Source organism: Mycobacterium sp. 852014-52450_SCH5900713 (assembly GCF_001667075.1).
In the GTDB taxonomy this organism is placed as follows: domain Bacteria; phylum Actinomycetota; class Actinomycetes; order Mycobacteriales; family Mycobacteriaceae; genus Mycobacterium.
Window position 1 is genome coordinate 57672 of record NZ_LZIL01000032.1, and the last position, 57519, is coordinate 115190.

The 57519-nt window shown below is 66.3% G+C and carries 54 protein-coding genes (2 of these 54 running past the window's edge); 32 read left to right on the top strand and 22 right to left on the bottom strand.

The window, feature by feature from the left end; genetic code table 11:
• Positions 1-7413: the 3' portion of a type I polyketide synthase gene (locus A5773_RS07355; RefSeq protein ID WP_067790378.1), read on the top strand. Its footprint begins 5091 nt before the window's first position; only the last 7413 of its 12504 coding nucleotides appear in the window; the start codon falls outside the window, past its left edge; its stop codon occupies positions 7411-7413.
• Between the two features lie 25 nt (positions 7414-7438).
• Entirely contained in the window at positions 7439-10030 is a 2592-nt protein-coding gene (locus tag A5773_RS07360; RefSeq protein ID WP_067790381.1) for a sugar epimerase family protein, read from the top strand.
• A gap of 38 nt (positions 10031-10068) precedes the next feature.
• Here the strand turns inward: A5773_RS07360 and A5773_RS07365 are convergent, their stop codons facing one another.
• From A5773_RS07365 to A5773_RS07375, 3 genes are all read right to left on the bottom strand, one after another.
• Positions 10069-11301, bottom strand: coding sequence for a cytochrome P450 (locus A5773_RS07365; protein ID WP_082948138.1), 1233 nt, complete (start codon positions 11299-11301; stop codon positions 10069-10071).
• Positions 11302-11375: 74 nt separating this feature from the next.
• Complete coding sequence (locus A5773_RS07370) at positions 11376-11696, bottom strand: hypothetical protein (RefSeq protein WP_082948139.1); 321 nt, start codon at positions 11694-11696, stop codon at positions 11376-11378.
• 25 nt (positions 11697-11721) lie between these two features.
• The gene (locus A5773_RS07375; protein ID WP_156659269.1) at positions 11722-12567 is read right to left on the bottom strand and encodes an SDR family oxidoreductase; all 846 of its coding nucleotides are present in this window, start codon (positions 12565-12567) and stop codon (positions 11722-11724) included.
• 177 nt (positions 12568-12744) lie between these two features.
• Between A5773_RS07375 and A5773_RS07380 the strand changes: the two genes are divergently transcribed.
• A complete protein-coding gene (locus A5773_RS07380) occupies positions 12745-13302 on the top strand; it encodes a TetR/AcrR family transcriptional regulator (protein ID WP_232001815.1) in 558 nt (185 codons plus the stop codon).
• 26 nt (positions 13303-13328) lie between these two features.
• On the opposite strand, the gene A5773_RS07385 is transcribed toward A5773_RS07380, so the two are convergent.
• The 9 genes from A5773_RS07385 to A5773_RS07420 all read right to left on the bottom strand — a co-directional run bounded on the left by A5773_RS07385 (position 13329) and on the right by A5773_RS07420 (position 20596).
• Positions 13329-14558, bottom strand: coding sequence for a cytochrome P450 (locus tag A5773_RS07385; RefSeq protein WP_066948946.1), 1230 nt, complete (start codon positions 14556-14558; stop codon positions 13329-13331).
• A 13-nt stretch (positions 14559-14571) separates the two neighbouring features.
• The gene (locus A5773_RS07390; RefSeq protein ID WP_066948938.1) at positions 14572-14994 is read right to left on the bottom strand and encodes a hypothetical protein; all 423 of its coding nucleotides are present in this window, start codon (positions 14992-14994) and stop codon (positions 14572-14574) included.
• A gap of 15 nt (positions 14995-15009) precedes the next feature.
• The gene (locus A5773_RS07395; protein WP_066948936.1) at positions 15010-16062 is read right to left on the bottom strand and encodes a dihydrodipicolinate reductase; all 1053 of its coding nucleotides are present in this window, start codon (positions 16060-16062) and stop codon (positions 15010-15012) included.
• A complete protein-coding gene (locus tag A5773_RS07400; RefSeq protein WP_066948933.1) occupies positions 16059-16490 on the bottom strand; it encodes a hypothetical protein in 432 nt (143 codons plus the stop codon). The genes A5773_RS07395 and A5773_RS07400 overlap by 4 nt, the downstream gene beginning before the upstream one ends.
• Positions 16491-16508: 18 nt before the next feature.
• Positions 16509-17207, bottom strand: a complete 699-nt coding sequence (locus A5773_RS07405) for a hypothetical protein (protein ID WP_067790390.1) — start codon at positions 17205-17207, stop codon at positions 16509-16511.
• Positions 17204-17332, bottom strand: a complete 129-nt coding sequence (locus A5773_RS26645; RefSeq protein WP_255360743.1) for a hypothetical protein — start codon at positions 17330-17332, stop codon at positions 17204-17206. The genes A5773_RS07405 and A5773_RS26645 overlap by 4 nt, the downstream gene beginning before the upstream one ends.
• Positions 17333-17346: 14 nt before the next feature.
• Positions 17347-18156, bottom strand: a complete 810-nt coding sequence (locus A5773_RS07410; RefSeq protein WP_067260681.1) for a CbbQ/NirQ/NorQ/GpvN family protein — start codon at positions 18154-18156, stop codon at positions 17347-17349.
• Positions 18153-19688, bottom strand: a complete 1536-nt coding sequence (locus A5773_RS07415; RefSeq protein WP_067790477.1) for a nitric oxide reductase activation protein NorD — start codon at positions 19686-19688, stop codon at positions 18153-18155. Before A5773_RS07415 ends, A5773_RS07410 begins: the two co-directional genes overlap by 4 nt.
• A 260-nt stretch (positions 19689-19948) precedes the next feature.
• A complete protein-coding gene (locus tag A5773_RS07420) occupies positions 19949-20596 on the bottom strand; it encodes a hypothetical protein (RefSeq protein ID WP_197505325.1) in 648 nt (215 codons plus the stop codon).
• A gap of 385 nt (positions 20597-20981) precedes the next feature.
• Between A5773_RS07420 and A5773_RS07425 the strand changes: the two genes are divergently transcribed.
• Complete coding sequence (locus A5773_RS07425) at positions 20982-22085, top strand: dihydrodipicolinate reductase (RefSeq protein WP_066948920.1); 1104 nt, start codon at positions 20982-20984, stop codon at positions 22083-22085.
• Between the two features lie 12 nt (positions 22086-22097).
• Here the strand turns inward: A5773_RS07425 and A5773_RS07430 are convergent, their stop codons facing one another.
• Complete coding sequence (locus A5773_RS07430) at positions 22098-22697, bottom strand: TetR/AcrR family transcriptional regulator (RefSeq protein ID WP_066948917.1); 600 nt, start codon at positions 22695-22697, stop codon at positions 22098-22100.
• A 213-nt stretch (positions 22698-22910) separates the two neighbouring features.
• Here A5773_RS07430 and A5773_RS07435 point away from each other — a divergent pair, with 213 nt between their 5' ends.
• From A5773_RS07435 to A5773_RS07445, 3 genes are all read left to right on the top strand, one after another.
• Entirely contained in the window at positions 22911-23699 is a 789-nt protein-coding gene (locus A5773_RS07435; RefSeq protein WP_066948915.1) for an SDR family NAD(P)-dependent oxidoreductase, read from the top strand.
• A 65-nt stretch (positions 23700-23764) separates the two neighbouring features.
• Positions 23765-24847: a dihydrodipicolinate reductase gene (locus tag A5773_RS07440; RefSeq protein ID WP_066948913.1), complete on the top strand. Its 1083-nt coding sequence runs from the start codon at positions 23765-23767 to the stop codon at positions 24845-24847.
• A gap of 4 nt (positions 24848-24851) precedes the next feature.
• Entirely contained in the window at positions 24852-25667 is an 816-nt protein-coding gene (locus tag A5773_RS07445) for a mycofactocin-coupled SDR family oxidoreductase (RefSeq protein WP_066948906.1), read from the top strand.
• A 5-nt stretch (positions 25668-25672) separates the two neighbouring features.
• Here the strand turns inward: A5773_RS07445 and A5773_RS07450 are convergent, their stop codons facing one another.
• Positions 25673-26302, bottom strand: coding sequence for a TetR/AcrR family transcriptional regulator (locus tag A5773_RS07450; protein WP_066948903.1), 630 nt, complete (start codon positions 26300-26302; stop codon positions 25673-25675).
• Positions 26303-26394: 92 nt separating this feature from the next.
• Between A5773_RS07450 and A5773_RS07455 the strand changes: the two genes are divergently transcribed.
• Positions 26395-27627, top strand: a complete 1233-nt coding sequence (locus tag A5773_RS07455; protein ID WP_066948900.1) for a cytochrome P450 — start codon at positions 26395-26397, stop codon at positions 27625-27627.
• A gap of 8 nt (positions 27628-27635) precedes the next feature.
• Positions 27636-28583 carry an SDR family NAD(P)-dependent oxidoreductase gene (locus tag A5773_RS07460; protein WP_067790392.1) on the top strand — a complete coding sequence of 316 codons (948 nt, stop codon included), beginning with the start codon at positions 27636-27638 and terminating at the stop codon, positions 28581-28583.
• Here A5773_RS07460 and A5773_RS07465 read toward each other — a convergent pair.
• The gene (locus A5773_RS07465) at positions 28570-29241 is read right to left on the bottom strand and encodes a hypothetical protein (RefSeq protein ID WP_067790395.1); all 672 of its coding nucleotides are present in this window, start codon (positions 29239-29241) and stop codon (positions 28570-28572) included. The genes A5773_RS07460 and A5773_RS07465 overlap by 14 nt on opposite strands.
• 80 nt (positions 29242-29321) lie before the next feature.
• Between A5773_RS07465 and A5773_RS07470 the strand changes: the two genes are divergently transcribed.
• From A5773_RS07470 to A5773_RS07480, 3 genes are read left to right on the top strand one after another with little or no spacing between them, the layout of a single operon-like run.
• Complete coding sequence (locus A5773_RS07470) at positions 29322-30827, top strand: carboxylesterase/lipase family protein (protein ID WP_067790398.1); 1506 nt, start codon at positions 29322-29324, stop codon at positions 30825-30827.
• A gap of 18 nt (positions 30828-30845) precedes the next feature.
• Positions 30846-32852 (top strand): phosphotransferase, encoded by a 2007-nt coding sequence (locus A5773_RS07475; RefSeq protein WP_067790401.1) that lies wholly within the window; start codon positions 30846-30848, stop codon positions 32850-32852.
• Positions 32849-33343, top strand: coding sequence for a gluconokinase (locus tag A5773_RS07480; RefSeq protein ID WP_066948886.1), 495 nt, complete (start codon positions 32849-32851; stop codon positions 33341-33343). Before A5773_RS07475 ends, A5773_RS07480 begins: the two co-directional genes overlap by 4 nt.
• A gap of 4 nt (positions 33344-33347) precedes the next feature.
• Here the strand turns inward: A5773_RS07480 and A5773_RS07485 are convergent, their stop codons facing one another.
• A complete protein-coding gene (locus A5773_RS07485) occupies positions 33348-34379 on the bottom strand; it encodes a DoxX family protein (protein ID WP_066948882.1) in 1032 nt (343 codons plus the stop codon).
• Between the two features lie 95 nt (positions 34380-34474).
• Between A5773_RS07485 and pncA the strand changes: the two genes are divergently transcribed.
• Both pncA and A5773_RS07495 read left to right on the top strand, forming a co-directional pair.
• On the top strand, positions 34475-35035 hold the full coding sequence (gene pncA / locus A5773_RS07490; RefSeq protein WP_082948140.1) for a pyrazinamidase PncA: 561 nt from the start codon (positions 34475-34477) through the stop codon (positions 35033-35035).
• Positions 35035-35835 (top strand): ketosteroid isomerase family protein, encoded by an 801-nt coding sequence (locus A5773_RS07495; RefSeq protein WP_067790405.1) that lies wholly within the window; start codon positions 35035-35037, stop codon positions 35833-35835. Before pncA ends, A5773_RS07495 begins: the two co-directional genes overlap by 1 nt.
• A gap of 12 nt (positions 35836-35847) precedes the next feature.
• Here the strand turns inward: A5773_RS07495 and A5773_RS07500 are convergent, their stop codons facing one another.
• The gene (locus A5773_RS07500; protein WP_066949130.1) at positions 35848-36198 is read right to left on the bottom strand and encodes a DoxX family protein; all 351 of its coding nucleotides are present in this window, start codon (positions 36196-36198) and stop codon (positions 35848-35850) included.
• Between the two features lie 169 nt (positions 36199-36367).
• On the opposite strand from A5773_RS07500, the gene A5773_RS07505 reads away from it, so the two are divergent.
• From A5773_RS07505 to A5773_RS07530, 6 genes are read left to right on the top strand one after another with little or no spacing between them, the layout of a single operon-like run.
• On the top strand, positions 36368-37360 hold the full coding sequence (locus A5773_RS07505; RefSeq protein WP_066948870.1) for a sigma-70 family RNA polymerase sigma factor: 993 nt from the start codon (positions 36368-36370) through the stop codon (positions 37358-37360).
• The gene (locus A5773_RS07510; protein ID WP_067790409.1) at positions 37350-38672 is read left to right on the top strand and encodes a sugar ABC transporter substrate-binding protein; all 1323 of its coding nucleotides are present in this window, start codon (positions 37350-37352) and stop codon (positions 38670-38672) included. Before A5773_RS07505 ends, A5773_RS07510 begins: the two co-directional genes overlap by 11 nt.
• Positions 38669-39610: a carbohydrate ABC transporter permease gene (locus A5773_RS07515; protein WP_066948864.1), complete on the top strand. Its 942-nt coding sequence runs from the start codon at positions 38669-38671 to the stop codon at positions 39608-39610. The genes A5773_RS07510 and A5773_RS07515 overlap by 4 nt, the downstream gene beginning before the upstream one ends.
• 34 nt (positions 39611-39644) lie before the next feature.
• Positions 39645-40439, top strand: a complete 795-nt coding sequence (locus A5773_RS07520; RefSeq protein WP_066948861.1) for a carbohydrate ABC transporter permease — start codon at positions 39645-39647, stop codon at positions 40437-40439.
• A gap of 3 nt (positions 40440-40442) precedes the next feature.
• Positions 40443-41513 carry an ABC transporter ATP-binding protein gene (locus A5773_RS07525; RefSeq protein WP_066948858.1) on the top strand — a complete coding sequence of 357 codons (1071 nt, stop codon included), beginning with the start codon at positions 40443-40445 and terminating at the stop codon, positions 41511-41513.
• 13 nt (positions 41514-41526) lie between these two features.
• Positions 41527-42504, top strand: a complete 978-nt coding sequence (locus tag A5773_RS07530) for a patatin-like phospholipase family protein (protein WP_067260718.1) — start codon at positions 41527-41529, stop codon at positions 42502-42504.
• A 22-nt stretch (positions 42505-42526) separates the two neighbouring features.
• On the opposite strand, the gene A5773_RS07535 is transcribed toward A5773_RS07530, so the two are convergent.
• The gene (locus A5773_RS07535) at positions 42527-42814 is read right to left on the bottom strand and encodes a DUF3349 domain-containing protein (protein WP_066948850.1); all 288 of its coding nucleotides are present in this window, start codon (positions 42812-42814) and stop codon (positions 42527-42529) included.
• A gap of 216 nt (positions 42815-43030) precedes the next feature.
• Between A5773_RS07535 and A5773_RS07540 the strand changes: the two genes are divergently transcribed.
• The 11 genes from A5773_RS07540 (at position 43031) to A5773_RS07590 (ending at position 53118) form a co-directional block, all read left to right on the top strand.
• Positions 43031-43864, top strand: coding sequence for a DUF3097 family protein (locus A5773_RS07540; RefSeq protein ID WP_066948846.1), 834 nt, complete (start codon positions 43031-43033; stop codon positions 43862-43864).
• A 60-nt stretch (positions 43865-43924) separates the two neighbouring features.
• Complete coding sequence (gene efeU, locus A5773_RS07545; RefSeq protein ID WP_066948841.1) at positions 43925-45532, top strand: iron uptake transporter permease EfeU; 1608 nt, start codon at positions 43925-43927, stop codon at positions 45530-45532.
• 37 nt (positions 45533-45569) lie between these two features.
• Positions 45570-46745, top strand: coding sequence for an iron uptake system protein EfeO (gene efeO, locus A5773_RS07550; protein WP_197505319.1), 1176 nt, complete (start codon positions 45570-45572; stop codon positions 46743-46745).
• A 4-nt stretch (positions 46746-46749) separates the two neighbouring features.
• Entirely contained in the window at positions 46750-48033 is a 1284-nt protein-coding gene (efeB, locus tag A5773_RS07555) for an iron uptake transporter deferrochelatase/peroxidase subunit (RefSeq protein WP_066948838.1), read from the top strand.
• 162 nt (positions 48034-48195) lie between these two features.
• A complete protein-coding gene (locus tag A5773_RS07560) occupies positions 48196-48720 on the top strand; it encodes an OsmC family protein (RefSeq protein ID WP_067260721.1) in 525 nt (174 codons plus the stop codon).
• Between the two features lie 22 nt (positions 48721-48742).
• On the top strand, positions 48743-49219 hold the full coding sequence (gene cynS, locus A5773_RS07565) for a cyanase (RefSeq protein ID WP_066948831.1): 477 nt from the start codon (positions 48743-48745) through the stop codon (positions 49217-49219).
• Complete coding sequence (locus A5773_RS07570; protein ID WP_066948827.1) at positions 49216-50283, top strand: acyl-CoA dehydrogenase family protein; 1068 nt, start codon at positions 49216-49218, stop codon at positions 50281-50283. Before cynS ends, A5773_RS07570 begins: the two co-directional genes overlap by 4 nt.
• Positions 50284-50293: 10 nt before the next feature.
• The gene (locus tag A5773_RS07575; protein ID WP_066948822.1) at positions 50294-50914 is read left to right on the top strand and encodes an RNA polymerase sigma factor; all 621 of its coding nucleotides are present in this window, start codon (positions 50294-50296) and stop codon (positions 50912-50914) included.
• Positions 50911-51180: a hypothetical protein gene (locus tag A5773_RS07580; protein ID WP_066948818.1), complete on the top strand. Its 270-nt coding sequence runs from the start codon at positions 50911-50913 to the stop codon at positions 51178-51180. Before A5773_RS07575 ends, A5773_RS07580 begins: the two co-directional genes overlap by 4 nt.
• Positions 51177-52091, top strand: a complete 915-nt coding sequence (locus tag A5773_RS07585; protein WP_066948814.1) for a formate/nitrite transporter family protein — start codon at positions 51177-51179, stop codon at positions 52089-52091. The genes A5773_RS07580 and A5773_RS07585 overlap by 4 nt, the downstream gene beginning before the upstream one ends.
• A gap of 136 nt (positions 52092-52227) precedes the next feature.
• Complete coding sequence (locus A5773_RS07590) at positions 52228-53118, top strand: universal stress protein (protein ID WP_067260722.1); 891 nt, start codon at positions 52228-52230, stop codon at positions 53116-53118.
• Here the strand turns inward: A5773_RS07590 and A5773_RS07595 are convergent.
• From A5773_RS07595 to A5773_RS07605, 3 genes are read right to left on the bottom strand one after another with little or no spacing between them, the layout of a single operon-like run.
• Positions 53010-54647 carry a bifunctional 3-(3-hydroxy-phenyl)propionate/3-hydroxycinnamic acid hydroxylase gene (locus tag A5773_RS07595; protein WP_231989083.1) on the bottom strand — a complete coding sequence of 546 codons (1638 nt, stop codon included), beginning with the start codon at positions 54645-54647 and terminating at the stop codon, positions 53010-53012. The two genes, A5773_RS07590 and A5773_RS07595, sit on opposite strands and share 109 nt — an antisense overlap.
• Positions 54644-55588: a fumarylacetoacetate hydrolase family protein gene (locus tag A5773_RS07600; RefSeq protein WP_066948802.1), complete on the bottom strand. Its 945-nt coding sequence runs from the start codon at positions 55586-55588 to the stop codon at positions 54644-54646. Before A5773_RS07600 ends, A5773_RS07595 begins: the two co-directional genes overlap by 4 nt.
• Positions 55585-56715, bottom strand: a complete 1131-nt coding sequence (locus tag A5773_RS07605) for a VOC family protein (RefSeq protein WP_066948799.1) — start codon at positions 56713-56715, stop codon at positions 55585-55587. Before A5773_RS07605 ends, A5773_RS07600 begins: the two co-directional genes overlap by 4 nt.
• Before the next feature lie 95 nt (positions 56716-56810).
• Here A5773_RS07605 and A5773_RS07610 point away from each other — a divergent pair, with 95 nt between their 5' ends.
• On the top strand, positions 56811-57452 hold the full coding sequence (locus A5773_RS07610) for a TetR/AcrR family transcriptional regulator (protein WP_066948796.1): 642 nt from the start codon (positions 56811-56813) through the stop codon (positions 57450-57452).
• On the opposite strand, the gene A5773_RS07615 is transcribed toward A5773_RS07610, so the two are convergent.
• Positions 57449-57519 carry the 3' portion of a pyridoxamine 5'-phosphate oxidase family protein gene (locus A5773_RS07615; RefSeq protein ID WP_067790412.1) on the bottom strand. The gene runs 781 nt beyond the window's last position, so the window shows 71 of its 852 coding nt (coding positions 782-852); the start codon falls outside the window, past its right edge; it ends in the stop codon at positions 57449-57451. The genes A5773_RS07610 and A5773_RS07615 overlap by 4 nt on opposite strands.

Sequence of the window (57519 nt, forward strand, 5' to 3'; positions counted from 1 at the left end):
GGCACCGGAATGGCGGGTTCGACGCTGGCCCGCCACTTGGTCACGCGACACGGTGTGCGGAACGTGGTGTTGCTGAGTCGCAGTGGCCCTGATGCGCCGGGATCCGCCGAGTTGATCGCGGAATTGGAAGAAGCCGGTTGCCGGGTGCGCGCGGTCGCGTGCGACGCGGCCGACCGGGAGGCGCTGGCCGCGGCGATCGCCGATATTCCGGCGAGCGAACCGCTGACCGGGGTGATCCACGCCGCCGGTGTGCTCGACGACGCGGTCGTCACGTCGTTGACTCCGGACCGAGTCGATGCGGTGTTGCGCGCAAAGGTGGATGCAGCATGGAACCTGCACGAGCTCACTCGTGATCTCGACGTTTCGGCGTTCGTCATGTTCTCGTCCATGGCCGGCCTGGTCGGATCGTCGGGGCAGGGTAATTATGCGGCGGCCAACTCTTTCCTGGACGGGTTGGCCGCGCATCGGCGGGCCCTTGGGCTGCCCGCGGTCTCACTGGGATGGGGGCTGTGGGATCAGGCCAGCGCCATGACCGGTGGGCTGGACGCGGCCGACCTCGCCCGCCTCGGTCGCGACGGGATCCTGGCCCTGTCTTCGGACGAGGCGATGGAATTGTTCGACACCGCACTGATTGTCGACGAGCCGTTCATGGCGCCCGCCCGCATCGACCTGAACGCGTTGCGTGCTCACGCTGCCGCGGTGCCGCCGATGTTCGCCGACCTGGTCAACGCGCCGGCGCGGCGTCAGGTCGACGACTCGCTGGCTGCCGCGAAATCGAAATCGGCTCTGGCGCACCGTCTGCACGGGTTGCCAGAACCGGAACAGCACGCGGTACTCCTGGACCTGGTCCGCTCACACATCGCCACGGTGCTGGGTAACACCACGCCCGAAGCGATCGACCCGGACAAGGCGTTCCAGGATCTGGGCTTCGACTCACTGACCGCGGTCGAAATGCGTAACCGGCTGAAAACGGCTACCGGGCTGGCGCTTTCACCCACCCTCATCTTCGACTACCCGACACCGAACGGGCTGGCGGGCTACATCCGCAGCGAACTTGCCGGGGTGCCACAAGAAATCACTTCCGCCCCGGTCGTTCGCGCCGTCGGCGACGACCCGATTGTGATCGTCGGCATGTCGTGCCGCTATCCGGGCGGGGTGAATTCTCCCGACGATTTGTGGCAGATGCTCATCGAGCGCCGCGACGTGCTCTCGGAGTTCCCCTCCGACCGCGGTTGGGATCTGGCCGGCATTTACAGCCCGGATCCCGATGTTCCGGGCACCTGCTATACCCGCACCGGAGGCTTCGTAGACGGAGTCGCGGACTTCGACCCCGCCTTCTTCGGCATCGCGCCGAGTGAGGCGTTGGCCATGGATCCCCAGCAGCGGATGTTCCTCGAGCTGTCATGGGAAGCCTTGGAGCGGGCCGGGATTGAGCCCGGTGCGTTGCGGGGCAGCGCGACGGGCATGTTTGCCGGGGTCTACACGCAGGGCTACGGCATGGGCGCCGCCCCGGCCGCGGAGGGCTTCCGCCTGACCGGGCAGTCGTCGAGTGTCGCGTCGGGCCGAGTGTCGTATGTGCTGGGGCTGGAGGGGCCGGCGGTGTCGGTGGACACGGCTTGTTCGTCGTCGTTGGTGGCGTTGCACATGGCGGCGCAGTCGCTGCGCTCCGGCGAGTGCGACCTGGCGCTGGCCGGCGGCGTCACAGTGAACGCCACACCCGACATCTTCGTGGAGTTCAGCCGCATGCGCGGGTTGTCCGCGGATGGCCGGTGCAAGGCCTACGCGGGGGCAGCCGACGGCACCGGGTTCTCCGAAGGCGGCGGCATGCTCGTCCTCGAGCGCTTGTCGGATGCGCAGCGACTGGGTCACCCCGTGCTGGCGGTGGTGCGGGGTTCGGCGATCAACCAGGACGGCGCCTCCAACGGCTTGACCGCGCCCAACGGTCCGTCCCAGCAGCGAGTGGTGCGCGCCGCGCTGGCCAATGCCGGATTGTCCGCGGCCGAGGTCGACGTGGTCGAAGGCCACGGCACGGGAACCACGTTGGGCGATCCCATCGAGGCACAAGCGCTGCTGGCCACCTACGGGCAGGACCGCGGCGAGCCGCTGCTGTTGGGGTCGATCAAGTCGAACATGGGACACACGCAGGCCGCTGCCGGTGTGGCCGGGGTGATCAAGATGGTGCTGGCGATGCGTCACGACCTGCTGCCGGCGACGCTGCACGTCGACGAACCCAGCCCGCACGTCGACTGGTCGATGGGATCGGTGGCGTTGCTGACCGAGCCGCAGCCCTGGAGCGCGAAACGTCCGCGCCGCGCCGGCGTGTCGTCATTCGGGATCAGCGGCACCAACGCGCACGTGATCATCGAGGCCGCGCCCGTCGAGGCCGCGGCCGTGGTGGAACGCGCCACGGCGCCGGTGTTGCCGTGGGTGGTGTCGACGAAATCGTTGCCGGCGTTGGGCTCTCAGGCCGCGCGGCTCGCCGAGTACCTACGCCAGCGCGGTGACCTCGACGCCGGTGATGTGGCGTGGTCGTTGGCGGGCCGGTCGAACTTCGAGCATCGTGCCGTCGTCGTCGGTGGTGATCGCGAGCGGTTGCTGGCCGGCCTCGACGAGTTGGCCGGCGGTGAACTCGGATCGGTCGTCCAGGGCACGGTCACGCCCGGCGGTAAGACGGTCTTCGTCTTCCCCGGCCAGGGCGCCCAACTGCTCGGCATGGGCATGGGTTTGCACGCCGCCTACCCGGTGTTCGCCGAGGCGTTCAACACCGTCGTGGCCGAATTGGATCGGCATCTGCTGCGGCCGTTGCGCGAAGTCATGTGGGGCCACGACGAAAAGATCTTGAACACCACCGAATTCGCCCAGCCCGCGTTGTTCGCGGTGGAAGTCGCCCTGTTCCGGTTGCTCGAATCCTGGGGCGTCCACCCCGACTTCGTGCTGGGGCACTCGATCGGTGAGCTGTCGGCCGCGCACGTCGCCGGTGTCTTGTCGCTGGAGAACGCGGCGGTACTGGTCGCCGCTCGCGGCCGCTTCATGCAGGCCCTGCCCGAGGGTGGGGCGATGATCGCCGTGCAGGCCACGGAGGAGGAAGTGCGCCCGCTGCTGGTTCCCGGCGTCGGCATCGCCGCCGTCAACGGGCCGACGTCGGTGGTCATTTCAGGCGTCGAGGACACGGTATCCGCGATTGCGGGCCAACTTCGCGCCGACGGGCGCCGTGTCCACCAGTTGGCGGTGTCCCACGCGTTCCACTCACCGTTGATGGATCCGATGGTCGACGAATTCGGTACGGTCGCGGCCGGGCTGGCCATCGGCAGCCCGACGATACCGATCGTGTCGAACTTGACCGGCCAGCTTGCGGCGGACGACTTCGCTTCGGCGGCCTACTGGAAACGGCACATTCGCGAAGCCGTGCGGTTTGCCGACAGCGTGCGCTTCGTGCATTCGGCCGGCGCAAACCGCTTCCTCGAGGTCGGCCCCAGCAGCGGGCTGACGGCATCGATCGAAGAATCGCTCCCCGACGCTGCGGTGACAACCATGTCGGCGCTACGTAAGGACCGCCCGGAACCGGTGGCCCTGACCACCGCGGTCGCGCAGGGATTCGTCGCCGGCATGGACGTGGACTGGCGCGGCGCCATCGGCAAAGCCAATTTCGTGGAACTGCCCACCTACGCGTTCGAGCGCCGGCGGTTCTGGCTCTCCGGCGACGGTGCCACGGTCGACGCCGCGGGGTTGGGGCTCGCGCCCGGCGAGCACGCCCTGCTCGGTGCGGTGGTGGAACTGCCGGCGTCCGGCGGGGTGGTCTTGACGGGCCGGTTGTCGCCCAGTGCGCAGGGCTGGTTGGCCGACCACGCCGTGGGTGGCGTGGTGCTGTTTCCCGGTGCCGGATTCGTGGAGCTTGCGATCCGCGCCGGTGACGAAGTGGGCTGCGGCGTTGTCGATGAGCTGAATCTGGCGGCGCCGCTGGTATTGCCGGGCTCCGGGTCGGTCGCGGTGCAGGTCGTCGTCGGCGGCGTCGACGAATCGGGTGCCCGTGCGGTGTCGGTCTTTTCGCGTGCCGACGCGGGTTCAGGCTGGTCGTTGCACGCCGAGGGCGTCCTGCGTGCGGGCGAGGTGCAGCCGAGCGCGGACCTGTCGGTGTGGCCACCGATGGGTGCCACCGCGGTCGACGTCGGCGACGGCTATGAACGCCTGGCCCAGCGCGGATACGGCTACGGCCCCGCGTTCCGCGGCCTCACCTCGATGTGGCGTCGCGGTGACGAAGTGTTCGCGGAGGTGACCCTGCCCGCGGACACGGGGGTTTCGGCGGTCGGGTTCGGCGTCCACCCGGTGATGCTCGACGCGGCACTGCACGCGGTGATCTTGTCGTCCGATGGCGACGAACTGCCCGAAGGTTCGATGTTGGTGCCGTTCTCCTGGCAGCAGGTCTCGTTGCACGCCGCGGGCGCGACGGCGGTGCGGGCGCGGATCGTGCCGGTGAGTGATTCGGCGGTGTCGATCGAACTTGCGGACGGGTTGGGGCTGCCGGTGCTCTCGGTGGCGTCGATGGTGGCCCGGCCGGTGACCGACCAGCAGCTGCTGGCGGCGGTCTCGAGTTCGGGACCGGACCGGCTCTTCGAGGTCATCTGGTCGGCGCAGCGGTCGACGTCGGTGCAGCCTGTCGCGGTATCGCCTTGGGGCGCAACGGAATCAGGTGACTCCACGACGCAGCCGTCGGCGGTGGTCTTCGAATCGGTGCCGGTGGTTGACGATGTCGTGGCCGACGTCTACGCGGCCACGCGCGCGGTCCTGCCGGTGCTGCAATCCTGGCTGGCTCGCGACGGCGCGGGCACCCTGGTCGTGGCGACCCGCGGCGCGATGGCGTTGCCGGGGGAGGACGTCACCGATCTTGCGGGCGCGGCGGTGTGGGGACTGGTGCGCTCGGCGCAGACCGAGCACCCCGGCCGCATCGTGCTCGTCGACACCGATGGCCGGTTGGACGACGAGTCCGTCGGAGCGGCGTTGTCGGTGGGCGAGCCGCAGGTATTGCTGCGCGGCGGCGCGGTGTACACCGCGCGGGTGCATGGCAGTCGCGCCGTCGGTGGCCTGCTGGTCCCCCCGGCCGATGGGCCGTGGCGACTCGGTATGAGCAGTTACGGCACGTTCGAGAATCTGCGGTTGGAACGCATCCCGGACGCCGACGCCCCGCTGGCGCCCGGGCAGGTTCGGGTCGCCCTCTCGGCCCTGGCCGCCAACTTCCGCGACGTGATGATCGCGCTGGGGCTCTACCCGGACCCGGACGCCGTCATGGGCATCGAGGCATCCGGCGTTGTCATCGAAACAGGTCCGGACAGTGGACGTTTCGCGGTCGGCGACCGCGTGATGGGCCTGTTCCCCGATGGCACGGGCACGATCGGCAGGACCGACCAGCGCCTGCTCGCCAAGGTGCCGGTTGGATGGTCGCACACCGCGGCCGCCACCACGACGGTGGTGTTCGCCACCGCCTTCTACGCGCTGGTGGACCTGGCCACCGCCAAGCGGGGCCAGCGGGTGCTCGTGCATGCCGCCACCGGTGGGGTGGGAATGGCCGCGGTGCAGCTGGCCCGCCACCTGGGCCTGGAAGTGTTCGCCACCGCCAGCCGCGGTAAGTGGGACACATTGCGGGCCATGGGTTTTGACGAGAATCACATCTCGGATTCCCGCAGCCTGGATTTCGAGGACAAGTTCCGGTCGGTCACCGGTGGGCGCGGCATGGACCTGGTGCTGGACTCGCTGTCCGGCGACTTCGTCGACGCTTCCCTTCGACTGGTCGCCCCCGGCGGCGTGTTCCTGGAGATGGGCAAGACCGACATGCGCGAGCCGGAAGCGGTGGCTCAGGGACACCCCGGTGTTCGCTACCGCGCCTTCGATCTGTTCGAGGCCGGGCCGGACCGGATCGCGCAGATACTCGACGAGCTGGCCACATTGTTCGGTGACGACGTGCTGCGGCCGTTGCCGGTGACCAGGTTCGACGTGCGCCGCGCGCCGGCTGCGCTGAGATATCTGAGTCAGGCCCGCCACGTGGGCAAGGTCGTCATGACCATGCCGGACGCCTGGGCGGCCGGCACTGTATTGATCACCGGCGCCACCGGGATGGCGGGTTCGGCATTGGCCCGCCACGTGGTCACGCGCCACGACGCACGGAACCTGGTGTTGGTGAGCCGGCGCGGTCTCGACGCGCCGGGCGCCGCCGAACTGGTGACGGAACTCAACGCCGCCGGCGCGCAGGTGCAGGTGGTGGCGTGTGACGCCGCCGACCGCGAGGCACTGGCCAAGGTGATCGCCGATATTCCGGTGCAACGGCCGCTGTCGGGTGTGATCCACGCAGCCGGCGTAGTCGACGACGCGGTGATCTCATCGCTCACTCCCGAGCGGGTGGAGGCGGTGTTGCGGGCCAAGGTCGATGCCGCATGGAACCTGCACGAGCTGACCCGTGACCTCGATGTGTCTGCGTTCGTGATGTTTTCGTCGATGGCGGGACTGGCGGGAGCGTCGGGTCAGGCCAACTACGCGGCGGCGAACTCGTTCCTCGATGGGTTGGCCGTGCACCGGCGCACGCACGGGCTGCCCGCGATGTCGCTGGCCTGGGGTCTGTGGGATCAGGCCAGCGCGATGACCGGAGCGCTCGGTGCCGCCGATCGTGCCCGGTTCGGCCGCGACGGAATCGTCGCGATGTCCTCCGACGAGGCGCTCGAACTGATAGACACCGCGCTCATCGTGGACGAGCCGTTCCTGTTGCCCGCCCACATCGACCTTGCCGCCTTGCGGGTCAAGTTCGACGGCGGGACGCTACCGCCGATGTTCGTCGATCTGATCAACGCGCCGACCCGGCGGCAGGTCGACGACTCGCTGGCCGCGGCGAAGTCGAAATCGGCTCTGCTGCAGCGCCTCGAAGGGCTGCCCGGGGACGAGCAACAGGCGGTTCTGCTGGACTTGGTGCGTGCCAACATCGCCACCGTCCTCGGCAACTCCAGCCCAGAGTCTATCGATCCGGACCGCGCATTCCAGGAGCTGGGTTTCGACTCGCTGACCGCGGTGGAGATGCGCAACCGGCTGAAATCAGCCACCGGCTTGGCGCTGTCGCCGACGCTGATCTTCGACTATCCCAACTCCGCCGCGCTGGCCGGTTACATGCATCGGGAACTCGTCGGTGCGGCCGAGCAACAGAGTCCCGCCGCCGCGCCCGGGGAAGCCGAAATCCAGCGCGCCGTGGGGTCGATCCCGGTCAAGCGCCTGCGACAGGCCGGGGTGCTGGAGCTGTTGCTCGCGTTGGCGAATGAGGCCGACGGCGGCCGAGCTGACGGACAGTCGCCGGCCGCCCCGGTGACCTCGGAGAAGGACATCGCGGACATGGACCTCGAGGATCTGGTCAACGCGGCGCTGATGGACGACGACGAATAGCCATGAATTTGCACAGGGCCAATCAGTGAGAGTCGCCGTCACCGGCGCCGGCGGCGTGCTCGGCCGGGGCCTGACCTCCCGCTTGCTCAGCCAGGGCCATGACGTCACCGGATTCGCTCGTCATCGGCCCGAAAGCTGGCTCAGTGCAGCCGAATTCGTCGCAGCCGACGTCCGGGACGCTGATACGGTCAACCGCGCGATCGCCGGCGCGGACGTCGTCGCCCACTGCGCGTGGGCGAACAGCCCGGGCGCCGACGCCCGGATCAGCCACCAGGTCAACGTCGAAGGCACCCGCAACGTTCTGCGGGCGATGGCCGAAACCGGGGCCAGCAGGATCGTTTTCGCATCGTCGCCACATGTTTACGGTGGGGGAGACGCGCCGAAGACCGAGCACGATGCGAGAACGCCGGTGAGCGCAGAGGGCCAATGCAAGGCCCGGGTCGAGCAGATGCTCGAGGAGTCGGGACTGGAATGGGTCGCGGTCCGCTCCGCGCTGATTGTCGGCCGAAACGTCGATAACTGGGTGCGTCGGCTGCTGGCCCTGCCGGTGTTCCCCGACGGGTCGGCCGACCGTCTCATGCAGATCGTGCACCTCGACGACGCCCTCAGGCTATTCAACCGGGCGATCGTGGACACCGAAATCGGCACTGGCCCCGTTAATCTCGCGGCCTCGGGCGAGCTGACGTTCCAGCGCCTCGCCGCGGCGCTTGGACGCCCGGTCGTGCGGTTCGGCTTCGAGCTGGCCGAGCTGCAACTGGTGCACGGCGCGGCGTTCATGGATACCGCGCGGTTGCGTGAGCAGTGGGGATTCCGGCCGGCGTGGAACTCCGGTGAATGTGTCGAAGATTTGGCGCTCGCGGTGCGCGGCCGGGTAACGGTGGGCAAGCGGGTGGTGTCGGTGCCCTGGCGGATGGCCCACATCGGCGATCTCCCCTCCGTTGACGCACCGACCGAGGACGGGGTGAAACCCAATTGGGCTGGCCCAGTGGGAGATAACGGCGAGTTCGATACCCCGATCGACCCGCGCTTTCCGACCTTCCTGGCCACCAATTTGTCGGAGGCGCTACCGGGCCCGTTTTCGCCGGCGTCAGCATCGGTGACCGTGCGCGGGCTGCGCGCCGGCGGCGTGGCCATCGCCGAGCGGCTGCGGCCCGGCGGCATCGTCCAGCGCGAAATCGCCACCCGGACCGTCGCCGTTTTCGCCCACCGGCTCTACGGTGCCATCACCTCGGCGCATTACATGGCCGAAACCGTACCGTTTGCCAAGCCCGCGATGATCGTCAGCAACAGCGGATTCTTCGGCCCCAGCATGGCATCGTTGCCGATCTTCGGTGCGGAGCGCCCACGCTCCGAAATCAGCCGCATCCGAAAGCAACTGCGGACCGTTCGTAACATCGGGGTATTCGGCGTCAACCTCATCGGCCTGTCCGGCGGTTCGTCCAAAGACACCCACGAGTTCGTTGCCGATGTTGATCACCTGGAACGCCTGGCCGACGACGTCACCCGGCTGGATGAAGGCCGGCTGCTCAGCCTGATCTCGTTGGCGCGCGACGACGTGGTGCACGGCTGGGTGCTGGCATCCGCGTCGTTCATGTTGTGCGCCGCGTTCAACGTCCTGCTGCGCGGTCTGTGTGGTCGAGACACCGCTGCGCCGGCGGGCCCAGAACTGGTCAGCGCGCGTTCGGTCGAGGCAATGCGGAGGTTGGTGGTTGCCGCACAGCGCGACCCGAAAGTGACAGCGCTGCTGGCCGAACCGGGTGAGCGGCTGGGCAAGCTGGCCGTCGAGGCGCCGGAGTTTCACGCCGCCGTACTGGCCGAGCTTGCGCTGATCGGGCATCGTGGCCCCGCCGAACTCGAGATGCTGTCGATCAGCTACGCCGATGATCCCGAGTTGCTGGTCCGGATGGTGACCAGAGCCATGAGTGTCCCGCCGCCGCCCCAGCCGCAACGAGCCCCGATTCCACTGCACGCCAAGCCGATCGCACAGCTGGCAGCGCGACAGCTCCGCGACCGCGAGGTACGCCGCGACAAGGTGGTGCGGGCCAACTGGGTGTTACGGAACCTAATGCGCGAGTACGGGCGCAGGTTGGTCGAGGCCGGGACATTCGATACCGCCGACGATGTGTTCTATCTGCTCGTCGACGAGCTCGATGCGCTGCCGCCGGATGTGGGCGAGCTGGTGGCCCGGCGCCGGGCCGAACAACGCCGGCTGGCCGCCGTGGTTCCGCCGACCGTGTTCAGTGGGACCTGGCAACCCACCACAACGACGTCGGCGGCTCTCACCAGCGGGGAAACGCTGCGCGGTGTCGGCGTGTGCGGGGGGAAGGTGCGTGGCCGGGTGCGTATCGTGCGGCCCGAAACGATCGACGACCTGCAGCCCGGCGAGATCCTTGTCGCGGAGGTCACCGACGTCGGATACACCGCGGCATTCTGCTACGCCGCCGCCGTGGTGACCGAACTCGGCGGCCCGATGTCACACGCCGCGGTGGTGGCCCGCGAGTTCGGATTCCCGTGTGTAGTGGACGTTGCGGGCGCCACCAAGACTTTGCCGCCCGGCGCGCTTGTCGAGGTCGACGGCACGACCGGCGAAATACAAGTGCTCGAAGTGACCACTTAGGAGGCTGGCTCTCCTCGGCGTACCAGCAATGGTCTACGTCAGGCGGGGGTGAGGCGGATCGGCAAGCGGGTCGGTCCGCGTAGCGAGCTGTGGCTCGACCATTGCGTCGGACCCGCTGGAGTGATTCGGGCGACGCGAGTGACGAGTTGCCGTAGTACGGCTTGGGCTTCCATTCGGGCCAGCGGTGCTCCCAGGCACATGTGCGCGCCGTAGCCGAAGGCGACGTGCGCACGCGGGTCGCGGTCGGCGCGGTACTCGTCGGGATCGTCGAACGCGGTGGGGTCGCGGTTGGCCGCGCCGAAGGACAGCAGCACACGTGATCCGGTGGGGATGGTGACGTCGCCGATCCGGTAGTCGGCCCGGGTGTAGCGGTAGAGGTTTTGGATGGGTGTGGTGACCCGTAACTGCTCTTCGACGGCGAGGGGGATGAGGTCGGGGTTGTTGCGGATCAGGTCGTACTGGTCAGGATGGCGGGCGAGCGTGTCGAACATTCCGCCCAGGAGGTTGGTCGTGGTCTCGTTGCCTGCGATCAGTAGGTGGATGGCGATCAGCAGAAGCTGAGTGTCGGTGAGGCTGCCGTCGTTGTTGTGCTCGATGAGCCGCCCGAGCACGGTGTTGGACCCTTTGAGTCCGCCGGTTGCGAATTGGCTTGTGAAATAACGTTGTAACGCCACCATCGCTAATATCGACTTGGCCGCGTCGACGACACCGGAGAGCGTGGGCTTCAGTTCCATGACTCCAACGGCGCGTTCGGACCAACGACGAAAGTCGCCGACGTCGGTGTCGGGTACGCCCAGGATCTGGGCGATCAAGCGTATTGGCATCGGTATGGCCAAGCGCTGCACGACATCGCAGCCTTGGTCATTCAGCACATCGGTGACCAATTCGATGGCTAGCTTCTCGGTCATCTCCTGCCATGACTTCATGGCGCCCTTGCTGAATCCGGGCTGGACTTGCTTGCGCAGCCGGGTGTGTTCCTCACCATCGGTGAGCACCGCCAATGAGCCGGACATCCGCAGGCGCGTTACCCCTTGGGTGCTGGTGACCTGTTCGGTGTCGCGCAACGCGGCCCGCACGTCGTCAAGGCGGCTGATGATAAAGGCGGCCCGCCTCGGGTTGTAGTGCACGCGGCCGCTTCGGTGCAGGGTGCGGTACGCGTCGAACGGGTCCGCGGCAGTGGCAGGGTCCTGCGGGTCGTAGTCGGTGTTGATCGCGCCGGTCCAACCGTTGTAGCCGCGTCGGCGGGTCCGGACGGCGGCGGCGACATTCATCCGCACGAGACCAGCGACTGGTCTGAGGGTTTTGGTCGCCTTCTGGGCGGTCTCTGTGATCGACACCGTCGTTCCTATTCTGATCGCTGAACTGGGCGACCGTCGCCGCGTCGCGTGCGGAGTTGGGTACGAAGGATGCTGATCGTCAAGTAGGTGATGTAGCAAACGGACAATATCGGCGTTGGTCGACGCGTGTGCGGGCGCAGCATGAGAACGCCGAGCGCCGTTTCGATCGCGCCGTTGACGTATGTGAAAGTGCGAGCGTGGTGGGGGAAACCGAGGCGATTGAAGGGATCGAAGATCCACGGAACGAGGAAGTGCGCCACGCCGATCAGGCCGCCCAGTAGGCCAAGCGCTCGGCGTGCGCGTTCGCCGCGAGTGTCAATGTCCGCCATGGCGATGTTGTCCTTCTTCGCGGGGCTACGCGTTGCGCGCGGTCGCGATCATGTTCTTGAGCGTGAACGCCGCCAGAACGCCACCGTCGCAGGCGATGTCCACACCGGTGAGGTAGCCGGCTTTGGTCGAAGCGCAAAAAGCCAGCACTTCGGCGACCTCCTCGGGCTTTCCAAAGCGCTTCAACGCGGCCAGTTTCACCATCGCACCCGATCCGGCTTGCTCCTCCAACCTGCCCATCTCGGTGTCGATGCTGCCCGGAGAAACCGAGACGATCCGGGCACCGCGGCTGCCGAATCGGGCCGCTTGAGAGGCGCAGTACCACGTCACGAAGTTCTTGCTGATGGAGTACGCCAAACCGGGGCGCATTCCGGTCGGCATGATGTTGCAGGCCGAGGTCACCTTCGCCATGAAGCGGTCCTCGTTGCGCAGAGCGTCCTTGAACCGCCACTTGGGGATGAGCAGCCGAGGGAACATGTGCGCGGCCATGGACGCGACATTGACGATGGCGAACCCCTCACGCGCCAGCGGGAGGAACGCCTCGTTGACATGGACCGTGCCCAACGCGTTGATGCGCAGGATGTGCTCGGCATCGCCCATGCTGGGACTGACACCCGCCGTGTGGATCACCGAGGTCACCGAGCCCAACGATGTCGAGGTGGCGATCAGCTCGGCGACCGAAGAGCGGTCGGTCACGTCGCAGTCGACCGCCACGCAGTCGATGCCGAGGCTCTGAAGTTCGGCTGACGCCGCCTCCAGCCGGCTAGGGCTGACATCGCTGACGACGACCAGCCGGTCTTGCCCGACGATCTTGGCCGCGGCCAGTCCCATGCCACCCGCGCCTCCGGTGATGACGCACAGCTGCTCGTGCATGTATCCACCTTCACGATCAGACGCACGCCCGTCGGCGACGACCAGTATCAATTACGAGATAAATTTTCTCGTTAATCGTGACACATCGTGGTGCCGTTGCCTAGGCGCGACGTCGAGCAATTGCTCTAGGTTCTCTATGTGAGCCAATTCCGGCGGGGACGACCACGGAGCGCGGCTGTGCACGAGGCGATCCTGGAAGCCACCCGGTCGCTTCTCGTCAAAGCCGGCTACAGCGGAGTCTCGATGGACAAGGTCGCCGCTATCGCCGGCGTGGGTACCCAAACGGTGTATCGACGTTGGCCGTCGAAAGGTCCCCTGGTGGCCGAGGCGGTCATGCAGGCCTACGACCAGACCGACTTCGCGCTTCCGGACACGGGAAACACGGTCGAGGACTTGAGAACATGGATGCGCGCGTATGCCGAAATCGGTTCGGCTGCCGAGAACGTCGCCCTCATCCGCGCTCTCGCTGCTGCCGCTGCTGAAGACTTGAGCGACCGCGACACCCTATACCGCCAACTCACCAGCCGTTTCCACGATGCAGTGTCAGATCGGTTACGCGTCGGAATCTCGGTGGGCCAGGTTCGGGGGGATGCGGACGTCGAAGCCGCCGCCGACGCATTAATCGGAGCCACGCTCTACCGGATGCTCAGCGTTACGACATCAGCCCATGAAACCACCGAACGCTACTACGGACTGATAGACACACTGATGTGCGGCATCTCGCCGCACAACTGAGCTTCTGGCACCCCACCTATCGCGCTTCAGGTATCGAACTCGAGCGGTAGGCGCGTGGGCCCACTCATGCCGAGAAGTGGCCGCCACGGCGGCTTTTCGGTGCACCGCGGATGCGTCAGGCGGCGGGAAAGAATCTTGAGCGCTTCAGAGAGTTCCCGCCGGGCAAGATTTGCGCCCAGGCAGTAGTGAGCTCCACCACCGAAGGTCAAGATGGGCGGCGGATCGTTGCGAGTGATGTCGAAGCGGGTGGGGTCCTCGTAGATCGACGGATCACGGTTGGCGGCATAGGTGTTCACGATGATGAAGGTGCCGGCCGGGAAGGTGTAGTCACCGACTGTGACGTCATCGGTGACACTGCGCAGGGTGCTGCACATCGACGGGGAGTGGCGCATCGTTTCTTCGACGGCTCTCATTCCGAGCTCGGGCTTGTCGCGGAGCAACGCCCACTGCTCTGGGTGCTCGCACAATACTTGCATCGAGGCGCCCAACTGCGTTCGGGTGGTGTCGGTTCCGGCCAGCAGGATGCTGAACGCCAGCATCTTGACTTCACCGGCGTCGAGGCGATCGCCTTGATCTTCTGCCCGGATGAGTTCCGAGAGTAGGTCGTGGGTCAGCGCCCCGCGTCGATTGGCGATCATCGCGTCGACGTATTCATCGAAAGCGTCCCAGGCCTTCAGAACCTTAGGCTCCTCCTCGGCGAGATTGCAGTCGAAGCTGACCACTTTGAAGATGTCCTCTGCCCATTTCGAGAACAGCTGCCAATCTTCCCGTGGCGCACCCAGCAGAGCGCAAATGACTGGAATCGGATATGGGCGCGCGATCTGCTCCACGAACTCGCAACTTCCTTCCGCGACAACCGCGTCGGCGAGCTCATTGATGACCGCATGGATCGTTTCGTCCATGCGGGCGGTTGCCCGGGGTGTGAATGCCCTCGACACCAGGCTGCGCAACCGGCGATGCGCGGCGCCGTTCATGCACAGGATGCTGGCAACGACACGATCCCAGAGCTCACCCGATGTCACACCGTGGGCGGTGAGGTGAATACCCGGCGGGATCACGAATCGCGGGTCGCCGAGGACGGTTCGGGCAAGTTCATAGGAGAGCACCTCCGGGCCCACGGGACCCAGCGCGATCGGTGCCACCTGCTGGGCGGCCCGAAATTGTGGATAGATCTCCTGGGGCGTGTCGGTAACGTCGTAGCGCAGCGTCGGTAGATCGGCGTCGAAGACGCTCGCTGGTGCGGTGTTGACGGTCACGGTGCTACTCCAATCACGGAATGTTGGTCGCCAGGAACGTCAGGGGCAGGCCCAGGATCGATACGTCGTTTTCGTCGAGGTAGGAGCCCTCGCCCTCGAAGTGCTGCCGGAATCGAGCTGTCGCACCGTAGCGCTCGGCCACAGCGTCAGCAGAAGAGGCGTCCGGCACTCCGATCACCACGGTGTACACGCCGTCGCCGTGACGTTGCAGGAACTCAGCCACCGCGCCGGCCACCTGCCCGGTCGACCCGGGTATCGGGCTGATCAGCTCGATACCCCGACTCCAGTCGAGGTCGATGTCCAAGCCGAGCTCGGTCAGCTGAAGGGGCTCGAAGGCGAATCCCAGATCGCTGAACATCTGCGTCGCGTCGGCATGTCGTTCCGGGGCCACGGCGAAGACGACATGATGCAGCGACGGTTCTTGCTTTGCGGTCATGGCCCGGCTTTCTGTTCAACTGGTTGTCAAGACTCCGCGCGGAAGGAGCAGCGGTAGGTCGGTGTAGGTGGTGATGCCGGGCGGCGCGGCGATGACGGCGGGTATCGCGGTGATCGCCGGCATTGCGGTGATGGTGAGGCCCAGCATGATGTAGTCGTCCAACGTCGTACCGTCAAAGTCCGGCGGTGGGAGGAAACTCAGCGTGGTTCTGATGGTCGGGCGGCCCTGCACCTCGACCGTGTAACCCATGTCCAGCGGCCAATCCGGTTCCAGCGTCTGTCCTTTTCGCCATTGGCCGCCGATTTCGATGACCTCTCGACCAGCCAGTATCCCTGTCCAGCGAACGTGGATGCCGGCGACGCAACCCTTCGCGATGGTCCAGTCTCCGGGCAGGTGCAGATCCTCCGTGGTCTGGGCGTACTCGGCTTGACAACGGACCTCGTCGAGCTCGACGCCGAGGGCGTCGGCGAGCAGTAACACGCCGTCGCGGAAGATGCCGGATCCTTTCTCGGTGACGGCCGGGAGGTCCTGCTGATCGATCGGATAGCCGAAGCCCATGGGTATCTCGGTCGCCGGAGAGTTATAGATCGTGGTATCAAAGGATTCCAGCACCGAAACCTTATCCACCCGGTCGGAGAGCCCCGCGGACACGATGGTCAACAGTTGGATGAAGCCGGGGTTGATGCCAGTGCCGAAGATGCTCGATCCGCCCGCTTCGCACGCCCGCGCGATCCGCTCGCGGCCCTCGCCGAGGAAATGGCCGGTGACGAACCCGGCCGTGCCCACCACGTTGATACCTGCTTCGAGGATGCGAACCAGCTCGTTCACATTCGCGAACATCGGGTTGTAGATAATGCAATCCGGCTTCAGCGCGAGCAGCGCCTCGACGTCGTTGGTGGCCTTCACGCCGAGGGTTTCGATTCCGCACAGCTCGCCGACATCGCGCCCGGCCTTCTCCGGCGACCAGGCGTAACACCCGACGAGCTCCAGTGTGGGATTGGCGGCTATCGCCCGCACCGAACTCTTGCCGACGTTTCCCGTCGTCCACTGGACGACGCGGTACGTCAAGGGTGTGACCCTGCGTGCTGTTGGGCGGCCTGGCGGGCGAGCCTATCGTTGTGGATCTTGACGAGTTCGCGGAACCCGAGCCTGTGGTATTTCGGTATCGGCTGGATGCCCCACACGTCCTGCGCGGTGGCCTTGCCCTCGGCGCCCTCCGGCGGCCCGAAGGGCGGGTACGGATACTTGCACTCCAGGGTGTCGTTGGAGTAGCGAATCTTGAGCAGCTCGCTGCAGATTTGGGTGAGGCTAAGCGTGGGGTAGCCGTAATAGACGGCCATGAAGGGCAACGTGAACGCACCTTCGAGCACGAGTGCCACCAGGCATACCAAGACGGCCCGCTTGATCCATTTGTGCATGCGTGCGTAGTACGGCGTGGTACCCGGCTCGAGATCCGTGGTCGGTTCTTGTTCTTCGGTGGGCGACGGTGCGGTCATGGCACAGCTCCTTGAGGCCTAGTCGGTGAAGATTTCGCGGTTGACGGTGTGCAGGTAGGGGATGGCGAGGAACGGGGTGATGTAGAAGATGTCGTAGAGCCACCAGCCGATGACCGGGAATACGACGCCGGCGTACCGCACGTCGGCGAACATGGTCATGTTGAAGACGTAGGCGGACCAGATCACCACGCCCATCCAGCAGGTGACGACCATCCACTGATGGCCCCACCGCTTCATCTGTAGGAACCCGATCGCCGCGGCGACCCGCATGGAGAACACCGTGAGGATCAGCCCGGCCACGTAGGCCTTCTCGCCCGGTCCCGCCGCGCCGCCGACGCAGAGCTCGTTGTAGTGCCAGAAGTAGCCCGCATCAAACATGTTGCCCCAGCCCACCATCAGGACCCGGTTGATCAACGTGTGGTTGGCGACCAGGTCCAGGGCCCAGCCCAGGCTGTTAAGCATTCCGTCGATGAGGACCAGATAACCGATCAGCGTCACGATCATGGGCCGCACCGACAGGCCGGCGCGCAGCGCTTGGCGCTGCAGCCACACCCCGCGCATGAAGATGGGGAATCCGATCAGGCCCGGCGCCCACATGCCCATCAATGCCGCGCCGACGATCATCCACTTGTCGGCGCGGCGCTGTGCCTGGCGGGACTCGTCGTGGTGATCCTCGAAGCTGACCGAGCCGGTTGCCTGCGCGGCAACAGGTTTCACAGGTCCCACCACCCTCGGGCGAATGACATGTACAGCTGGATGCCGAACATCGCCAGCAGGTAGCCGTAGATGAAGATCTGGAAGACGATGAGCGCCCTCTTGCGCTTCTGTTCCTGTTGGTCCATGCCGGGCTCCTTTCTCATGGGGTCGCGCTCGGGGCGTCGGTGGCGGCCAGGCTGGCTGCCGCGACTTCACGAAGTCCGTCGGTGACTGCGCCGTCGGTGCTCAGTGGCGCGAGTATGCACGCATCGGCCGCATCCAATTCGGTTGCGCCGGCGGCGATCAGGTGCGCGGTCGTGACCAACACCCTGGTCGACGGCGGCTCGAAGTGAAAGGCTTCGTCGGCCGTGCGGATGGCAACCGCGCATTCGACCAACCGCCGCGCCGTCGTGAGGGGAATTCCGGCCTCGGCGACAATCACTTCGGCCTCGCGCTCGGGGGACAGATACCTCATCGCGAGTGTGACAAACCGCTGGCGGAACGACGGTTTGAGCTCCTTGAGCGAGCTGCGATACGCCGGGTTGTAGGAACACACCAGCATGAAGGTGTCCGGTGCCGTCACGACTTCGCCGGCGCGGTCGAGGTACAGCGCACGCCGGTGATCGGTGAGCGAATGCAGGATGGCCAGCGAGTCGTGGCGAGCTTCGACGACTTCGTCGAGATAGCAGATCGCGCCGGCTTTCACGGCCCGGGTCAGCGGGCCATCGGTCCACACCACGTCGCCACCGGTCACCATGAAGCGGCCGACGAGGTCGGAGCTGGTGAGGTCGTCGTGGCAACTGATGGTGACGACCGGTCGTTGCAACAGCAGGCCCATGTGCTCGACGAAACGTGTCTTGCCGCATCCCGTTGGGCCGGTCAGCATCACGGGCATGCGCTGGCGGAAGGCCTGCTCGAACAGCTGAACTTCGTTGCCGTTGGCGAAATAGAGATCGGTGGCAGCGTTCATGCGGCGACCAGTTCACGATGGACATGGGCCAACACCCTCGGGAGCTCCTCTACACGTTGGATTCGTTGCGACCGTCGGGGACCGAACACCTCGGGAAGGGGATCAACCCGGGTCGGTCCGACCCCGAGGTAGTACGTCGACACGCCGGCGTCGTTAGCCTCCTCGACGGCGTGCGCGGCATCCGCCCAGGCGTACCGGCCTTCATAGCCTTCATCGGAGATCAGGCCGTCGCCGATGACGATCAGCAGCCGACGCTCGGAGGCGTGCGCCAGGAGTCGGCTCGTCAAATGGCGCAGCGGCGCGCCGAGCCTGGTGTATCCGCGGGTGGACAGGCCAAGCCCGCTTGGAGCCACCAGCCGGCGGTCTTCGAAGTCCTTGAGGCAATGGACCTCGACCCGATGGCGGGTATTGCCGGTGAATACAAAGACGCCGTGTCGCTCGCGCGCCAGTGTCATGGCGCGCGAAAGCGCGTCGGCACAGGCCAATTCCAGTCGAAAGATTCGCCCGCCGTGCACCCCGAGCGAGGAACTGCCGTCAAGCAGTACTGCCGTCGTGACGTCACGGGTGCTGGGCAGCAACTCACGGAATATCTTCGGCTCCTTGGCTTCGCCGGTGGTCAGGTCGATGTAGTGGTTGACGTATTGGTCGACGTCGAGGTCGGAGCCGTCCTCGAGGCGATTTGTCATCGCACGATGGGTGTGTTCTTCGAACCACTTCCGTACGTCGACGGCTACTGGCACAGGACGGCGACTGCGCCGGGCGTCTGCACGCTCGATCACGGCGACGTGGTCGTGCATGAACCGCTTTGTCCACATGTTCCATTCGGGATAGGGGATACCGGGCCGGTGTTCTGGCGTGACGTCGAAATCGTTGTCCTGGGGCCGGCTCGGCGGTGGCAGGTTGGGATTGCGGACGCCGCCGTCGCCGCCGACGGGAACCGAGTACGGCCGCGGAAGGCGCTTTTGCGTTGTCGTCCATGGCATCCTGCCGAAGCTGCGACGCAACCGGTCGGTCACACCCTGCGGCATCGTGTAAGCCAGCGGCAGATTGCCCAGCAGTGGATGAACCGTCAATGCCTGCTCTTTGGCCGCCAACGCAATTGCCCTGTTGAGCATGTGTTCCGCGGCCATATCGCCGGCTTCGGGATCGATCTCCGGAAGCAGCCGCTGCAGCTCGGGCAGCAGGCCCGGCCATCGCGATGCTATCCAGCCAAGCGCGACGCCGGCTTCGACAAGCGTGAGCGCACGCAGCTCGCGAGCGGACAACTCATTCAGACGATATTCGGTGATTCGTTCTTTCGACGGCGAACATTGAAGGGCCACACCGCATGTCAGGGTTCTGCGTGTCCAGCCGGGGTTCGACAGGCCGGTCGCGGGGTAGGGAACATGAACGAACGTGAGCGCGGCATTCAGACCGAAGCAACGCCGATCACCGGTGACGAGCCGGACGCCCTCGCGACGTTGCTCACTGAGCGCGACGGCCGTCACGGAGCAGCTCCGTTCCAGGGCCATCGCCGCGGAATCTTCAGCCATCAGGGGCATCCCATGCGTTCCGGCGGCCCGGTCCACCGTTCAGAAAGTACCGATGTTGGAGAACAGCCAATACCAGAACCAGATGATCAGGCCGGTGCCGCCCCACGCGGCGACGTAGCGAAGGATTTCCCACACATAGCCCACGATTTGACCTCCTCGGTGACGTAGTCATGCGATGCGTGCTGAGATCTCGAAAACTTTCTCGGTACAGCGAGACTCCCCGGCGATCGGCTTGTCGACTGGATTCCACGTCGCGCATGTCAGTCGGAGAAGAGTTCGCGGTTGACGGTGTGCAGATAGGGGATTGCCAGGAACGGGGTGATGTAGAAGATGTCGTAGAGCCACCAGCCGACGACCGGCAGTACGACGCCGGCGAAGCGCACGTCGGCGAACATGGTCATGTTGAAGACGTAGGTAATCCAAATCACCACGCCCATCCAGCAGGTGACGACCATCCACTGATGGCCCCATCGCTTCATCTGCAGGAAGCCGATCGCCGCCGCGATTCGCATGGTGAAGACCGTCAGGATGAGACCAACCTCCATGGCTTTTTCGCCAGGACCGGCCGCGCCGCCGACCCAGAGTTCGTTGTAGTGCCAGAAGTAACCGGCGTCGAACATGTTGCCCCACCCGTTCAGCAGCACACGGGCCAGCAGAGTATGGCTTGCCACCAGGTCGAGTGCCCATCCGACAGTGTTGATCGCGGCGTCGATGATGACCAGGTAGCCGAGCAACGTGACCAGCATTGGACGGACGGAAAGCCCATCCCGTTGGGCTCTGCGCAGTAACCGCACTCCCCAGAGGAACAGTGGCAGGCCGAAGACGCCGAGGGCGGCGGTGCCGATCAGGAGACTGCCGGAGATAAGCCACTTGTCGGCCTGACGCTGCGCGTATTGCGACCGCTCCATGTGTTCGTCGATTGTCAGCCCCGGTGAGGCAGCGCCACCTGGCCCGGCTCCCGTGCCAGTGCCGGCATCACGCTGTCGCAGCTTCGGCAGATTCACGAACCCTCCATCCGATTGGATCGGCTTCCGCACTATAACAGGCTGACTACAGTCAGCAGAAGGCCGCGACACCGCCGCATGAAAGCTGAAGTTGATCTTTTGGTCCCGACTGCTGCACAGTGCCATTAGCCGGTTCAGCGGCTAGATCCGAGCGAACTGCCGCCGCTGAAGCTGCAGCTCCGGCGGGCTATTACTGACGAAAGTCAGCCCTGAATCGTTGACACACCATTCAAGGCGCGCCTACGCTCAGCGAGCACTCAGCCGTTCCGGCCCTGCAAGAGGAGTAGCGATGACACCCAAGTCGCCGCCCGAGAAGAAGTATCGCGTAATCCAGTGGGGCGTCGGCAATGTCGGGACGATCGCGCTCCGTCATTTTGTTCACAACCCTGCCTACGAACTGGTCGGAGTGCTGTGCAATCGTCCGGAGAAGGTGGGCAAGGACGCCGGCGAACTGTGCGGAAAAGCACCGACCGGTGTGTACGCGACCAACGACAAGGCTGTCGTCGAGGCACTCGATGCCGATTGCGTGTTCTATGCGCCCTTATGGTCGGACCCAGATGAGGTGTGCCGCTTGCTGCGCGGCGGCAAGAACGTCGTCGCGTCAGGTGGCGCGTGGTGGTATCGAACCGAGCACAGCCGGGCGGACATCGACAAGATCGACGCCGCCTGCCACGAGGGCGGCACGTCGTTTCATGCCGGTGGTGTGAATCCGGGTTTTGCCGGCGACCTGCTCGTCCTGACACTGGCGCGGATCGTCAGTCAGATCGACACTATTCATATCTACGAGGTGGTGAATTTCGGGCGGGACACGCTGAAGTACTTGTTCGAGATGGGCATGGGGAGCGATCCGGCCGGGTTTGAGGATGGCCCGAATCTGCTGGGGCAAGCATGGCCATTGTTCGCGCAGTCGATGGCAATGGTCGTGGAGGGAATGGGTAAAACGGTTGACAAGTACACGACCGAGGTGGAGCTCGGCGTCGCCACTCGGGACATCCCCTTCGAAGGCGGGGAGACCAGCGACATGCCGGGCTTCAAGGGCGTGATCAAGAAGGGCACCGTCGCTCGCCAGCATCACAAATGGACGGCGTGGGTCGAGGGGAGACCTCTCATCATTTTTCATGAGATATACACAATGGATACCTTCGATGCCATTGAACCGCAAGAGGATTGGCCCCAGCATTACCACTACCGCATAGTGATCGAGGGCGATTCATCCACCGAGCTGATCTTGCAGGGGGCGCGGGACCCGAATGGCGGCTACGCCCTGCCCGGCTATACCTGGACCGCGATGGGGCCCGCGAACGCGATTCCCGCGGTTTGCGACGCTCCACCGGGGTTCATGTCCCACAAGGAACTCGGGCTCATGCCGCTGCGAGGCGTCATACGGCCTTAGTGCCGCCGCGCGTTAAGGCTTCAGGCTGCGCAATGTCCTCGCGACGTAGTCTTCCAGCAGGGCGTGGCCGGTCGGCCAGTGGTTGGTCGTAATCAACAGGGCGTAGAGGCCCAGCAGAAAGAACACCGCACTGTTCATGGGATTGACGTCCGGATCGGTCTCACCGCATTCTTGAGCCCGCGCGATCTCCTGGGCGACCAATACGATCAGAGGGTGATCCCTGCCGTCTTCGGTAGGGGGACGAGTTTGGGAGAAATGCAGTGCGAGAAAGTCATTGAAGAGCAGATCGCCTAGCCGACGTTCCAAGCCGACCACCAAGCGGACCGCCTCGTTCAACGAAGAAACAAGATCGTGCTTGGACTTCAAGAATTGAGCGAACTGCTTGGCTATCCGGTCTTCTTCGCGACGCTCCAACTCCAGCAGCACGTGCTCTTTGGTGGGGAAGTGGAAAAAGAAGGTGCCGTGGGCAACCCCTGCCGCGGCCACGATGGCACTGACGTCGGCCTCGGCCATACCGGCGCGGGCGAACTCGGCGATCGCGGCGCCCATCAATCGCTCCCTCGTCTGCAGGCGCTTCGCTTCGCGTGCCGACACCCGGTCCGTCACAGCCATCTCAATTCCTCACAGTTGACCCGACTCCGGCAAGAGTTCCAAGGATAACTAAGCCATTATGCCGTGTTATCGCCAAAAAGGCTTGCATAACTTGACTATTGTCGGATCGCACCGACCGCCACAGATCCCGATCGCACAATATCGTTGACTTTAGTCAGCAATACTCCCTAGATTGAACTCGCACTTACCACGCATGGTCAAAGGAGCCCCGGCATGGCATTGGAGCAGTTCCGCCTCGATGGACAGGTCGCAATCGTCACTGGCGCCGGGAAGGGCGTCGGCGCGGGCATAGCGCGGGTCTTGGCGGAGGCGGGCGCCACGGTCGTCGGGACCGCACGCACCGAGGCGGACATCGTCGGCACGATTCGAGGCATCGAGGCCGCGGGCGGCAAGGGGCTGGCGCTCGTGGCCGACGCGATGAGTCGTCCCGACGGGGAGCGGGTCGTGAACGCCGCGATGGAGCGGTTCGGCCGCATCGACATTCTGGTCAACAATGTCGGTGGGTCGACCTACGCGCGGTTCTTGGACATCACCGACGAGGACTTCCGGCACACGTTCGACTGGTGCGTGACGTCGGCGTTCATCATGAGTCAGCTCGCTGCCCCACACATGCTCAGCGCCGGACACGGTTCCATCATCAACATCTCGTCGGGCTCGGCCCGGTTCGGCATCCGCGCACTGACCGCATATTGCGTCGCGAAGGGCGGCCTGGAAGCGCTAACCCGCGCTATGGCACAGGAACTCGCCCCAAAAATTCGCGTCAACGCCATCGCCCTGGGTTCGTTCGCCACCGACGGCCTGAAGGGCAGCCTGGATCTGATGCCCGGTTCGCTGGAGAAGATGCAGGAGGCCACGCCGCTGCACCGGCTGGGCGACGTCGAGGACCTGGGGCGGCTCGCGGTATATCTCTGCACCCGCGATTGTTACGCAACAAACGCGACCTTCCACGTCGACGGCGGCATCGACTCCAACAATTCGCCGCTGCCGATACCCGACTACTGACCCCGCGCCGCGATTGGACGCGCCATGATGGTGCATCATCCGCCGCTGGAAGGACGAAGGTAACCGTGCGCAGAGTCATCCAATTCTCCACCGGAAACGTGGGCCGGCACTCGTTGCGAGCCATCATCGGCAGACCGGATCTCGAACTGGTCGGCGTGCACGCCGCCAGCGCCGAGAAGATCGGTCAGGATGCGGCGCGGTTGTGCGGACTGGACGAACCGACCGGTGTCATCGCCACCGACGACATCGACGCGCTGGTGGCCCTGGGCGCCGACTGCGTGGTTTACACGTCGCAGGGCGAAACTCGGCCGATGGAAGCCATCGAACAGATGGCCAAGTTCCTCGCGGCAGGCACCAATGTCGTCGGCACGTCGATGGTCTGGCTGGTCACACCGCGCCACGCCGACGATTGGCTGCGGGAGCCCCTGGAGCGTGCTTGTGCGGCCGGCGACGCCTCGCTCTATGTCAACGGCATCGACCCCGGTTTCTCCGGCGATACGCTGGTGCATTCGGCGGCCAGCCTGACCACCCGCATCTCCTCGATCACCGTGCAGGAGATCTTCGATTACGGAAACTACGACGACGCCGAGTTCACTGGTGCTGCAATGGGATTCGGGTCGAAGCCGGACGATGACTCGCCGATGATGTTTCTGCCCGGGGTGATCGTGTCGATGTGGGGCGGTCAGGTCCGCAGCCTGGCGGACAATCTCGACATCAAACTGGACGAGGTGCGCCAGCGCGTCGAACCCTGGTACACGCCGGAACGAATCGAATGCACAATGATGACGGTGGAGCCCGGACAAATGGCCGCGGTGCGCTTTGCCACCGAGGGCGTACGTGACGGCGAGCCGGTGATCACCCTCGAGCACGTCACCCGGCTCACTCAGGCCGCGGCGCCCGACTGGCAATACCCACCCGACGGGTATACCGGCGTACACCGCGTCGTCGTGGAGGGTGAGCCGCGGGTGGAAATCAACACCCACGTGTCCCATCCGGTACTGGATTCCACTGACGCCGGCTGTATTTCGACGGCGGGGCGGGCCGTCAATGCGATCGACTGGGTGTGCCGCGCACCTCAAGGACTGCTCGGGGTCGAGGACATCCCGCTGTCGGCGACGATGCGCGGCCTGATGTGGAACGAGCGGTAGCCGGGTGACACCACATGAGGGGCGTGTTGCCGGTAAACGCATTCTGATCACCGGCGCCGCCCGCGGGATGGGCCGAGGCCACGCCCTGCGGCTCGCCGAGGAGGGTGCGGACCTCATCCTGGTCGACGTCTGCCAATCCTTGCCCCAGGTCGAGTATCCGCTGGCAACAGAGGACGACCTGGCCGAAACAGTTCGCCTGGTACGGGATTTCGGCCATGGCTGTACGAGCTACGTCGTCGATGTTCGCGACGAGGCGCAGTTGCGCGCGGCCGTTGATGACGGCGTGAGCGAGCTTGGCGGGCTCGACGGCGCTGTGGCAAACGCCGGTGTGCTGACTGTGGCGTCCTGGGACAAGACAACCGCCGATCAGTGGCGCACGGTGGTCGATGTCAATCTCATCGGGGTGTGGAACACCTGCGCGGCCGCGATACCGCACTTGCTCGACCAGGGCGGCGGCAGCCTGGTCAATGTCAGCTCCGCCGGTGCGATCAAGGGCTTTCCGCTGCAGACGCCCTACACGGCGGCCAAGCATGGTGTGGTCGGGCTGACGCTGGCCTTGGCCAACGAACTGGCGGCACAAAGCGTTCGCGTCAATACCCTGCTGCCGACCGGTGTCCCCACGGGGATGGTCCCGCCGTCGTTCGGGCCCCTCCTGGGTGAGCAACGGTCCGACCTGATTCCCATCTTCGTCAACGCGATGCCCACTCCGGCCGTGGAACCCGTCGACGTCAGCAACGCGGTGCTGTTCCTGCTATCCGATGAATCCCGATATGTGACGGGGCTCGAGTTCAAAGTCGACGCCGGGGTGACCATCAACTAAATCGCTCAGAGCGGCCAGCTATTCGGCCCGATCTCGTAACGCAGCGCAGCGGCCGGCGGCAACGGCTGTCGATCGTTGACCGAAATCGCATCGACGACGAGTGCGACATAGCGTCGCCATCCGTCGCTGCCCGACTCCATCGTCGACAGCACGCTGAAGAGCATCGCGATCAGGCGCGGGAGGTCATCGGCGACCAGGTCGGCGCGGATGCTGCCTACGCGCTGGCCTTCTCGGGCAAGCTCGCCGAGCGCCTCGTTAAGCGAAACCGAGATGTCGGATGTGAGCGCCCCGGCCCGGCGCGCGGCAGTCAGCAGGTTGTGTTCGCGCGCCCCCAATGAAATAGCCGTTTCGATCAGCTGAGTGAGACCGCGTAGCGGATCCTTCGCGTGGCGGGCGGCGTCGATCATCGGCGTGAGGTCCTCCGCGATGCTCTGATCCAGGGCGGCGCGGACCAGGTCGGCCTTCGCCGGGAACCTGCGGTACAGGGTTCGCTCACCCACCCCCGCGCGGCGAGCGACCGCCTCCACCGGGGCGTCGGGGCCCAAGTCGCCGTAGACCTCGCGCGCCGCGCGCAGGATGCGCTCGACGTTGCGAGCCGCGTCCGCCCGCAACGGCCGGTCTGCAACCGCGGTCATGGTGACAGCCTAACTGACAGTTGACTGCCAACAAGGGGAGCTTTACGCTCTACAACTGGCAGACAACTGACAGTTAATGGGAAACGCGGCTTATGTCAACAGCTTCCAAATCTTTCGGAACCGCCGACGCCAGCCCTGACGCCGAACTACCGGTGCTACCGGTGCCCCGGCCTGGACACTGCCCGCTCGCGCCGCCACCCGAGTTCGCGGACTGGCGCGAACAACCCGGGCTGCGACGTGCGATCTTCCAGGGCAAACCGGTATGGGTGGTCAGCCGATACCGGGACATCAGGGCGGCACTGGTCGATCCGCGCTTGTCCGCGAAGACCATCCCGGACTCCATAATGCCTACGGACGCTGACAACAAAGTCCCCGTGATGTTCGCTCGGACCGACGACCCCGAACACCATCGGATCCGGCGCATGATGACCAGCAACTTCACCTTCCGGCGTTGCGAATCGATGCGGCCGCACATCCAGGAAGTGGTCGACCACAATCTCGGCCAAATGATCGCCAACGGTGCGCCTGCGGATCTGGTGCGCGAATTCGCCTTGCCGGTGCCGTCTATGGTGATCGCGCTGTTGCTGGGAGTGCCGCCCGAAGACCTCGAACTCTTCCAACGCAACACCACGACCGGCCTCGACCAGAAGTCCACCGACGCGGAAAAGGGCCAGGCCTTCGGCGCCATGTACGCCTATATCGAGGAGCTGGTGAAACGCAAAGAACGCGAACCCGGAGACGACCTGATCAGCCGCCTGGTCACCGAATACGTGGCGACGGGCCAACTCGACCGTGCCACCACGGCCATGAACGGGGTGATCATGATGCAGGCGGGCCACGAAACCACCGCCAATATGATTTCCTTGGGAACCATTGCGCTGCTGGAACATCCGGAAGTCTTCGAGCGACTCGGACAAACCGACGACCGTGCCGCCATCGCGAACATCGTCGAAGAACTCATGCGCTACCTCACCATCGTGCACAGCCAGGTCGATCGCGTGGCGACTGAAGATCTGATGATCGGTGGTGAGCTGATTCGCGAGGGCGAGGTCGTCATGATGAGCCTGCTTGCCGGAAACTGGGACGCCGAATTCGTCGATAATCCTGAATCCTTCGATGCCGACCGAAACACCCGCGGACACTTGGGCTTCGGGTACGGCGTGCACCAATGCATCGGCGCGAACCTGGCCCGCGTCGAGATGCAGGTCGCGTTCGCCACGCTGGCGCGCCGACTACCCGGGCTGAAGCTGGCGGTGCCGCCGGAGAGACTGAGATTCAAAGAGGCTCACATCTACGGCATGAAAGAGCTTCCGGTCACCTGGTGACAACGACCATGCGATTCGACAATCAGGTCGTCGTAATCACCGGTGCCGCCAGAGGTTTGGGCAGACAATACGCACTCCTCCTCGCCTCGCGCGGCGCCCGAGTCGTGGTCAACGACACCGGTGGATCGGTGACCGGGAATGGCTCCAACGCCGAGGCCGCCCACGTCGCCGCAGACGAGATCCGCCGGCAAGGCGGCGAGGCCGTGGCCGACGACCACAGTGTTACGAGTCCCGAAGGTGCGGAGGCGATTATCGACACCGCCCTGCGTACCTGGGGACGCGTGGACATCCTGATCAACAACGCGGGCATCGTGGGTGACGTGCCTTTCGAAGACATGACCGCCGACCGGCTCCAACCCCTCATCGACGTCCACTTGAACGGTGCGTTCAACATGACGCGGCCCGCGTGGCGCGCGATGCGCGAGCAGCGCTACGGCAGGGTGCTCAACACCTGCTCGGCCGCCGGAATCCTCGGCGCCGAACGCATGAGCAACTACGGCGCGGCGAAGACCGGGCTGGTCGGCTTGACCCGCGTGCTGGCGGCCGAGGGGGCCGAGCACGGCATCAAGGTCAACGCCATCGCGCCGATCGCCTACACCCGGATGCTGACGCACTCGATCGACGCCGCCGGACCGCAGGATGACCCGGCGGCGAAAGCGGTGCTGAATGACCTTGTGGGCCAATACCTTCAAAAGCTGGACCCGGCGCAAGTCGCGCCGGTGGCGGCCTTCCTGACGCACCGGGAATGCCCCGTTTCCGGAGAGATCTACACGGTCGGTGCCGGACATGTCGCGCGCTTCTTCATCGGCCGGACAAAGGGTTTCTACGACCCCGACCTGTCGATCGAGGATGTGCGCGACCATCTCGATGAGATTCGCGACGAAGCCGGCTACACGGTCCCCGGTGGGCCCGCCGACGAGATGGCGGAGCTGTTCGCGACCATCACGAACAGCTGAACGCCGTGCCGACGCCGTCCGGTGCGGGCGCCGGCCGCAGGCAGCCGTACGGCTGGCTGCCCGCTGGGCTCAATCGGGCGGCCGACTGGTGGGCGTAGTTCACGCAATACAGTCCGGTTTGATCGGCGCGGCAACGATAGTCGCCGAATGACAGCGAGTCACCGTTCGCCAACTCCGAGCCATTGCCGTTGATGAACGGGCCGGGATCGGCGCGCGAAGCACCCACCTGCAGGTTCGCACCGTCGAAGGTCACCCAGCCGCCCTGCCAGCCGCCGTAGGACGTCGGGGGAGCGGGTGGTGGGTTGGTCAGGCTCACCAGGCAGAGCAGGGCGGCGCCCGTGTGCTTGGAATCGGTCGTGCAGGATGCTTTGCCGGCGGCGGCCGTGAACGCGATGTCGTTGCCGAGCGGCGTGGTCGCACCGTCCCGGATCGCGTCGTGATAGCGACCGGGGTCCGCGGGATGGCCGGCCTCGATCCACGCGATGACGTCGGAGATCGAGGCCCCGGCCGCCGGCGCGGCGTTCGGGGCCGGTGGTTTGCCTCCCGACGGGGTGGTCGCAGCGGTCGTGGGGGCATGGGTTTGCTGGGACTGGCCGGCGACGGTGTGGGAGCACCCGGCGACGAGTAACGACACTGCCAGCAGCGCGGCAATCCGCATCTAGTCAGGCTAAACCGCCATGCTCGCAAAATAAGGCGCTGCGCGCGCGTTACGCCCGGCATGTCCGCTAACGTCGGGTTATGCATCAGCGCACCGTCCGCGCACGCACCACCGTCGGCACCGTGGAAGGTTTCACCCGCGACGGCGTCCACCGCTGGCGATCCATTCCGTACGCCCGACCGCCGGTCGGGCCCCTGCGATTGCGGGCGCCGCGGCCGGCGCAACCGTGGTCGGGGGTGCGGCACTGCCACGGCTTCGCCAACTGCGCGCCCCAACAGCGCCGCTACACGATGGTCGGGGTCGGCCGCTACCAGCCGATGGGGGAGGACTGCCTCACCCTCAACGTCGTCACCCCCGAGGGCCCCGCCGAAGAACCGCTGCCCGTCATGGTCTTCATTCACGGCGGCGGCTACATCCTGGGCAGCTCGGCCACGCCGCTGTACGACGGCGCCGCGCTGGCGCGCCGCGGTTGCGTGTACGTATCGGTGAACTACCGGCTGGGCGCGTTGGGCTGCCTGGACCTGTCGTCCCTCTCGACCCCGGACATCGCCATCGACAGCAACCTGTTCCTGCGCGACCTGGTGATGGCGTTGCGCTGGGTGAAGGACAACATCTCCGCGTTCGGTGGCGACCTGGACAACGTCACCATCTTCGGGGAGAGCGCGGGCGCGCACATCACCGCCACCCTGCTGGCGGTGCCCGCCGCCGAAGGGCTGTTCGCCCGGGCCATCTCGGAGAGCCCGGCCGCCGGCATGGTCCGGTCGCAAGAGACCGCGGCGGAATTCGCGACGCGCTTCGCCGCGCTGCTGGGGGCGCGGCCGGAGAATGCCGCCGAGGTGCTGATGCAGGCGTCCCCGGCGCAACTGGTCGACGCCCAGCACCGGCTGATCGACCAGGGCATGGAGGACAGGCTGGGCGCTTTTCCGATCGGCCCGGTCGCCGGCGACGACGTTGTGCCCATCGACCCGGTCGAGGCGATGCGCGGAGGGCACGCGCACCGGGTGCCGCTCATCGTAGGCACCAATGCGGAAGAGGGGCGCCTGTTCACCCGCTTCCTCAAAATGCTGCCGACCAATCAAGAGATGATCGAGGAACTGTTGGCCGACACGGAACCGGCTGCGCGCGAACGCATTACGTCCGCATACCCGGACTACCCCGCGCCGTCGGCATGCGTCCAGCTCGGTGGCGACTTCGCCTTCGGGTCGGCGGCCTGGCAGATCGCCGAGGCGCATAGCGCGCACGCGCCCACCTATCTCTACCGCTACGACTACGCCCCCCGCACGCTGCGCTGGTCGGGGCTGGGCGCCACCCATGCCACTGAGTTGCTGGCCGTTTTCGACGTCTATCGCACCCGATTCGGCGCGCTGCTGACCGCCGCTGCCGATCGGCGCGCCGCGCTACGGGTCAGTAACCAGGTGCAGCGGCGGTGGCGGTCCTTCAGCCGCCACGGCGCCCCGGGCGACGACTGGCCCACCTACACCACCGCCGACCGTGCCGTCATGGTCTTCGACCGCAAGAGCCGCGTCGAGTTCGATCCACATCCGCACCGCCGGATTGCCTGGGACGGCTTCTCCCTGGCGCGGTGACCTGGCACGCTGACCCTCATGCATGCCGACACCGCACAAGTCATCGAAAGACCCGGCGACCTCACCGCCGCATGGCTGGAATCGATGGTCGGCGCCGGGCCCATCGCCGATTTCGCGGCGGAACGCATCGGCACCGGACAGATGAGCGAGTGCTACCGCGTCCGGCTCAGCTATGCCGATGGCGCCGCGACGCCCGGCAGGCCCGAGTCGGTGGTCCTCAAGGTCGCGGCGACCGACCCGGTGAGTCGGCAAACGGGGCTGGCGCTGGGCCTCTATGAGCGCGAGGTGCGTTTCTACGCCGACATAGCGCCGCGCCTGGGCGGCCCGATAGCGCCCTGCTACCACGCCGCCGTCGATACCGCGACGGGCGCGTTCGATCTGTTGCTGGGCGATGCCGGACCGGCCGTCGTCGGGGACGAAATCGCCGGTGCGACAGCCGAACAGGCGCACCTCTGTGTCGTCGAGCTCGGGCGGCTGCACGGGCCGCTGCTCGGCGACACCACCTTGGCCGAGGCCCCGTGGCTGAATCGGGAATCGCCGCTCAACCAGGCGATGATCGCCCCGCTGTACGCCGGGTTCATCGACCGCTACGGCGACCAGATCGCGCCGGAGCACCGCATGGTGTGCGAACGCCTGATCGCGTCCTTCGACGGCTACCTGGCCGCCGAGTCGGCGCCCGACCGGATCTGTGGGCTGATGCACGGCGACTACCGCCTGGACAACCTGTTGTTCGGCACCGCGGGGGCCGACCGGCCGCTGACGGTCGTCGATTGGCAGACGGTTTCCTGGGGTCCGGCCCTGACCGACCTGTCCTACTTCCTCGGCTGCGCGCTGCCCACCCCGGATCGCCGGGAGCAGTACGACGCGTTGTTGCGGGCCTATCACGAGGCGCTGGGGCCCGCGGCGCCGCTGTCGCTCGCCGACGTAGCCGAAGGTGTTCGCAGGCAAAGCTTTTTCGGCGTGATGATGGCGATCGTCTCGTCAATGCTGGTGGAACGCACCGAGCGCGGCGACCGGATGTTCATGACGATGCTGCAACGGCACTGTGATCACGTGCTCGACACCGACGCGCCGACGACCCTGCCCGCCGCCCAGATGCCCGAACCCCTGCGGCCCACGGAGGAGGACGAAGGTGCGCACGCGCCGACCGCCGAACCGCTGTGGAGCGAGAGCTGGTATGCCGACTTCGCCGATGCGGCACAGGGATTGGGCGGCTGGTTCCGCCTCGGCCTGATCGCCAACGAGCAGACGGCGTGGGTGCATGCGCTGCTCTGCGGGCCCGGCATGCCCACCGTGGCCGTCGACGCGCAAGTACCGCTGCCGGCGAACCCGTGGGACGTGCGCACCGAATCCTTCGAGCTCGGCCACGCCGCGCCCACCCCGCTGCAGACCTACCGCGTCCACCTGCACGCGCGCGCTCAGGCTTACCCCGATCCGTCGGCGTTGTTGCGCGGGGAGCCCGGCACGCCCGTCGAAATGACGATGAGCTTGGTGTGGGACACCGACGGCGTCCCGTACAAATACCGGTTGACGACGCGCTACGAGATCCCGTGCCGGGTCTCGGGCACGGTCACCATCGGTGACGCCAGCTACCGCGTCGAGTCGGTCCCCGGCCAGCGCGATCACTCGTGGGGCGTGCGTGACTGGTGGAGCATGGACTGGATTTGGAGCGCGCTGCACCTCGACGACGGCACCCACCTGCACGGCGTCAACATCCGGATTCCCGGCGCGCCGGCCTTCAGCATCGGCTACTCCCAAGACGCGCGGGGAACGGTCACCGAGCTGGAAACGGTAGAATCACGAGAGTCGTTCGGCTCCAACGGGTTACCGCTGGGGGCCACCTTGGCACTCAATCCCGGCGAGATCACTGCGGACGTCGAGGTCCGCGGCCAGGCGCCGGTGCGTCTGATCGCCGCGGACGGCCGGGTGAGCCAGTTCCCGCGAGTCTGGGCGACCATCCAGACGGCCGACGGACGCAACGGCGTCGGCTGGCTGGAATGGAACCGCAACCTCGCGTCAGAGTGAGCGGACGGGCCCCCGTCGTGGTGATGGGTGTTTCCGGATCGGGTAAGTCGACCGTCGGAGCGGCGCTCGCACGACGCTTGCGGGTGCCGTTCGTGGACGCCGACTCCCTGCACCCGCCGGCCAACATCGCCAAGATGGCGGCCGGTGAACCGCTCGACGACGACGACCGCTACCCCTGGCTGGACAAGGTCGGGGAGTGGTTGGCCGGCCACCGCGACGGAGGCGTGGCGAGTTGTTCGGCGCTCAAGCGCAAATACCGCGACCAGTTGCGCACGCACTGCCCGCAGGTCGAATTCCTGCACCTCGCCGGTTCACCGGCACTCATCAGCGGCCGGCTGGCCGCCCGGACCGGTCATTTCATGCCGGCCGGGCTGCTGCGCTCCCAATTCGACGCGCTCGAGCCGCTCGGCGCCGACGAGGCCGGCGCGACCGTTGATGTCGGCCCGGGCGTCGATGCCATCGTCGACGCCTACCTGCGCGGCGACGCGTGAGCCGTCAGGAAAGCTTGCGGCGGCCGGTCTTGACCTGTTCACCGAGTCGTTCGCGTGCGGTGTCGGCCAGGTAGCCGCCCCGAGCCCGGGCCGTGTCGGCGAGGTAGATGCCGCGCGCGCGGGCGGTGTCGGCGAGGTCCTCGCCGCGATCCAATGCCGTGCTCGCCAGGTCCTCACCGCGCTTGCGTGCCTTCTTGGCCAATTTCTCGCTGCGCTTGCGGGCCTTCTTCGCCAACGGCGCCGCCCAGTCGGCGGCTTCGTCGGCGAGTTCTTCGCTGCGCTTGCGTGCCTTCTTCGCCAACGGCGCGGCTCGCTCGGCCGCCTCGTCGGCCAGCTGCTCGCCCCGTTTGCGGGCCTTCTGGGCCAGCGGCTTGCTCCGCTCGGCGGCCGTGCTGGCGAATTCACGACCGCGTTCCAGCGCGGCCTCCGCGTACGGCGCGCCCCGTTCGGCCGCCGTGCTGGCCAGTTCGCGACCGCGTTCGGCGCCGATCTGCAGGCCGTGCACGATCTTTTCGCCCAATTCCGAAAAGTCGGTATCGAAGTGGGCGTCGTCGGAGCCGGGCAGCGCCGACGACACTCGCTCGGAGAGCCGCTCCGCCGCCCGGCGACCGCGCCACCCGAGCGACGGCTTGCCTGCCGTGTCGGCGGACGCGATGAGCAACCCGCCGACCAGGCTGAGGTCGGTGAGGAACTGCTGGCGCTTCTGCGCCTTCGCCTCCGGATCGCTCTCGTTCCAGAACGAGTGCGCCCCGAGGTTGGCCGGTAGCACCGTGAACGCGAGCGCGGCCGAGGCGACGCGCGGCAGTTTGCCGGTGGCCAGCAGCAGGCCGCCGCCGATCTGAACGGCCGCCGTGATTTGTGCGACCGTCTCGGGGTCACTCGGGATGTTGCCGCTCACCGAATTCGGCAAAGCCTGCAAACCATCCACCGCGGGGGCGGCGGCTGCGGCCGCCGATTTGGGGTTGAGCAGGGAATTGACTCCTTGGCCGACGAAAGCCACTGAAAGCAACGGGCGCGCGATTCTCCGGATCAACATGGCCGGTGGATTACCCGACTGGTTGGCGAACAAACCGTCCCACCCATACGCCCAGCTGAAGCGCCGTGGTGGGCGACACCGATAGGGTGAAACGCGTGAGGGCGTTGATCATCGTCGACGTGCAAAACGATTTCTGCGAGGGCGGCTCGCTGCCGGTGACCGGCGGTGCCGCCGTGGCGCCCGCCATCAACGACTACCTCGCCGGCGAGTCGGGCTACCGGCACGTCGTAGCAACCCAGGATTTCCACGTCCGGCCGGGCGACCATTTCTCCGACCGACCGGACTATTCATCGTCATGGCCACCGCACTGCGTCGCCGGAAGTGCCGGTGCGGAGCTGCGGCCCGACCTCGACACCAGCCGGATCGAGGCGGTCTTCCGCAAGGGCGCCCATGCCGCGGCATACAGCGGTTTCGAGGGCCTGGACCAGAACGGGACCCCGCTGTTGGACTGGCTGCGGGAGCGTGGTGTCGACGAGGTCGATGTGGTCGGCATCGCCACCGACCAGTGCGTCCGGCGGACCGCCGAGGATGCCGCGCGTGCGGGCCTGTCCACCAGGGTGCTGCTCAACCTGACCGCGGCCGTCTCGCCGGACTCGGCCGCCGAGGCGCTCCAGGCGATGCGGACCGCGGGCGTCGAAATGGTCGGGGGTCCGTGATGGGGTTGGCGCCGGATCGGGAGCGTCTCCTGGCCGCCGTCGAGCGCTCGCCACAGGCGGCCGCCGCGCACGACCGCGCCGGATGGGTGGCGTTGTTCACCGACGACGGCCGGGTCGAGGACCCGGTGGGGTCGCGGCCGCACGCCGGGCAGGAGCAGATCGGCCACTTTTATGACACCTTCATCGGTCCGCGCGACATCAAATTCCACCGCGACCTCGACATCGTCGTCGACACCGTGGTGCTGCGCGACATCGAGCTCGAGGTTGCGATGGGCTCGGCGATCACGATGTACATTCCCGCGTTCCTTCGCTACGACCTGCGAGACGTCAACGGCGAGTGGCGCATTGGCGAACTGCGGGCCTATTGGGAACTTCCCGCGATGATGCTGCAATTCCTGCGGACCGGATCACGTGCGGTCGGACCCGCCCTGCAACTGTCGCGGGGCTTGTTGAGCAATCAGCGGTTGCGCGGCACCACCGGCTTCATGACGGGGTTCCGGCGGGTGGGTGCGCGGCACAAGAAGCTCGCCGAGGCATTCCTCGGTGCCGCCTCGCGCCAAGATCGGATCGCGGCCGCGCGCGCGTTATCACCGCGCGCCACAATCACTCTCGGCGACCACGACGTCCTCGACCTCGCTGAACTGGTCGAGCAGCTGGACGGCGGCGGGTCGACCAAGATGATCGGCGCGGGCCCAACGGTGACGATGTCGGTCCGCTCCGGCCGTGGACGGGGAATACTGTTCGCCGACATGGCCTGGCGGGGCGACGCCATCAACCGGATCCGGTACTTTCCCGGCTGATCGCGACCCCGGTCAACGCAGCACCATCAACGCAAGCGATGCCACCGACATGCACAGGTACGCGCCGGGAAACGCGATGTTGTACAGGACGCGGGCGCGCAGGTGGGTCACGACTGCGCCGACGAAGAACAGCACCAGGCCGGTTGCGGCAGCGATTCCCAAGGCGGGAAGGCCCACCAGGCCCACGATCAGCCCCGCCGCGCCGGCCAGCTTGACCGCCCCCAGCGCCGGCAACCACGAACGCGGCACCCCGACTTCGGCGGAGTTCGCCAGGACGAAACCCGCCGGGATGAGATCGGCAACGGCGATCCCGGCGGTGATGGCGGCGGTAAACAGCGTGATCGCAACGTACGCGGTGTTCATCTGCGGCAAACCCTTGTCAGACAGCCGTTTTTGCGGCGGCGAGCCGGATGGTCGCCGCACGCGCTACGGCGCACAATCGATAAGGTCATGGTGCTGGCCTCCTTTGCAACAGAGAGCTTGATGGACGCAGTCATCTTCTTGACGGCTCCTGTGCGGAAAAGGTGACCCCGTGAGCGCCCCGAAAAATTTGACGGATCTCGCCCAGCGTTTCGACGCCGACCGGCGACACCTGAGGTCTGTCGCATTACAACTGCTGGGATCGGCGGCCGATGCCGACGACGCGGTTCAGTCGGCGTGGCTGAAGGCCAGCCGTGCTGATTTCGCCGCGGTCGACAACCTCACCGGCTGGTTCACCACGATCACCGCGCGCGAGGCCGTCGACCAGCTCCGGGCGCGCAAGCGACGTGCGGAACAGCCGCTGGCCACCCCCGAAGAACTGGACCGGATCGCCGCGACCGCGTCGCCGCCGGCGGACGAGCAAGCGCTCTTGACGGAGTCGGTGAGCAGCGCGCTGCTCGTGGTGCTCGACCGGCTCTCACCGGCGCAGCGAGTCGCATTCGTCCTGCATGACGTATTCGCGGTGCCGTTCGAGAGAATCGCAGGTCTGCTGGACCGGTCGCCGGAAGCCGCGAAGAAGCTGGCAAGCCGGGCGCGTGCGCGGGTGGCCCACCCGGGCGGCGAGCCCGAGCGCATGGCGAAGCACCTCGAGGTCGTCGAGGCGTTTCTCGCGGCGTCCCGCGGCGGTGATATCGCCGGTCTGCTCGCACTGCTGGCCCCGGACGTGGTGCGCAGGGTCGATCGGGCACTGGTCCCCGACGACGTGCCGACCGAGCTGCGCGGCGCCAAGCGGGTCGCGGAGGAGACCCGTCGATTCGCTCTCCGGGCACGGGCCGGCGCGGTCGTGCTCATCGACGGGGCCCCGGGGATCGCCATCGCGCCAAACGGGCGCGCTGAGGCGCTGCTGCTGATCGCCGTCGGAACCGATGACCGCATCCACGCGATTGACATCACCGGGGACGCCGGCCGCATTCGCCGGGCCGTGCTGGCCCTGCCGAGTTGGCCGATCCAGCAACACCACAGCCGCATCGGGTACCAAGGACAGGAGAAACAAACGGCCGGGCGGCCGGCAACGGGGCGAGAACGGGAGCACCATGCTCGATAAGCCGTTCGGGCGGCGCGGGCTGCTGCGCGGTGCCGGCGCGCTCACCGCGGCATCCCTGGCGCCGTGGGCGGCCGGCTGCGCACCGGAAGAAGACGCCTTGACGTTCTTCTTCGCGGCCAACCCCGACGAACGCGATGCCAGGATCCGCATCGTCGACGAGTTCGCGCGCCGCCACCCCGATATCAAGGTCCGCCCGGTGCTTTCGGCTCCGGGCGTGATGCAGCAGCTGTCGACGTTCTGCGCCGGCGGAAGATGCCCGGACGTTTTGATGGCGTGGGACCTCACCTACGCCGAGCTGGCCGCCCGTGGCGTGCTGCTCGACCTCAACACCATGCTGTCCCGCGACCAGGCCTTCGCCGCCGAGCTGAAGTCGGACGGCATCGGGGCGCTCTACGACAGCTTCACGTTCAGCGGGGGCCAATACGCACTCCCGGAGCAATGGTCCGGAAACTACCTGTTCTACAACAAGCGGCTCTTCGCCGAGTCCGGGGTGCCGCCCCCGCCCAAAACGTGGCAAAACCCGTGGAGTTTCACCGACTTCTTGAACACCGCCACCGCACTCACCAGGCGAGATCGCTCCGGGCGGGTGACCCAGTGGGGCTTCGTGAACATGTGGTTCTCCTACTATTCGGCCGGGCTGTTCGCCATGAACAATGGGGTGCCGTGGTCCACCCCGCTCAAAAACCCGACCCACTTCAACTTCGACCACGACGCCTTCATCGAGGCGGTGCAGTTCTATGCCGACCTGGCCAACAAGCACGAGGTCGCGCCCAATGCGTCCGAGGTGCAATCGATGTCCACGCCCGACCTGTTCGCGGCGGGCAGGGCGGCGATGGCCATGGGCGGCCACTGGCGCTACCAGACATTCATCCGGGCCGAGGGCCTGGACTTCGACGTCACGTCGTTGCCGGTGGGGCCGCGCCGGCAGGGCCAGCCCGCACATTCCGACATCGGTTCAACCGGATTGGCCATCTCCGCGAGCAGTCAACGCAAGGAGCAGGCATGGGAATTCGTGAAATTCGCGACCGGGCCCGTCGGGCAGGCGTTGATCGGTGAATCCAGCCTCTTTGTACCGGTTTTGCAATCGGCGCTCGACTCGGCCGGCTTCGCCAAAGCCCACCAGAACGTCGGCAACCTCGCCGTCCTCACCCAAGGGCCCGCGTACTCCGAAGGGCTCCCCGTCACCTCGTCATGGGAGAAGATCGTCGCCTTGATGGACCGCAGCTTCGGGCCCGTGCTGCGTGGATCACGGCCCGCCACATCGCTGGCCAGTTTGTCGCCCGCCATCGACGAGGTGTTGCGCAGCCCATGACATCGGTCGACGCCACCACGCGCACACCCGCCAAGGGCGCCGGTCCGTGGCGACGGCGGGCCCGCGCCGGCCGCTTGTTCGTGGCGCCCAATCTGGCCGCCGTTGCGGTGTTCATGCTGTTTCCGCTGGGATTCTCGCTCTACATGAGCTTTCAGCGGTGGGATGTCTTCCGCCCGCCAAAGTTTGTGGGCCTGAGGAACTTCCAAGAGCTCTTCACCTCGGACCCGCTCTTCCTCATCGCCATTCGCAACACCGTCGTCTTCACCGTGGGAACGGTTGTGCCGACCATCGGCGTGAGCCTCGTGGTGGCCGGCGTGCTGAACCGAAAGGTCAGGGGCATCGGCTTTTTCCGCACCATCGTCTTTCTGCCGTTGGCCATCTCGTCGGTCGTCATGGCGGTCGTCTGGCAGTTCGTCTTCAACACCGACAACGGATTGCTCAACATCATGCTGGGCTGGGCCGGGATCGGCCCCGTCCCGTGGTTGGTCGAACCCCGATGGGCGATGGCCTCGCTGTGCATCCTCAGCGTGTGGCGCAGCGTGCCCTTCGCCACCGTCATCCTGCTCGCGGCGATGCAGGGCGTTCCCGAGACCGTATACGAGGCGGCGCGAATCGACGGCGCCGGCGAGATACGGCAGTTCGTGTCGATCACGGTGCCGCTGATCCGTGGGTCGATATCGTTTGTGGGCGTCATCTCGATCATTCACGCGTTCCAGGCTTTTGACATGGTCTACGTCCTCAACGGCGCGAACGGCGGCCCCGAAACCGCCACCTATGTCCTGGGCATCATGCTGTTCCAGCACGCGTTCTCCTTCCTGGAATTCGGGTACGCCTCCGCGCTGGCGTGGGTGATGTTCGCCATCCTGCTCGTGCTGACCGTGGTGCAGCTGCGGATCACCCGGCAACGGTCTTGGGAGACTTCTCGTGGCCTCAGCTGAGCGGGTATTCACGCGCAATGTCGTTCGTAGCCTGATGGTCTACACCGCCCTGCTCGCCATCGCCTGGTGCTGGTTGTTTCCGATCGCCTGGGCCGTGTCCGGCTCATTGAAGCGGGAAGGCGAGATCACCGAGCCCAGGCTGCTGCCGGCGCACCCGCGGTGGTCCAACTACATCGAGGTGTTCTCGTTGATGCCGTTCGCGCGGATGTTTTTCAACACCGTGCTGTACGCCGGGTGCGTGACCGCCGGCCAGGTGTTCTTCTGCTCGCTGGCCGGATACGCGTTCGCCAGGCTGCAATTCCGCGGTCGCGACACGCTGTTCGTGTTATACCTTGGCACCTTGATGGTGCCGCTGACCGTGACCGTGATCCCGCAGTTCATCTTGATGCGGACCCTCGGCTGGGTCGACACACCCTGGTCGATGATCGTGCCGGGCTTGTTCGGCAGCGCATTCGGCACCTACCTGATGCGGCAGTTCTTCCGGACGCTTCCTACCGACCTGGAAGAGGCGGCGATACTCGACGGTTGTTCGCCGTGGCAGATCTATTGGCGAATCCTGTTGCCCCACGCCCGCCCCGCGGTGATGGTGCTGGCGGTGCTCACCTGGGTCAACGTCTGGAACGACTTCCTGTGGCCGCTGCTGATGCTCCAGCGCAACAGCCTGGCCACGCTGACGCTCGGCCTGGTGCGACTGCGGGGCGAGTATGTGGCGCGCTGGCCGATCATCATGGCGGCTTCGATGCTCATCATGCTGCCGTTGGTCATCATCTATGCCATCGCCCAGCGGTCCTTCGTCAGGGGAATCGCCGTCTCGGGGCTGAACGGGTAGCCCATGGCCTCAGTGACTTTCGAGCAAGCGACGCGGTGTTACGCCGGAGCCGACCGGCCGGCCTTGGACAGCCTCGACCTGGACGTCGGCGACGGCGAGTTCGTCGTCCTGGTCGGTCCCTCCGGATGCGGCAAGACCACCTCGCTGCGGATGGTGGCGGGGCTGGAATCGCTGGACTCCGGTCGCATCCGGATCGGCGACCGCGACGTCACCACCGTCGATCCCAAGGACCGCGACGTCGCGATGGTCTTCCAGAACTATGCTCTCTACCCGCACATGACGGTCGCGCAAAACATGGGCTTCGCCCTGAAGATCGCCAAGACACCGAAGCCCGAAATTCGCGATCGGGTCCTGGACGCCGCGAAATTGCTTGACCTGCAGCCCTATCTGGACCGCAAACCCAAGGACCTCTCCGGTGGGCAACGCCAGCGGGTGGCGATGGGACGCGCGATCGTCCGCCGGCCGCAGGTCTTCCTGATGGACGAGCCGCTGTCGAATCTCGATGCCAAACTGCGGGTGCAAACCCGCAACCAGATCGCGGCACTGCAACGGCGACTCGGCACCACCACCGTCTACGTCACCCACGACCAGGTCGAGGCGATGACCATGGGTGACCGCGTCGCCGTCCTGTGCGACGGTGTGCTGCAGCAGTTCGCCGCGCCACGCGAGCTGTACCGCAACCCGGTCAACGTCTTCGTCGCGGGTTTCATCGGGTCGCCGGCAATGAACCTGTTCACCCTGCCTATCGTCGATTACGCTGTGTCGCTGGGGGATTGGCACATCCCACTACCGCGTGAGCTCACCGATGCAGCGAGCGAAGTCGTCGTGGGGGTCCGCCCCGAGCACTTCGAACTGGGCGGCCTCGGTGTCGAGATGGAGGTCGATGTGGTCGAGGAGCTTGGGGCGGACGCCTACGTCTACGGCCGAATCACCGGCTCCGGCAAGGTCATTGATCAGCCCGTCGTTGCGCGTGCCGATGGGCGCCGGCCTCCGGAAAAGGGCAGCCGGGTGCGCCTGCACCCGGAACCGGGGCACCTGCACTTCTTCGGTGTCGACGGCCAACGAATCTGTTGAGGGGGGTGGGCCTATGGCGCCGGCGGTGAGTACGTTTCGTGCCGATCTGGTGTGTGAGGGCGGCGGTGTCCGGGGGATCGGGCTGGTCGGCGCGGTCGATGCGCTGTCCGGGGCCGGTTACCGGTTTCCCCGCGTCGCGGGTAGCAGCGCGGGTGCGATCGTCGCGTCGCTGGTCGCGGCGCTGCAGGTCGGGGGCGAACCGCTCAGCCGGCTCGCGGAAGTCATGCGGTCCATCGACTACCGGAAGTTCCTGGATCGCAGTCTGATCGGACACGTGCCGCTGATCGGCGGGGGATTGTCGCTGTTGGTGTCGGACGGTGTCTACCGTGTGGCCTACTTGGAGCGCCTGCTCGCCGGTCTGCTCGCCGACCTGGGTGTGCGGACGTTCGGTGACTTGCGCACCGGCGAGGAGCCGGACCAGTTCGCGTGGTCGCTGGTGGTGACGGCCAGTGACCTGTCCCGGCGCCGGCTGGTGCGCATCCCGTGGGACCTCGCTTCCTATGGCATCGACCCCGACGATTTTCCGGTCGCCCGCGCCGTGCACGCCTCGTCGGCGATCCCCTATGTGTTCGAACCCGTTCGGGTCAGCAACGCCACCTGGGTCGACGGCGGCTTGCTCTCCGATTTTCCGGTGGAGCTGTTCGACCGGCCCGATGCTGAGCCGCGATGGCCGACGTTCGGGATCCGGCTGTCCGCGCGTCCCGGCATCCCGCCCACCCATCCGGTGCACGGACCAGTTTCGTTGGGAATCGCGGCAATAGAGACACTGGTGAGCAATCAGGACAACGCCTACATCGACGACCCCTGCACCGTCCGGCGCACCATTTTCGTCCCGGCCGAAGAGGTCAGCCCGATCGACTTCAACATCACCGCCGAGCAACGCGACGGCCTGTATCAACGAGGATTGCAGGCGGGCCAACAGTTCCTGGGGACCTGGAGCTACCCGGACTATCTGGCGGCGTGTGGCGGACCGGCGAAAGGCGCTAAGTAGGAGTCAGGTCCCGCGTCGGGGCTTATCCGCGCGCGCAGCGGATCTCGTCGAGGCGATGTCCGACCCGCTGGACGTCGGCCGGCAACGGCAATTGATTGGTGACACGGGTGATTTCCACACCGATATCAACGGGGCTGATCGGCCAGAATTGGCGCCTCATGAGTTTGCTTGCAATGGCGGTGATCTCGTCGTCGCAAAGTCGCCGGCGGGCCAAGGCCGCCAGGGGCGCATATCCGGTTGTCGGCATGCCGGTGGGATAGCCGGCCCGCACGAAAGCCACGATGCTCGACACCCAAAGGGCCAGGTCCATTTTCCCACCTCGCTCACCGCCGCGATGTAAAGAGCGGCAGATCCTACAACTAGCAACGTACCATCGGCAACGTCATCAGCTGAGTAACGCCACACAGTTAAAACGCATTTTTTACTCGCCGGTGTTGCGCGGGCGGCGGCGCGATCTTGGCCACGATCCTCCTCCGGCGGGCGCGCCATAACGACGTTTGGCCGCAAGGCTTTCTAGGATTGCCGCGTGGTTGATCGCTACGGAACCGACGTCCTTGCCGCAGGCCGGCGCAAGCCCCGCTCGACCGAGCACCCAGCCGAACTGGGCCTCGTGGTCGAGGACGTGCAAACCGGGTACGTCGGTGCGGTGGTAAGAGTCGAGTACGGGCGGGTCGATCTGGAAGACCGGCGGGGGCACGTGCGCGGCTTCCCTTTGGGCCCTGGCTATTTGCTCGAGGGCCGTCCGGTGATCCTTACCGCGCCGCGTCGTGTGGCGCCTGCCGCCGCCGCGAGGACGGCATCCGGCTCGGTCGCCGTGCCGGGAGCCCGTGCCCGGGTCGCCCGCGCCAGCCGGATCTACGTCGAGGGGCGGCACGACGCCGAACTCATCGCGCAGGTGTGGGGCGAGGACCTGCGGATCGAGGGTGTCGTCGTCGAGCACCTCGGCGGCGTGGACGACCTGGTGGAGATCGTGGCGGAGTTCGCACCCGGTCCGGGGCGCCGGCTTGGTGTGCTCGTCGATCACCTGGTCACGGGTTCGAAGGAGGCGAGGATCGCCGACGCGGTGCGGCGAGGGCCGGGCGGCAGCGACACGCTGGTGGTCGGCCATCCCTACGTCGACATCTGGCAGGCGGTGAAACCCCAGCGGCTCGGTCTGGCGGGGTGGCCGGATGTGCCACGGCACATCGAGTGGAAGCACGGTGCATGCCGGGCGCTCGGCCTGCCCCACGCCGACCAGGCGGACATCGCCAGGGCATGGCGGCATATTCGGTCCCGGGTGCGTGACTGGAACGACCTTGAGCCGGCGCTGATCAGCCGGGTCGAAGAACTCATCGACTTCGTGACGCAGCCGGCATCGTGACGCGGCGGCCTTAGGCTAGGCTAAGCCGGGGTCCCGACCCCCGGGACAGAAATCGGGCGCATGCAGGGCGTATTCGGCGTACTAATCGGCACCTTTCTCATCGGTCTCCGCGAAGGCCTCGAGGCGGCGCTCATCGTGAGCATCGTCGGCGCCTTCCTGAAACGAAACGGCCAGCCGATACGGCCGATGTTTGCCGGCGTCGCCTCGGCGGTGCTGATCAGCGTCGCGGTCGGCGTGGGCCTGAACCTGTTCGCGACGAGCCTGCCGCAGGCGCAGCAGGAGATGATGGAAACCGTCATCAATGTCATCGCCGTGGTGTTTGTGACGTCGATGATCATCTGGATGAACGGCAACGCCGCGCAGGTCAAGGGCGAGCTCGAGCGCGATGCCCGGCAGGCGATCAACCGCGGCGGTGCGCTCGCCTTGGCCGCGATGGCCTTCCTCGCCGTCCTCAAGGAGGGCTTCGAGACATCGGTGTTCTTGTTGGCGGCCGCCCAGACGTCGCACGGCAACCGGTGGTTCGCCGTGCTGGGTGGTGCGCTGGGGATCGCGGCGGCGGTCGCGATGGGTGTCGCGCTGTACTTCGGCGGATTGAAACTCAATATCGCCCGGTTTTTCCGGGTCACCGGCGTGTTCTTGGTGTTGATCGCCGCCGGGCTGGTGCTGGGGGCGCTGCGCACCGCGCACGAGGCCGGCTGGGTGAATATCGGCCAGCGGCGGGTGCTCGACCTGTCTGCCTGGCTGCCCAGCAACTCGATCCTCGGCGCCGTGACCGCCGGGATGTTCGGGATACCCGCCGACCCCCGAATCATCGAGGTGGTGGGCTGGTTGCTCTACGCCGTACCCGTGCTCGCCATCTTCTTGTGGCCCGCTCACCTTGCCGCCGCCCCGCGGGCCAGGGGGCGCCTGTTGGCGGCCGCCTCGACGCTGCTGCTCCTCACCGCCGCCGGACTGGTGGCGCTGGTGCCGGGCGGTGGTCCTTCCGGCGGAGCGCGGACCCGCACCGTCACCGACCGCTCCGGCCACACCGCCACGGTGTCGATGGTGAACGGGCCGCACGGACGCGAGCTGGCCGTCGGCGCGCAGGGCAACTCAACCGTCCGCAACATCGTGCTCGTCCCGGCGGAGAACAAAATCGTGGACGGCTTGCCGGTACAGGTATGGCAAGCTTCCGAGGCTGCCGGGGCCGACGGCGCGTCGGAAGTCACGCTGGATCAGTTGCTGAGCATGACCGGGGGCCGGCTCCCGGTCGGTCTCGCGGCTGGGCGCACTCCGGGGCCGTTTCAGGGTCAATGGTCAACTACCACCGCGTATACCGTGCTTGCGCAAGGTGATTCCGTGCTAAATGCACAGGCAACGAGCAACCGCACGGCGGTTTTGACCGGCGGTGGTCTGACCGGGGCCAAGACCGTCAGTCTTGGCGGGCTTGCGACGGACTGGTCCACGTCCGCTGCCGAAGACCGGTCGGCCGCCGCGCAGATCGCGGCAAGTTATCTCAACCGTGCGGAAGCGCAACTGTGGAAGGTATGGCTTCCACTGACACTCGGTGGCTTCGCTCTGGCCTGCGTCCTTGGCGCTGTGGCCGCCGCGCGGCGCGGCACGCCGACCGAACAGGAAAGGAAGACGGTTGACACCGAATCGAACCGCCCGAAGGCACCGGCCCTTTGAGATCTGGCCATTCGCAACGGCTTTGGCCGCGGTTGCGGTGTTCTCAGCGACCGCATGTGGTCACTCGAATGGCAACTCGGGCCACGCCGAAGCGGGAAAGCCCACCGCCCCGAACGCGGTGAAGGTCACCATGGCCAATAACGCGGGCAAAGACGGCTGCGCCCTTGACAACACCAGCGTGCCCGCGGGGCCGGTGACCTTCACGGTGGCCAACACGAATGCGCCCGGGATCAGCGAAGTTGAATTGCTCAGGGACCAGCGGATCGTCGGCGAGAAGGAAAATCTCGCGCCCGGCCTGGATCCGGTCTCGTTCACGGTCACGTTGGACGGCGGCGCGTATCAGCTCTACTGTCCGGGCGCGAGCACCGAATACCAAACCCTCACCGTCACGGGCAAAGCACCGGCGACGCCGACGGGCACCTTGGCCGGCATCCTCAGCCAGGGCACCAAGGACTACGCGGGCTACATCGTCGGCCAGATCAGTCAGCTCAACGATGCCGTGAAGGCACTCGACGCCGCCGTGCAGTCGGGCAACGTCGACGCCGCGAAGAACGCTTACGCCAAAGCCCGGCTGTTCTGGGAGCGCTCGGAGTCCACCGTGGAGGGCTTCGTGTTGCCGGGCTTCGCGGTCGGCGACAATGCCGGCAGCCTGGACTATCTGATCGACATGCGTGAATCCACGCCGGTCGACGCCAAGGTCGGGTGGAAGGGCTTCCACGCCATCGAGCGCGACTTGTGGCAGGGTGGCGCGATCACCCCCGCCACCAAGGCATTCAGCAGCGAATTGGTCGGAAACGTCGGCAAATTGAACGGCATCGTCGCCAACCTGCAGTACAAGCCCGAGGACTTGGCCAACGGTGCCAGCGACCTGATCGAAGAGATCCAGAACACCAAGATCACCGGTGAGGAGGAGGCCTTCAGCCACATCGATCTGGTCGACTTCTCGGGCAACGTGGAGGGCGCTCAGCAGGCGTACGCTTCGCTGCGGCCGGGCCTGGAGAAGATCGACGCCAATTTGGTCAACCAGATCGATCAGCAATTCCACACGGTGCTGGCCACTTTGGACGGATACCGTGACCCGTCCTCGCTCGGCGGCTTCCGGCCTTACACCTCTGCGCTGAAGGCCAGCGATGCGCCGAAGCTCACCGCGGTCATCCAGCCGCTGCACCAGAGCCTGTCGACGGTCGCCCAAAAAGTCGTCTCGGCGGGCTGACCTCGTGACCGACGACACGACCGAAACCGACGAAGCCGCAGCGGTTTCGCGCCGGCGGATGCTTGGCGGGGCCGTGCTGGCCGGACTCACCGGCACCGCGGTCGGCGCCGCCGGTGGGGGCTTCGCCGGTTACGCGCTGGCAGCCGAACGCAAAGGCGATGACCACGACAACGTCGACCTGCGGCGTAGTTATCCTTTCTACGGCCAGGTGCATCAGGGTGGAATCGCCACGCCGCCACAGCGTTACGCCATGTTCATGTCCTTCTCGCTGGCCGCCGGCGCTGGCCGCACCGAGCTGCAGACCCTGCTGGCGCGCTGGTCGGCGGCGGCCGCGATCCTGCAGCAGGGAAAGCCCGTCGGCACCGTGCAGCCACAGGTCGAGGTGCAGCCGCCCGTTGATACCGGGGAGGCCTATGGGCTTAGTCCGGCCAGTCTTACCGTGACCATCGGGTTGGGACCGTCGCTGTTCGGCGATCGCTTCGGGCTGGCCGCACGGCGGCCCGCCCTGTTCATCGATCTGCCGACGCTCAACGGGGACAACCTGGACCCGCGCCTGCGCGGCGGCGATCTGTCGGTCCAAGCGTGCGCCGACGACCCCCAGGTCTGCTACCACGCCGTGCGAAACCTGGCCCGCCTGGGCCGCAACATCGTCTCGCCGTCCTGGGCGGTGCTGGGATTCGGACGAGCATCGGCCGGCCCGGGCCAGCACACGCCGCGAAACCTCCTGGGCTTCAAAGACGGAACCCGCAACATCGCCACGGATGCGGAGTACGAGCGGTTCGTCTGGGTCGAGGACAGCGACCAGCCGTGGATGAACGGCGGGACGTATCAAGTCGTGCGAAAGGTCCGGATGCTGCTCGAGACGTGGGACGTCGACCGCATCGGCAATCAGCAGCGGATCTTCGGCCGCACCAAAGAAGAGGGCGCGCCGCTGAGCGGCAAGGGCGAATTCGACACCCCCGACTTCACCGCCAAAGGCGCCGACGGCAACCCGCTGATCGACCCGATGTCTCACGTCGGCCTGGCGGCCCGGGAGAACAACGACGGCATCATGATCCGGCGCCGATCCTACAATTACACCGACGGTCTCGACGCCAACGGCCAACTCAACGCCGGCCTGCTGTTCATCTCGTATCAAAAAGATCCGCAAGATTTTATTCGCCTGCAGAACCGGTTGGGCGCCCACGACCTGCTCAACGAATACATCCGCCACATCGGCTCAGCAATCTTCGCGGTGCCGCCGGCGCCCGCCGAAGGCCACTACATCGGGCAAAGCCTTTTCAGCTAAGCAAATCTCCGAAAGAGTCGTCCGACGTTGGACGGCGCCGCGTTTCGGCTGTGTGATGTTTGGTGTCGCCCACGTAAATCAATCTCGCCCGCCGTCACACATCGGCCGTCGCAGAGCACTAACTCCGTGAAGCCGCAAAATCAGCGAAACGGAGGAAGTCATATGACCGACGCGCTCGTCATCGACGCCGCAGGCCTCGACAAGCTGTCGTGTAACGCCAGGGCCAACCCGGAGACCGGCAGGAAGACCCTGAAAGCCAAGACGGTGTGCGAGACGGGGTTCCGCAACATGACCTACGTACGCGACCTGGCGCCGATGCTGGTGGGCGAGCCGCCCGCGCTGCTCGGCGACGACTCGGCGCCCAACCCCTCCGAGACCGCGCTGGCGGCGCTGGGATCGTGCGTGTCGGTGGGCCTGCTGGCCAACGCGACGCATCGCGGGGTGACCCTGACCAAGATCGAGGTCGAGATGGAGGGCGACATCGACATCTCCGCGGTGTGGGGGGTGGGTGACACGCCCGAGGGAAAGCGGCTGGGCTTCAGTGCGGTGCGGTGCAAGGTGACGCTGGCCGGAGACGCTGACGACGCGACGCTCAAGGAGATCCACGACAACGCGATCGCCTGGTCACCCGTGGTGAACACGTTCGCCAACCCGGTGAGCGTCGACTCGACTCTGACCACCGAATAGGAATTGAGTCGGGAAGCATTCCGTGGCAACAACATTGACCAAGACCGAGCTTGCCGAGCTGATCAGGCTGGCCCGCGTCAAGCGGGGATCGAGCTGGACGAAGATCGCCGAATCGATCGGCAAGGACCCGGTGTGGACCGTCGCTGCGCTACTCGGGCAGCATCCGCTCTCGGCCGGCGACGCGGCAGCGGTCGCGTCGCTTCTCGACCTCGACGACGAGGCGGTAACGGTCCTGCAAATGATGCCGTACCGGGCTTCGGATGTGACCATGGCGGCAGACCCGACGATCTACCGGTTCCATGAGGCGCTGGCCGTCTACGGCCCGGCGATCAAGGAACTCATCCATGAAGAATTCGGTGACGGCATCATGAGCGCGATCAACTTTCAGATGAGCGTGCACCGGCGCCCGCACCCCGAAGGCGACAGAGTGGTCGTCACTTTTGACGGCAAGTTCCTCGATTACGCGTGGAAACACCCCGCCCAGGAGGTATCGAGATGACGGCGACGATGAATCCGGCTGCCAGTGAGTTGAATATCGAACTATTGGAAGACATCCGGGCCCATGCCGGGGCGCTGGACCGCGGCGAGCAGCAATCCCGTCGCAGTTTCCCCGCACTGGGTACCGCCGGCCTGCTCCGGCTGGGTGCACCGGCCAACGCCCACGGCAGGCTCCCCGACATGGCCGAAGTGATCCGGTTGATCTCCGGAGAATGCATGAGCACCGGGTTCTCGTTGTGGGCCCATCGCATGGCGGTGGAGTACTTGCTCACGGCGGCAACGCCTTACAGTACGGTGGCGGCCCGGCCGCTCCTTGCCGGGACCACGCTGGGGGTGACCGGCATGGCGTCGGCATTCAAGGAGGCGGCGGGCTGCGGAAGCCTGGAGCTGACCGCCACGCCGGTCAAGGGGGGCTACGTGGTGACCGGGCCGATCAGGTGGGCCAGCAACCTCTACCCCGACTCGACCATGGTGACCGCGGTGCGTACCGACGCCGGGGAGAGGCTGATCGTGGCCTTGCCGCTGAACACGCCGGGTGTGGTGGTGGGCGATCACTTCGACCTGCTGGCGATGGGTAGCACCGCCTCGTCATACCTGAACCTGACGGGCGCCTACGTACCCACGGAGCAGGTGTTGTCCCGTGACTTCGAGGACTTCCTGCAAGCGGTCCGCCCGACATTCCTCGTCTTGCAGTCGGCGATGTGTCTGGGCCTGACCCGGACTGCGGTAAACCAGGCCAAAATCGGTCTCGGCGGGGTGAACTCGGTTTTCAGCGCCCAGGTCGAGCACGTGGCGGAAAGGCTCGCCGATGCGGAAGCCACGCTGGCGGACCTTGCCGCAGCGGTGGGCGGTGACGAGTCGCCCACCAAGAAGGAGCTGTTGTCGCTGCGGCTCGACGCGGCCGAACTGTCCAGCGCCAGTGCGGATCTCGAGATCCGCACCGCCGGTGGCAAGGGTTATGCGAGCAGGACATCGGCCAGCCGTCGCTACCGGGAAGCGGCGTTCATCCCGGTCCAATCCCCTTCCGAAGGGCAGCTCCGCTGGGAACTGGCCGCATGCGCTTGAGTGCGAGACGATGGTGACCCCGGTGGCGGTGCCGCCGGGGGGCACCAAATCGGAACCCGTGGTCGGCGGGATTCCGCTGGCGGATCTGGTCCGCGACTTTCATCGGCCGATGGTCAATTTCGCCCGCACCATGGTGGATTCGGCGACGGTGGCCGAAGAGGCCGTGCAGGAGGCCTGGGTGCAGGTCCTGCAGTCCGCGGATTCATTCGAGGGGCGTTCCTCGGTCGGAACCTGGCTGTTCGGGATCGTGAAGAACACCGCGTCGCGGCATCGGCGCCGCGAATCCCGCATCCGCGACCACGAGGTGCTGTCCGCGGATGACGTCGACCCCCTGGTCGGCCGCATGCATCCCCCCGGCCATCCCGATGCGGGGCACTGGAGTATCCCGCCGTCGCGGCGCTTCCTGCCCGAGGACCACACCGTCGAGAACGAGCTCATCGGGTACGTCCGTGTGGCGCTGGACGCGCTACCCGAGCGGCAACGGCAGCTGGTCATCCTGCGGGACATCGTCGGCACGACTGCCGAAGAGGCGGCCGGCCTTCTCGAACTGACCGCCGAGGGGCAGCGCGCGCTGCTCTACCGCGCCCGCGGAAATCTTCGCCACGAACTGGAAAAGCGGTATCGCCGATGACCATCCACGACAACGCAGTCCCCGCGATCGACTGCGTCGACTTCGTCCGCCTCGTCGACGAACTCGTCGACTGCGACCCGCAACAGTGGGGACCGATAGTGGCCAAGCACCTCGACGAGTGCCCCCCGTGCCTGGTTTACCTGCAACAGATGCTGGATCTGAGGATTCTACTCAACCACGTCTTCGAGGGGGAGAAGCTCAGCGCGGAGCACATCACCGGGGTCATCAACGCGATCAACGCTTTACGGAAAGGCGAACACCCATGACTCTCGAAGCGCAAGCGCCGCGATTGGAGGACGAAGCGTCCCCGCCGAACGCCCTGCCCGGCTTGACTTCTCGCGGGACGCCGAACGTCGTCCCCGACGATCCGTTCGAGCCGCTCAGCGTCGGCGCCATGGTGGACCGAGTGGCCGCCATGGCCGTGGAAAAGGCGGCACACCCGTGGGCGTTTCTGATGCGCTCGTTGGTCGGCGGGGTGATGGTCGCCTTCGGAGCGCTGCTGGCATTGATGGTAAGCACCGGGGTCAAGACCCCGGGCGTCGCCAGCCTGTTGATGGGCCTGGCGTTCGGCATGTCGTTCGTCCTCATCCTGGTGTCCGGCATGTCGCTGATCACCGCCGACATGGCCGCGGGATTTCTGGCCGTCCTCAACCGCACCATGAGCGTCGGGGGCTACGCCTTTCTGGTTACCGTCGGCCTCATCGGCAACGTCCTGGGCGCGCTGGTATTCGTCACGGTGTGCGGGGCCGCGGGAGGCCCATACCTGGGCGCCTTCGCCGAACGGGCGGCTGCCGTCGGCGCGCAGAAGGCCGGCCAGCCGTTCTGGACCGCACTGCTGCTCGCCGTCGTGTGCACCTGGTTCCTGCAGACGTCGATGTGCATGTTCTTCAAGGCTCGCAGCGACGTCGCCCGCATGACCTTCGCATTCTACGGACCGTTCGCATTCGTCATCGGCGGCACCCAGCACGTGATCGCCAACGTAGGCTTCCTCGGTCTTCCCCTGTTGCTCAACCTGTTTCACCCGGCGGCACCGCGCGGCGGGATCGGTTGGGGGTTCGGCCAACACGGCCTGCTCACCAACCTCGGCATCACCACCGTGGGCAATCTGATCGGCGGCACGCTGTTGGTGGCATTACCTTTCTGGGTCATCGCGCAGCTACAACGACACCGCGCCTAGCCGGTGAGTGACCGCGCGGTTACGGCGGGCTTAACAAGTCCCGCGAAAGCCCTCCGTCCCGTTGGTTAGGGACTTAAGCCTCACGACCGACTGCCGCCTGGGTTTATAGCGTCGCCGGTGATGGAGGGAGAGCGAAATGTCCGGACCTGATCAACAGCGCGGCATCGTCGTCGCGGTGGACGGCTCGAAGGCATCGAATGCGGCGGCGATCTGGGCCGCCCACGAAGCGGCGATGCGTAAGATTCCGCTGACCGTCGTCCACGCGGTGACGACCCCGACCGCCACCTGGCCGCCGGTCCCATACCCCGAGTCTCTAGCGGTGCGGCTGGAAGACGAGGGCAAGAAGGCGATCATGCACGCGATCAAGCTCGCCGAGGAGGTGCTCCCGGCGGACCGAAAGGTCGCCATCCACCGGGAACTCGTGTACTCCAGCCCGGCACTGGCCCTGATCAACATGTCCGGCGAGGCAGAGCTGATCGTGGTGGGCACGGCGGGACGAGGGCTGCTGGCCCGGGGCGTGCTCGGTTCGGTCAGTGCGACCGTGGTGCGGCACGCCCATTGCCCGGTCGCGGTCATCCACGGCGACGACATGCCTGACGTGCACAACGCTCCCGTCGTCGTGGGGGTCGACGGGTCGCCGGCCTCCGAGCTCGCGATCGAAATCGCCTTCGACGAAGCCTCCCGTCGTGGTGTCGGCCTGACGGCCCTACACGCATGGAGTGACATCACGGTAAGCGAACTCCCGGAAGCGGATTGGTCTTCCCTGGAAGCGGAGGCCCACCGGAGCCTGGCCGAGAACCTGGCGGGTTGGCAGGAACGCTATCCGGATGTGACGGTGCAGCGACTGGTCGTACGTGACGGGCCGGCCAGGCAGCTCGCCGAAAAGTCGGAAACGGCCCAGCTCCTCGTCGTGGGCAGTCACGGGCGCGGTGGCCTGACCGGTGTGCTGTTGGGATCCGTCAGCAACGCGGTCCTGCATTCGGTTCGGACGCCGGTGATCGTCGCTCGGCCCGGGGCATCCGCCTGAAGTGCGGCGGGGCGAAGGACGGTTGCCGTCCAGGCACAAAGGGCGACAAGGTCGCGGTCGGCGTGCGCCACGGTGCGGTCGGGTCGCACCAGTGCGGCGGCGGCACGGCCTCGTTCTAGCCATGCCGCCAGCGGGCTGCCGGCCTCGGCGACCAGCACGGTCACGTGGCGCTGCCGCAGCGCCGCCTCGTCGGCCGCACCGGGGCGGGCGGTGCTGATCAACGCGAAACCGCCGCCGAGTACGTCGTCCAACCGTTGACCGTCGCGTAGCACCGGGTTCGGGCAGAGCGTGCCGGCGAGCCGGTGCGGTCGCACGAATCGGCGTACCAACGCGGAACGGTGCAGCGCAGGGGTTCTCGAGTCGACGACCTTATCTCGCAGGCCGGGGATGAGCCGCAGCCGTGGCAACACCGCCCGGCGGACCGCATTGCCCAGGCGGCCGCCGCCGGTCATGGCCCAACCGACGCTGAGCGCCAGGCGAATCATGGATCGGGTATGCGGTTTACGTTCCCGCTCATAGGTTTCCAGAACACCCGGCGCCAGGGTGCCGTGGTGGACTCCGGCGATCTTCCACGCGAGGTTGGCCGCGTCTCGCAGTCCCGCTCCCATACCTTGGCCGATGAATGGGGGAGTGAGGTGGGCAGCGTCGCCGAGGATGAAGACATTACCTCGACGCCAGCGGTCGGCGATCTGCGCGCGGAAGGTGTACTCGGCGACCCGCAACAGCGTCAGCTCGCCGATGGATACGGTGCTCGTCCACGGCTCGATCAACGGCCGCAATCGGTCCAGGCTGTCGAAGTCATTCGCGGTTTCGCCGGCCAGCAATTGGAACTCCCACCGGTATCGGGCCGGCCCGATGCGCATGTATGTCCCCGCGCGATCCGGGTCGCACACCTGGTGGACCCCGTCCCACTGGCGCAGATCCGCATCGCTTGCGATGTCCACAACCAGCCAGCGCTGCTGAAAGTTCAGGTCCCGCATGGCCGAGCCGATCCGGGCGCGCACCACGCTGTTGGCGCCGTCGCAGCCGAGCAGGTAGTCGGCGTCGACCTGATGAACGTGGCCGTCGGAGCGGTCGGTGAAGGTGACCCGGACGTGTGTTCCGTCCGTCACGATGTCGGTGACTTCGGCGTTCCCGCGTAGCCGGGCGTTGGGGTGGCGTTCGAGATTGGCCCGCAGCAGGGCCTCCAATTCCGGCTGGTCGAACATGTTGGCCGGCGGATAGCCGTGCACATCCCGCGCGGGATCGCGGTTGAACTCGGCCAGCGTGCGAAACCGGTTGTCTACCAGCCGCAGGCCCAGCGTCGGCCGAGAGATCGCGGCGAACTCGTCGGCGATCCCGAGGCGGGCGATGATGCGATAGATCTCATCGTCCAGGTGCACGGCGCGCGGCTGGGTGTACACGCCGGGCCAACGGTCGAGCACCAGGCAGTCAACACCGTACTGCGCCAACAACGTGGCGGCGGTGACGCCGGTCGGTCCGGCGCCGACGATGACGACGGGGACCCGGCAAGTGGACGGGGTGCTCACGCGAATCGGATTGCGGTGCGCTGCGTTCCGAGATCGATGGCCCCGTCGTCGGTGGCCACCGACGCCTCGACGACGTCGCCGTCATGCAGGTAATTCTGGTTGGCGGCCTGGCGCGAGAAGAACATCTTCCATTTCATGGCGGGCGGCAACAGGTTTCCGATGAGCTGCACGGGCTTCGGCGGCGCGCTCAGCGCGGTGCCGGCCGGGGTGCCGGTGAGCACCAGGTCGCCCGGGGCGAGTTCCTGGAACTGGGTGAGCGACTGCAGCGCCTCCAGTGGCCGGTACAGCATGTCGCCCTCGACGAGCGCGTTTTGACGTTCCTGGCCATTGACACGCAGGCGCAGGCGCAGATCGCCGAAGCGCTTGAGCTCATTGGCGGTGAGTAGCACCAGCTCCGGGCCGACCGGCGTGAACGTCGGATACGACTTTGCCTCGTAGAACTGGGTTTGCGGGAGTTGAATATCCCGCGCGGAGACGTCGTTCGTGACGACCAACCCGGCGACGAAATCGTCCAGGTTGTCTTCGGAGATGGTGGTGCCGATGGCAATCGCACGACCGATGACCAGGCCGATCTCCACCTCGTAGTCGAGCAGCCTGACGTGCCGCGGTTTGACGATGTCATCGAAAGGCCCGTTGATGGACGCCGATGCCTTGCGGAAGAACGTGAGCGGGACTGACGCCGGATCCATGCCCGCGTCCCTGACGTGCGATTCGTAATTGGTCATCTGGGCGATGACTCGGCACGGCCGGGTCACCGGTGAGATCAAGTTGAGGGTGTCGACGGCAACGGTCTCGGTACCGTTGGCCGCCTTCTCGATGGCGGCCCGGTCGGCCAGCAGCGCTGCGGTGCTGGTGGCCGTGGTGTCGATCCTGACTGCGCCGTTGGCGGTCTTGAGCCACCAGGGGGTTTCAGAGGCGGTGTGCAGCACGGAAAGGGTCATGAGGTGGGAACTTTCAGTAGGCCGACCAGACGTTTGACATCGAATTCGTTGTCCGCGCGGAGCGCGGTGGCCATCGAAACCAATTCGCGCCGAGCCGATTTCGCGTCGGTTCCGAGGAAATCCCTGCTAGCCGGTGGTCCCCACTGAGCCAGCCCGGATGCGGTGAAGGGCGCCCAACCCGGGTCCAGCGTGTTGTCGAACAAGTCGCCATCGGTGAAGTGCTCGAACAGATAGCCATCGGGATCGCGCCAGTAGTCGAAGATCTGGCTGCCCTGAATGTGCCTGCCGATTCCCCAGGACCGGGAATAGCCGCGCGCACCAAGGTATTCGCCGCCGGCGGCCAGCGCGTCGAGATCGCTGACCTGATACGCCGAATGGACGTAGCGGTTGGCCGGACCGAGGGCCATCGCCAAGGTGTGATGGTCGGCCGGCGTCGAGCCACGGTCGCACCGGATGAAACTCATGGTTGGGCCCCGGTCGCGCTGGCCGGGGAAGTACAGGAAATCGCTGACGATCATGCCCAGGTTGTCCAGATACCAGTTCAGCGTCTCGACGTACTTGGTCGACTGCACCACCAGGTGGCCCAGGCGCTGCACCCGCGCGGGCTCTCGGGGCGGACGCTGGCCGGTGTTCACGCGCCGCATCTCGTTTCCGAAATTGAAGGCGGGTGGTCGTTGGCCCGGCAGTTCCGGGAGTTCATGCAATCCGGCGACGACGCGGACCGGCATGCCACTGGGGTCGATCAACTCGACCGACACCCCGCCGATGGTTTCCGGCAGCGGTCGCACGGATGCGCCTACGGAGTCCGCCAACCGGAGCACGTCGGCCTCGTCGGGCGCCCGGAACGCCGCGCCGGCGAAGCGGCTGCGCCGGCCGCGCCGCAAGATGAGGCACGGCGCTCCCGCCCACGTTCCGCGGAACTGCAGTTCGTCCGGGCCGTGTTGCGCCGTGTGGAAGCCGAACGCCCGCGCGAACGCCTCGGCCCGGGTCAGGTCCGGGCGCTCGAACTCCAACCACGCGATGTCGGCGACTTTGATCACCGGGTTACGCGACCGCCCCGGATGCTCGCCGGGCCGCGCGGTCTGCTCGCTGTGCGCCTTCAGGCGGGCGCTCTCGGTCAAATCCATGACTACTCCCAACTAACTGACGAAATCGTCACATACGAGAGAACGTTCAGTCAAGGATCTGACGGAATCCTCATAACTGATGCATACTGCTGTGAATGAGCACGATGGCAGAACCGACCAGGCTGGAGCGGCGCAAGCGGCGTACCCGGGCTGCGCTGGTCAAAGCCGCGCAGCGGCTGATCGCCGAGGGCAAGGTCAATGTCCCGGTCCTGGAAATCACCCAGGCCGCCGATGTCGGGATGGGATCCTTCTACAACCACTTCGACAGCAAGGAGCAGTTGTTCGAGGCCGCGGTCGCCGACGTACTCGACGCCTACGGCTCGATGCTCGACCGGCTCACCGAGGCCATCGAGGACCCGGCCCAAACTTTCGCCACCAGTTTCCGGCTGACTGGCCGGCTGTTTCGTCGGCACCCGCAGGAGAGCCGGATTCTGTTGGCCAACGGGCTGGAATTGCTGTCGTCGGAACGGGGTCTGGCGCCGCGCGCACTCCGCGACATCAAAGCCGGCGTGGCGGCCGGGCGGTTCGACGTCGAGGACCCCGAGTTAGCCCTCGCCATGGCCGGGGGTGCGCTGCTGGGCCTCGGAAATTTGTTGCGTGACCATCCCGATCGCGACGACGCGCGCGCCGCCGACGTCGTCACCGAGCACGTTCTGCGGTTGTTCGGGCTCAGCGCCGACGAAGCGCACGCCATCTGCCAACTCCCCTTACCGGACGGGGGACTTTTCGAAGGCTAGCGGGCGACGGCGTTGACGGCGAATGCGACGTTTCGACCCACTCCGCCGTCATCGCCGGCCTCGCCCG

What these genes read in the sequence shown, in the direction of transcription:
- A5773_RS07580 (WP_066948818.1), top strand. Translation starts at nt 50,911, where the DNA reads ATGACCATCCACGACAACGCAGTCCCCGCGATCGACTGCGTCGACTTC.
- A5773_RS07570 (WP_066948827.1), top strand. Translation starts at nt 49,216, where the DNA reads ATGACGGCGACGATGAATCCGGCTGCCAGTGAGTTGAATATCGAACTA.
- A5773_RS07425 (WP_066948920.1), top strand. Translation starts at nt 20,982, where the DNA reads ATGACACCCAAGTCGCCGCCCGAGAAGAAGTATCGCGTAATCCAGTGG.
- A5773_RS07365 (WP_082948138.1), bottom strand. Translation starts at nt 11,301, where the DNA reads ATGAATGTCGCCGCCGCCGTCCGGACCCGCCGACGCGGCTACAACGGT.
- A5773_RS07590 (WP_067260722.1), top strand. Translation starts at nt 52,228, where the DNA reads ATGTCCGGACCTGATCAACAGCGCGGCATCGTCGTCGCGGTGGACGGC.
- A5773_RS07470 (WP_067790398.1), top strand. Translation starts at nt 29,322, where the DNA reads ATGCATCAGCGCACCGTCCGCGCACGCACCACCGTCGGCACCGTGGAA.
- A5773_RS07420 (WP_197505325.1), bottom strand. Translation starts at nt 20,596, where the DNA reads ATGGAGCGGTCGCAATACGCGCAGCGTCAGGCCGACAAGTGGCTTATC.
- A5773_RS07605 (WP_066948799.1), bottom strand. Translation starts at nt 56,715, where the DNA reads ATGGATTTGACCGAGAGCGCCCGCCTGAAGGCGCACAGCGAGCAGACC.
- A5773_RS07475 (WP_067790401.1), top strand. Translation starts at nt 30,846, where the DNA reads ATGCATGCCGACACCGCACAAGTCATCGAAAGACCCGGCGACCTCACC.
- A5773_RS07560 (WP_067260721.1), top strand. Translation starts at nt 48,196, where the DNA reads ATGACCGACGCGCTCGTCATCGACGCCGCAGGCCTCGACAAGCTGTCG.
- A5773_RS07600 (WP_066948802.1), bottom strand. Translation starts at nt 55,588, where the DNA reads ATGACCCTTTCCGTGCTGCACACCGCCTCTGAAACCCCCTGGTGGCTC.
- efeU (WP_066948841.1), top strand. Translation starts at nt 43,925, where the DNA reads ATGCAGGGCGTATTCGGCGTACTAATCGGCACCTTTCTCATCGGTCTC.
- A5773_RS07390 (WP_066948938.1), bottom strand. Translation starts at nt 14,994, where the DNA reads ATGACCGCAAAGCAAGAACCGTCGCTGCATCATGTCGTCTTCGCCGTG.
- A5773_RS07585 (WP_066948814.1), top strand. Translation starts at nt 51,177, where the DNA reads ATGACTCTCGAAGCGCAAGCGCCGCGATTGGAGGACGAAGCGTCCCCG.
- A5773_RS07510 (WP_067790409.1), top strand. Translation starts at nt 37,350, where the DNA reads ATGCTCGATAAGCCGTTCGGGCGGCGCGGGCTGCTGCGCGGTGCCGGC.
- A5773_RS07465 (WP_067790395.1), bottom strand. Translation starts at nt 29,241, where the DNA reads ATGCGGATTGCCGCGCTGCTGGCAGTGTCGTTACTCGTCGCCGGGTGC.
- A5773_RS07515 (WP_066948864.1), top strand. Translation starts at nt 38,669, where the DNA reads ATGACATCGGTCGACGCCACCACGCGCACACCCGCCAAGGGCGCCGGT.
- A5773_RS07415 (WP_067790477.1), bottom strand. Translation starts at nt 19,688, where the DNA reads ATGGCTGAAGATTCCGCGGCGATGGCCCTGGAACGGAGCTGCTCCGTG.
- A5773_RS07370 (WP_082948139.1), bottom strand. Translation starts at nt 11,696, where the DNA reads ATGGCGGACATTGACACTCGCGGCGAACGCGCACGCCGAGCGCTTGGC.
- A5773_RS07530 (WP_067260718.1), top strand. Translation starts at nt 41,527, where the DNA reads ATGGCGCCGGCGGTGAGTACGTTTCGTGCCGATCTGGTGTGTGAGGGC.
- A5773_RS07520 (WP_066948861.1), top strand. Translation starts at nt 39,645, where the DNA reads ATGGTCTACACCGCCCTGCTCGCCATCGCCTGGTGCTGGTTGTTTCCG.
- A5773_RS07435 (WP_066948915.1), top strand. Translation starts at nt 22,911, where the DNA reads ATGGCATTGGAGCAGTTCCGCCTCGATGGACAGGTCGCAATCGTCACT.
- A5773_RS26645 (WP_255360743.1), bottom strand. Translation starts at nt 17,332, where the DNA reads ATGGACCAACAGGAACAGAAGCGCAAGAGGGCGCTCATCGTCTTCCAG.
- A5773_RS07495 (WP_067790405.1), top strand. Translation starts at nt 35,035, where the DNA reads ATGGGGTTGGCGCCGGATCGGGAGCGTCTCCTGGCCGCCGTCGAGCGC.
- A5773_RS07410 (WP_067260681.1), bottom strand. Translation starts at nt 18,156, where the DNA reads ATGAACGCTGCCACCGATCTCTATTTCGCCAACGGCAACGAAGTTCAG.
- A5773_RS07500 (WP_066949130.1), bottom strand. Translation starts at nt 36,198, where the DNA reads ATGAACACCGCGTACGTTGCGATCACGCTGTTTACCGCCGCCATCACC.
- A5773_RS07430 (WP_066948917.1), bottom strand. Translation starts at nt 22,697, where the DNA reads ATGGCTGTGACGGACCGGGTGTCGGCACGCGAAGCGAAGCGCCTGCAG.
- A5773_RS07450 (WP_066948903.1), bottom strand. Translation starts at nt 26,302, where the DNA reads ATGACCGCGGTTGCAGACCGGCCGTTGCGGGCGGACGCGGCTCGCAAC.
- A5773_RS07610 (WP_066948796.1), top strand. Translation starts at nt 56,811, where the DNA reads ATGAGCACGATGGCAGAACCGACCAGGCTGGAGCGGCGCAAGCGGCGT.
- A5773_RS07400 (WP_066948933.1), bottom strand. Translation starts at nt 16,490, where the DNA reads ATGACCGCACCGTCGCCCACCGAAGAACAAGAACCGACCACGGATCTC.
- A5773_RS07575 (WP_066948822.1), top strand. Translation starts at nt 50,294, where the DNA reads ATGGTGACCCCGGTGGCGGTGCCGCCGGGGGGCACCAAATCGGAACCC.
- A5773_RS07460 (WP_067790392.1), top strand. Translation starts at nt 27,636, where the DNA reads ATGCGATTCGACAATCAGGTCGTCGTAATCACCGGTGCCGCCAGAGGT.
- A5773_RS07455 (WP_066948900.1), top strand. Translation starts at nt 26,395, where the DNA reads ATGTCAACAGCTTCCAAATCTTTCGGAACCGCCGACGCCAGCCCTGAC.
- A5773_RS07375 (WP_156659269.1), bottom strand. Translation starts at nt 12,567, where the DNA reads ATGCACGAGCAGCTGTGCGTCATCACCGGAGGCGCGGGTGGCATGGGA.
- A5773_RS07485 (WP_066948882.1), bottom strand. Translation starts at nt 34,379, where the DNA reads ATGTTGATCCGGAGAATCGCGCGCCCGTTGCTTTCAGTGGCTTTCGTC.
- A5773_RS07525 (WP_066948858.1), top strand. Translation starts at nt 40,443, where the DNA reads ATGGCCTCAGTGACTTTCGAGCAAGCGACGCGGTGTTACGCCGGAGCC.
- A5773_RS07535 (WP_066948850.1), bottom strand. Translation starts at nt 42,814, where the DNA reads ATGGACCTGGCCCTTTGGGTGTCGAGCATCGTGGCTTTCGTGCGGGCC.